We start from the raw sequence: 57,671 nt of genomic DNA on the forward strand, positions 1-57,671 counted from the left end.
GATATTTAACACGGATCATGAAGCATTTACACAGGCAATTATTACGGGTCCGACGGAAGTTAACGAAGTATTAAGTCGTGTTTCGGATGATTTTCCACAACAAGTTGCAGATGTTATTAATAAAACACACGATAACAAATTAGTCATCTCCATGATATCTTCACAAATTGATGCTGATAGAATGGATTATTTACAAAGAGATGCTTATTTTACCGGTGTATCATACGGAGAATTTGATATGGAACGTATCTTGAGATTGATGCGTCCATCTAAAGATGAAGTGTTGATTAAAGAAAGTGGTATGCACGCAGTAGAGAACTTTATCATGAGTCGCTATCAAATGTATTGGCAAATTTATTTTCACCCAGTCAGTAGAGGAGGAGAAGTGTTATTAAATAATTGTTTGAAACGTGCGAAATACTTGTACAATGAAGGCTATACTTTTAAAATGTATCCAACAGATTTCGTACCATTTTTCGAAGAATCCATGACAATTGAACAATATGTAGATTTAGATGAAGCGGTTGTCTTATATTACTTAAAGGCATGGGTGAAAGAAGAAGATCCCATCTTGAGTGATTTATCACGACGTTTTATCAATCGAGATTTATTAAAATATATGCCTTTTGATGGTTCGATTATAACAATCTCAGAATTAACTGATTTGTTTATTCAAGCAGATATAGATCCGAATTATTATTTTGTCAGTGAGTCCTTCTCAGATTTACCATATGATTATGATAGACCTGGATCAAATAGACAGCCGATTCATTTACTAAAACGTAATGGAAAAATTCGTGAAATTAGTAGTCAATCATTGGTTATCCATAGTATTACAGGAATTAATCGAGAAGATTATAAATTATATTATCCAAAAGAACTCATTGCGGATATTGAAGATGATCATGTAAAAAATGCAATTAATAGTATATTAGATGAATTGAATTCATAATATGATAACAGGTAAAATGAAATAAATGACTTAGATAATTTGGGAGGTGCACGTGAGTGGCTGGAAATAAAGGATTTAAATTTAACATTATTAAGAATGACCCACTTGATGGGCACAAAGGTACAAATATAGGTTCTATCAGTTTGGATAATGTGGCACCTGTCTTTATTGATGTTCAAAATAAAGAAGCCTTTATTGATATTGGTGGTATGCACGCACGTTCAAGTGTAGAAAAAGGTGTTAAATGGATTAAAGAGAAAGAAGTTGTAGAAGGTGACGAAGCCAAGGCATATTGGTTATGTTGGGTTACGACTGAAAGAGGCGAAAATGGACCTTACTATGCTGGCGTGACAGGATGTTATTTATTAGTGAATAAGAGCATTCGCAGAGGGTACAAAAGCATGCCTGAACATGTTAATATGATGGATAAATCAATGAAACATCAAATCGATATAGATCATATTGGTGAGGACAATAAAGCAGTTTTGAAAGATTTTCTACAAACACATGATTTAGCTATGTGGAATAATTCAGATAAAGCATTACATGAAGCATTAGCAAGTAAATAATAGGTATAGGGATGTAGGACAGAAAGTGAATTTTAAATAATCTTTCATAGCCCTACGTATCCTATTAAGACACAGATGCTTGATACCATATTTTCCCTAATTAAAGGGCATGTATAAGGACTACTAAAATTTTGAGTGGATTACATGTGCAAATGCTCATGCATAAGAACTACTAGAATGGTTAAGGATTACGTGCGCTAAAACGAATGCATAAGAACTACTCATTCACATAAAATGTGAAAGTAGTTCTGAAAAACAGCTTTAAAGAGGTTTAGACTATCAAAGTCGGAACCTCTTTTTTAATGTCATGCGTTATTACAGATAATTGGATTTTAGCTATGTAGCATAACATCCTTAAAAACGATTTACCAACTGTATAGCGACTATCAAGTATGCTATAATGGTTTGTATTATTTTAAAAGATTAGGGTGAAACGTACATTGGAAAACAATGTTAATATCCAAACGAAACAAGTTGTTAAACAATTTGATAATAAAGAGAAATTTACAGCAAATACGCAAGGGCATTGGCAAAAACGTAATGCAGAATTTATACGTTATCAAGAAGAAATTGATGGTGTTGCTGTCAATGTAACTGTTAAAATTGAAGAAACAGGTGTGAAAATCATTCGTAAGGGTGAAATTAAAATGAACCTCCATTTTGTAGAAGGTGAAGATACGATTACTTTGTATGAAATTACTGGAGGACGTATACCTTTAACTGTGCGAACACATTCTATTTTGCATTTTGTAACGGAACATGGTGGTAAATTAAAAGTGCATTATGATTTAATACAAGATGATGAAAAAATGGGATCTTACCAATATGAAATTACTTATAAGGAGCAGTCTTAAATGAATATAATTGATCAAGTGAAACAAACGTTGATTGAAGAAATTAACCACAGTATTCAAAAAGCAGCGTTAGCTGAGGCAAGTGATATACCAGATATTAAAATAGAAATACCTAAAGACGATGCAAATGGTGATTATTCTACAAACATCGCGATGGTATTGACGAAAATAGCAAAGCGTAATCCTCGTGAAATTGCGCAAGCGATTGTCGATCATTTAGATACGACAGCTGCTAATGTTGAAAAAGTTCAGATTGCAGGACCTGGATTTATTAATTTCTACTTAGATAATGCTTATTTAACTGAAATTATCTCAGAGGCTATAGATAAAGATGAAAAATTTGGTAGCACTGCCGAACAAAATGGCAAAAATATATTATTAGAATATGTGTCAGCTAACCCAACTGGAGATCTACATATTGGCCACGCACGTAACGCTGCTGTAGGTGATACACTTGCTAATATTTTAACTGCGGCTGGTTATCATGTAACTAGAGAATATTATGTGAATGATGCGGGTAATCAAATTACGAATTTAGCGCGTTCAATAGAAGCACGTTATTTTGAAGCGCTTGGAGATGATTCATTTGAAATGCCTGAGGGTGGCTATCATGGTAAAGACATCATTAATATTGGTAAAGATTTAGCCGAAAAACAACCTGAACTTAAAGATTTGTCAGAAGATGAACGTATTAAGACATTTAGAAAATTAGGCGTAGATTATGAAATGGAAAAATTAAGAACAGATTTATCTGATTTTAATACGCATTTTGATAATTGGTTTAGTGAAACGTCTTTATACGAAAAAGGTGAAATTACAGAAGTATTAAACAAAATGTCTGAGCTTGGCTACACATATGAACAAGATGGTGCAACGTGGTTGCGTACGACGGACTTTAAAGATGACAAAGACAGAGTGTTAATTAAAAATGATGGCAATTATACGTATTTCTTACCAGACATTGCATATCATTTTGATAAAATCAAACGTGGTAACGATACGTTAATTAATTTATTTGGCGCGGATCATCATGGGTATATCAATCGTCTTAAGGCTTCATTAGAAACGTTTGGTGTTGAAAGTGACCGTCTTGAAATACAAATCATGCAAATGGTGCGTTTAATGCAAGATGGACAAGAAGTTAAGATGAGCAAACGTACTGGAAATGCAATCACGTTACGAGAAATTATGGATGAAGTTGGCGTAGACGCAGCACGTTATTTCCTCACAATGCGTAGCCCTGACACACACTTTGATTTCGATATGGAACTTGCGAAACAAGAATCACAAGATAATCCAGTTTACTATGCACAATATGCACATGCGCGTATTTGTTCTATATTGAAACAAGCTGCTGAAAGAGGTATTACACCATCTAAAGATGCGGATTATACCTTGATTACAAATGATAAAGCGATTGATTTATTGAAGAAAGTTGCTGAATTTGAAACAACAATTCAAAGTGCGGCTGCCAATAGAGCACCACATAGAATTACAAATTATATTCAAGATTTAGCATCACACTTCCATAAATTTTATAATGCTGAAAAAGTATTAACAGATGATGTTGAAAAAACAAAAGCATTGATTGCACTTATAGATGCAGTAAGAATAACGTTACGTAATGCGCTAAGTTTAGTGGGCGTAAATGCACCAGAAACAATGTAATCGGAAAGTGTAATGATTGGGAGCTAGTATCAGATTTATCATGGATGAAGATAGGATGTTTCATCCATGATAAATCTTACTAGCTCTTTTTGTTAGTGAAAATAAGCGTGCAAATGAGGTGTGTAAAATGACATTGGATACAGAGAGTTTATATCGCATTTTATATAAACATATGGGGCCACAAGGTTGGTGGCCTGCAGATTCGAAAATAGAAATCATTTTGGGAGCGATTTTAGTTCAAAATACGAATTGGCGAAATGCAGCCTATGCCATTGATTCATTAAAACAAGCTACTCTATTGGATCCACACCATATCTTGAATTTAGAATTAGAAGATCTACAAATATTAATTAAGTCGAGTGGATTTTATAAAAATAAAGCGAAAACCATACTGGCATTACTAAGTTGGTTGCATCAATACGATTTTGACTATAAAGCCATTTCTGATAAATATCATTCTAATCTTAGAGACCAGCTGTTGCATATAAAAGGTGTTGGAAGTGAAACAGCCGATGTACTCATCGTTTATGTATTTGAAGGTATCGAATATATACCTGACAGTTATACAAGAAGAATTTATCGTTTACTCGGATATGAACATACAGAACAATATGACAAATTGAAACGCAACGTATCATTACCTGAAACCTTTACGAACCAAGATGCAAATGAATTTCATGCTTTATTGGATAATTTTGGAAAAAATTATTTTAACGGCAATGCCTCACATCAATATACATTTTTAGATGAATACTTTGAATACAATGACTAAAATGATATAGAAATTAGACTCTAATCAGTATTAATTAAGGGTTATCATCAATCAAATAATAGAAAGTTTATATATATGTGTAGCTTAAAAAATTAAATTAAATAGTTATTTTTAAAAATAATAGTAAAAAACGCATGAAAATTTGATATGATTAAAGCAAATCATAAACTAGGAGATTATATCATGAAAAAGCAATTTAAAGTCATTTATCTTTTTATTATTTTAGCTGTTATATTGGCTGCATGTAGTACCAATTCTGACAAATCCACTAAAAACGAGCAGTCAGAAAAATCATATGACAGAATTATTTCTCTTATTCCTAGTAATACGGAAATATTGTATGAATTGGGTCTAGGAGATAAAGTGGTCGGTGTATCAACTGTAGATGACTATCCGAAAGAGGTAAAAGATAAAAAACAGTTTGATGCTATGAAATTAAATAAAGAGGCGTTATTAAAGGCTAAACCTGATTTAATACTTGCACATGAATCTCAGAAATCAACAGATGGTAAAGTACTGAATGGATTGAAAGACAGTGGTGTTAAAGTGGTCTATGTTAAAGATGCACAATCTATTGATGAGATGTATGAAACTTTTAAGCAGGTCGGTAAAGTGACAGGTAAAGAAAAAGAAGCCAATGCGTTAGTGAAAGAGACTAAAAATAATATTAAAAAAGTTGTGAATTCAGTGCCAAAAGACGCAAAATCTCAAAAGGTTTTTATGGAAGTATCTTCAGAACCTGAGATTTATACGGCAGGAAAAAATACATTTTTTGATGATATGTTGAAGCAACTGAAAGCTAAAAATAGCTTTTCAAATCTAGATGGTTGGCAAAAAGTTAGCAAAGAATCAATTATTAAGAAAAATCCAGATGTGATGATTTCAACGATGGGTATTTCAGAAAAAGATTATCAACAAATTATCGACAAGAGAGGCGGATTTGAATCATTAAATGCTGTGCAAAAAGGTAGAATTGAAGCGGTGAATGGTGATCAAATTTCTCGACCAGGACCTCGTATTGATGATGGTCTCAAAGCTTTAAGAGATGCAATTTATAATGAAAAATAGTCAGTGTAGTGAGTTCTAATTAAAAAGATTATTTAAGTAACACCCTGAAGTTTGTTTGTGCATACTTTTCAGGGTGTTTTTTCTGTTTACTAATTTATAATAAATGGGATAGTGTTCGATGTGTTCAGATGGTATTGTAGGAGAGTGAAGATTTATTTGAAAGTGTGGCAAAAACATGAAGTATACTAAAACGATGTGTTTATGGATCGTGTTCATTATCATTAGTTTATTGTTGAGCTTATTTTGGGGTTTGGGTGATATAAGTGATACGCTATCACAAACAATATTATATCAAGTAAGAATTCCACGTACTTTACAAGCCTTGTTAGCCGGTGTTGGTTTAACACTTGCTGGACATATGTTTCAAACATTGTTGAACAACCCGCTTGCAGATAGTTTTACATTAGGATTGGCAAGTGGTGCTACATTTGGATCTGGGCTAGCTGTCGTTATAGGTGTTTCATTTATTTGGTTACCTATATTTTCAGTGTTATTTAGCATAATGACTTTAATACTGGTTATTGCACTAACTAGTGTAATGTCTAGAGGGTATCCGGTTAGAACACTAATCTTGGCTGGCATAATGATTGGTGCATTATTTAATGCATTTTTATATGTGCTCATTATTTTTAATCAAGAAAAAATGAACAATATCGTTAATTATATGTTTGGTGGCTTCTCATCTGCAGAATATAACGAAGTGATTTATATCGGTATTGTATTATCCATAGGTATGATAATTTTATTGAGCTTGGTGTCAAAAATTAAAATATTACAGCTTGGTGATTTACGAGCTCAGTCATTGGGGCTTAATGTGCGTAGTGTAACGTATAGTGTCTTGTTAATCGCCTCCATCATAACTGCCGTCATTGTTGCATATGTAGGTGTTATTGGATTTATTGGGATGGTTATTCCACAACTCGTACGAAGAAGTCGCGCACATTATAATTTAAGACAACAAATGTTATTGAATATTGTGATTGGTGGTACAATTATGGTACTTTCAGATTGGTTAGGTAGTGTCGTATTAGACCCTTTCCAAGTACCAGCCAGTATTATACTCGCATTGTTGGGGATTCCCGTATTGTTTTACATTATGGCGACACAACCGCGAATGCAAGAATAGTCATTTTAAGGTAAAATAAATAAATCAGATTGCAGTAAATACAGGGAATAATATCATTTTAATAGAGTGACATATTAATTAAAGAGGTTATGATAATGGATTTAACACAAATAAAAGCGATTGTATTTGATTTAGAAGGCACCCTTTTGGATAGAAAAAAATCACGCGAGAAATTTATAGAAGAACAATATGAGCGGTTCCATGATTATTTAGTACGTATTCAATTAGCAGATTTCAAGAGAAAATTTATAGAGTTAGATGATGATGAAGACCATGATAAACCAGAACTTTATAAAGCCATCATTAAAGATTTTCATGTCGATCGATTAACATGGAGAGACTTGTTTAATGATTTTGAAATGCATTTTTATCGCTATGTGTTTCCATACTATGACACATTGTATACTTTAGAGAAATTAACAGAAAGTGGTTATCTAACAGGTGTTATCGCCAATGGCAGATCTAAAATTAAACAATACCGAATGCACGCCTTAGGTGTAGAAGATGCTATAAACTACTTATCTACTTCAGAAACAGTGGGTTATCGAAAACCACACCCGAAAATTTTTGAAGACATGCTTGATCAATTAGGTACTCAACCTGAAGAAACAATATATGTAGGTGATGACCCATTAAATGATGTTGCGCCAGCGAGAGCAATGGGAATGGTAAGTGTGTGGTTTAAAGAAGATGATGAAGTGGATGTTGAACCATTGCCAGAAGAAGTTGATTTTACGATTAACACGACAGAAGAATTATTATCTATATTACCAATTGCAAAGAAAGGAAGAGAATAAATGAATTTATTTACAACAAGCGACGGTACTGCACTCAATTACAGAACGAGTGGTGAAGGCAATGCAATAGTGATGATTCACACTGCATTCGATAATTTAACAGTATTTGATATGATAGAGGAAAATTTTACTGATGATAACCAAGTTATACTTGTTGATTTAAGAGGTCACGGATACTCTGACAAACCACAACATATTGATTTCAAGGAATATGCTGAAGATATTAAAGAGCTATTAGACTATTTATATGTCACACAAGCATCATTGATTGGTCATGAATTAGGAGGATCTGTTGCTAGCGCATTTGCAGCAATGTATCCAGAAATGACTGACTCAATTACATTAGTAAATCCAACGCTGTTAAACGATATGTCTCCAGAAGAACGTTTATATCGCAGGTATGCCAATCAAATTAGAAATTGGGATAAAGAAGAACAACAGAAATTTTTAGATAAGCATTTATATTACTCAAAACGTAAAGCTAAGAAATTCTTAAAACATGTAGATAATACAAATGGTATCGCTACAGAAGCGGAATTAGAAGCAGTCAAAGATTCATTTAATGACAATAATATCATGAGTTATTTAAGTGAAATTGATTTACCTACTTTGATTATTGCTGGTCAACATGGTGAAAGAACAACCATTGTTGAAGCGAAAGAAGTGGGAGATTATATTGGTGAAGTACAATTTGAAACATTTACTGCGTCTGGATTATATCCATTTGTTGAAGAAAAAGATAAATTTGTAGATTTGGTGTTAAAATTTATCAAAGACAATGAAAAAGAATTAACATATTAACCTTCAATTCGATATGAATGAAAGTTTGTAAGTGCTGTTATGCAGCAATTTTTTATTACAAGTCGCACTGTTTTTGTAATCTTATTGTAACAATACTGTTATTTTAGTAACATTTATAGTACAATATGGGTGAGCACAAAGAAACTTATAAACAGAAGGAGAGCGTGCTTATGAAAAAATTATTTGCAGCAGTAATCGTATCGGGGTTAGCACTTTCCGGAATGAGCACAGGTAGTGTTGATGCCGCGTCAGGTAACTCTATCCAAAATGTTAAATCACTGCAACAAGGAGATACAACGTTAGAAGGTGCGAAAATCGGCGAACCTGTTCAAAACTTATTGAAATCTAATGATGTATCCGTATACTCACACAGACCGGATGGCAAAGAACATTATTATGAATTTAAAAAAGATAATGGTGTACTTGTTGTAACAGCTGACGGTAAAAAGAACAACGGTAAAATTACGCGTGTTTCTATGAGTTATAATGATACAGACGGTCCAACTTACAAAGCGGTTAAAAATGTTGTTGGTAGTAATGCTGTTACACGTGAGCATTATAATAATGTAACTGGTAATTTCGGTTATGTTCAAGACAATGATTTATCATATCAATTTAGTTCTTCATCACCAAGTGATAAAAACATTAAATTGTACCGTATTGATTTGACTGAATCATAAATATCAGTGAAACAATGTAAATAGCTTATATAAGCCGAAACGCATGCGCAAATATTGCTACAATGCGCTATTGATTACAAGCATTGCGACATTTGTATAAGAACTACTTTTTCACGAAAGAGTAGTTCTATAGAAAACGATGTATTAACGTCACCTGAGTTAGAGATAGTCGCTAACGTATAATATAAATTAGAGTCTGGGACTTATATAGTGTCTCAGACTCTAATTTATATTGGACATTAAATCATACGAATAAGCAATGGCTTGTGTATGGTAAATCAAGTGGGGTTTCGAAACCCTTATTGAAAATGAAATTATCTATCCTGTACTTGTTATTTTATTGTTAAAATCAAGTGTAGTATGAGATTATTAAAGAAACAGCTTTGATATCTCAACTACAATAGTGTTGATAGATTAAAGTGAATTTTATAAAAGGAGTCAAATATGAGAGTTAACGATAAGGTTTTAGTAGAAAATATTAATGACTATTTTACTCATAAAGGTCTTTCTCCAAACTTAATAGAAGATATTAAAGAGAAATTAAAAAAGGATTTCCAAAAATCTGAAGCCAAAGATGAAGACTATATTGAATATAGACGAAAATCACCAGCAGAAATAATACTAACGATTCAACGCAATTTATTCACACTACAACTCAATCCTATTATTTTTTTTATTGTTAATTTTATTTTACTTTCTTACTTATATGATAAGCAATATGTACCATTTCAAGCAGCTACGGGCACATCTATTTTTTACTTTTTAATTATTTTACCAATTTCAATCTTCATATACTTGCGAATTGATTGGAAGAATTATTTATACAGTAATAAGTTTGAAATGGTTATTGGCTTAGTAGTGGCAATGGCTGCGTTTGTCCTTGTGATATTACATACATTTGATATTAATTTAGGTATTGTAGCGGTTACAATCTATGCACATCAAGTCGTATTTTTTATAGGTATATTATTCAGTATTTCAGGTATTTATTTTAAAAGATTAGAGTTTACAGGAATTGGATTACTATTATGTCAAAAAACAATTGATGCGATGATTGGAAACGCGAGTATTGCACAAATTGGCTCAATCATTATTTGGATATTATTGTTAATTGTCATTATTTATTATACAATCCGCATCTCTTCTAGAAATTAATAGTATTTATGATTTAAACACTTAAATGAAGCGAACACGTTTCAGTGCTAAACACCTAAGGTATGGTGTGGCACTGGAACGTATTTTTTTATTTATAAGCATGTATTTAATGTTAATTGAATATGGGGACATAATTTAAAATTAAAAAGATAGCATAAGGCGATTCAATTACGGGTATATGAATTTTGTAAAGGGAGGTGGCCCAAAATGGAAAAAGTCGCAACAAATTATAACAACGAGATTGCATACATCCGAGAGGGTCAAGGTTTTCCTGTGATACTAATTCATGGCCTAGATGGCAACATGGCTTCATTATATAGCCTAAAAGATGAATTAAAACATAAATTTGAAGTGATTGTTTATGATGTAAGAGGACACGGTAAATCAACAAAAAAGAATTCGTTTAATTTAGAAGATCATGTAGAAGATTTAAAAGCTTTGATGACAAAATTGAATATATCATCTGCCCATCTTATTGGTCATGACATGGGAGGATTAATTGCAAAGCATTTCACTGATAAATATGAATCAATGGTCGCAACATTAACCTTAATTGCTTGTAATCTTATTGATAGCGTACATGCTTTAAATAAATTAATGATTGAACACCAAGATGAAATTGAAGGTTTTGATAAATCTGAAGCACTGATATTATTATTGCCTTATATGTATAAAGAACAAGAAAAAGCTAAGAAATGGTTTCAAAATCAATTGATTTATAGTAGACAATCAGCAGAAGATAGTGCTGTAGCCACACGAGCATTAATGAATTTTCCTGTATTTAATAAAGATGTTGTTATTAAACAAACGGATGTGCCTACATTAATTGTTAATGGTGTATATGATCCTTTAATGACAACAGAGACTATTGAAAAATATCATTATTCATTTACAAGACTGCTAATTCATACATTTAATGAGTCAGGTCATGCGCCACATATTGAAGAACCAGAACATTTTTTAGATGTTTACAGTGATTTTATAGAGGCTAATGAATTTCAAAAAGAATAATTAGATTTAGTATATTTTTAAAGAAATGAATATATCAACGTACTTCTCAAATGAAGCGGTTTGAATTTTAGATAAAATTGAGCTGAGACAGAAATCAAATTTTAAAAAACTTGGTTTCTATCTCAGTTATGTAATTAAAGAGGATTAGGATGGAGGCGCAGCTAAAATACATAAATAGGGGTATTTTAATATATAATTACCTGTCTTATCATAGTCAAAGAGGCCGAGACATGCATTGCATGTCTCGGCCTCTTTTATATTAAGCTTAAACTTCTTTTTCGTCGTTAGCTTCTTTAATGCGATCATTCACACGTGATAGTAACTCATTAATTTTTTTACGTTGTTTAGTGTTAACTAAAATTAATACTGTTCTTTCATCATGTTCATTACGTTTTTTATCGAAATAATCTTCTTGAGATAAGTTTTTAACAGCTTTAACAACTTGAGGTTGTTTATAGTTCAAATGATTAATAATATCTTTTAAATAATATTCTTCACTTTCGTGTTCGCTAATATAAGTTAATACAGCAAACTCCTCGAAACTTATTGAAAATTCTTTTTTGATAATTCCTTTTAATTTATCAGCGTAAGTAACCATCGCTAATAATTCAAAGCAATCATTGATTTTGGTGATAGCCATCCTTATTCCTCCCTATTTTATTGCCCAATCAAATATACATATTAAAAGTGTTTTTGTATAAATATTTGTCTTAATTCAAAGTTAAATACAAAGAGTTTATCATAATTTGCAGACCTATTATATTTGAGTAAAATATATTAAAACTGCTATTATTTAGTTTATTATAACTAAATAAAAATAGAAAGTAAACAAAAAACTGTTTTAGTGGTACATGAATGATTTAAGATATTAATTCAATTCTTTAAATACCAATGAGGGAAATATAATTAATATTTCTCATTTTCAATTTTCCATGATTTGATAAAATTACTAAAAAACTAATTTCTATTTAAAGGTGTTTACTATTTATACTGTGTACGTTTAATTTTTCGACAGAACATAGTTCGCATTTTTAGCAATTGTATCGCCTACATTTAAACCTTCTATAACTTTCATATCTTTGTTATTACCCAATTTTTCTGTTTTAATAACCCGTTTAATAAATTTTTTATTTCTTTGTAAAAAAACGAATTGCTTTTTATATATTGCAGTTTTTGGAATTTCAATAGTGTAATTAGGTTTTTCTACGCGTAAATGACGACCGAATTTAATATCCGGTGTTGAACTGATTTCAACATGATACTGAGATGATTTTGTATTAGCTTCAGTATTTAAAGGTAATTTACTAATGAAATTTACAGTACCTGTGAAACTATGACCTGGATCAATGCATATGTGTACTTTATCCTTTAATTCCAATGTATTTACTATTGATTCTGGAACTTTAGCTTTGATTATAGCACTGGGATTAAAAATTTGCAGAATAAGACCATTATTTTGAGAAGGCACATGTTGATTAATGGCAATTTGACCATCCATCGATGCGTAAATCGTTGTGCGTAGTTGTGTTTGCAGGGTTTCAATTTCATGTTGTGTACGATTTCTTTCAAGTGAGATTGTAGGATACTTAAGTGGGTCAATGTTATTCAAGTGGGATAAGTATTTTTGTTTAGAAGTGATTTGGTGCTCGATGTCAACATTGTAATATTCAAATAGGGGCTGGTTCTTCTTGACGTGTTCTTCATTCTTAACAAACCAATTGTGGATGATACCTTTATTTGAATCGAAAAAAATATTTGTTAGTTGAGAAGGCGATTGTATACCTTTGAAGTGTTGTGGTTCTTTATATTGAATTTTGAGTGTTTCCACTGTATGGGGATGCTCAGTATGAGACTTTGTTAAATAGAGCCAGCTTAGTAGGGTGATACTACAAAATAAAGCGAGTAGTGTGATAAAAATTAAAAATTTCCGCAAAGAAGTCACCTCTTGATGTTTTGATAACCCTATTATACTGCGGTGTAGCATTGCTTTTCTATAAAAAAATAGCGTCATTTACCAAAAGTTTAAAGTAAATAACGCTACGATACATTTTTAGAATAATCTCAATAAAATAATACCAATCATTATCGCAATGATGCCAATGATTTTTCGCGTAGTGATTTTATTAATGCGCGTACCTAATAAACCAAAATGATCAATGATTACACCCATTAGCATTTGACCTAACATAACGATAATCGTCGTTAGTGCAGCACCAAGATGTGGCATTAATATGATATTTGTAGTTACGAATACAACCCCCAGCATACCACCGATAAAATAGATTGGTTTGAGTTTACCTTGTTTTGCATCGACTGTCTTGAGTTTAAGACTTCTATTAAATATCAATGTAAGTATGAATAGGACAATGGTACCAACCGCGAATGAAATCAATGAGGCCATAACAGATGAGTGTATTTGTTGACCTAAAGCACTATTGATAGCTGTTTGGATTGGAGGACAAAAACCAAAGATAAATCCAATCACTAACCAGATATAAACGGTTGATGACTTATTTGTTTCAATGGGTGTTCTTTTTACATAGTTCATAAGTATGATGCCGAAAATTAAAACAATGATACCTAGTACTTTAAAGATAGTAAAAGGTTCTTGATTTGCACCAAACCAGCCAAAGGTATCAATCATGACGCCCATAATAATTTGACCAGCCACAGTCATAACAACGGTTAATGACGCGCCTAAACGAGGTAATAGCAATAGATTACCAGTAAGGAAAATAACACCAAGCATACCACCGACAAACCATATGTAACTGAAAGATTGATTATTGTAAAACTGTGCTGTAAATACATGAGGATTGGTAATAAGATTAATTAAAATTAAAAAAATAGTTCCGGTTGCAAATGAGATTGTAGACGCATAGAATGAAGATTTCGTATAAAGACTTAATCTAGAGTTGATTGAAGTTTGAAAAGGAACCACCATACCTGCGACAATCCCGATTATATATAAGAGGATCATTAAATCACGCTTTCTTTCAAGATATATATATACATTATATAGGAAAGAGAAAAATATGCATACATTTAAATTCAATCAAGAAATATTTGTATATTACAGAAAATAATGTACACAATACACAAAATGTAATAAAATACGTATGTTGATAAATTTAGAATTTTAAAAATTAGCAAAATTAATCAATTTTAAATAACAGAAGTAATAAAAGAAGTGAGTGACTATAGATAGTGAAACGGCTTTCCATAATTCGACTTTTAGATCAAGAAACTTTTTTCTTGGGTGTAGGTAGAAATGATAATATAAAAAAACATCAATTTTTAGAAGTGTTGAATTCAAGGCATTCTTATAAAAATTTAGCCCAAGTCGTCGAAGTATATGATCAGTATGCGATATGTAAAAAATTAGGTAAGAAAAAGATATTTTTTGGCGATACTGTTAGATTACGACCACATAGAGATTAAGCCACCTTCAAAAATAAAGGAGAACTAGTCCGTTCATGGATCAGTTCTCCTTTATATTTAAAATCTATTATTAGATATCGGCCATTTTGTAGAAGGTTATGAATTTTGTTCTAAGCGTAGCATAACGTAACCAACTCATTACAATACGTATAAGTATATTCAAATACAAGCTTTATTGGGCTATTAACAATAATAGTTTAGTAAATTATCAATTTCCATAATAATGAAGAAAACGGCAATCTCTATTTGAATTAAATAGAAATTACCGTTTTTTTATTAATCTAAGATGTTTATGACCTATGACCAGTTACTTTATAGCAATTGTAGGCGACCAACGTAATTAGATTTATAACTTACTTTCGTTCAAGTAAATGACATAGTCTGATTGTAGGGCATAGGTATCTACTTTAGCTAACTTTTTAAATCTTCTATATTATGATTTAATAGTGTGACTAGGAAGTCCGTTATAAAAGTTTCTACCATTAAGTTAAATAGTTTAGTTTTCAAATATGAGTTTAGTAGATTTGTCTATAATCTGTGCTGAATGAATAGACGTTGGAATACCAGATTTAGGTCGTAAAATATCTAAATCTATGATTTTAGTCATACCTTCTTTAACTGCTGATTCGGTTACGAAGTGTTCAATTTTGGGTAATGGTAATTTGATTGCTTTATTTACTGCATCATTGAATATAAGCTCTAGGGTTTGTGACATTGTTTAGTGCCTCCTCATTTAGTTAATAGCTTCGGTCTTAATGACTTCTAGCTTGTCAAAACGTTCTCCAGTGATTTGTTCGATAATTGATTTAAAGCTTTTGAGTTGTTCTGGTGTCGCTTCAGTATTTAAATTAGTAAAGTGACGTTTGACCAGACTGGCTTTTCCATCTTTATCGTACAGTGTGCGTGACATTGTTACTGCAAGTTGACTAATTGTACTCATCTGTTTCAACCTCCTTTCACTATATATATCGAAATTAAATAGTGAATTGGCCAAAAATAATTTGAGAAATTTAAGCTAATCCCTTTCATGTGACATAAATATCATATATCATTAAATAAGAAACATTTATGGTTGAGAGGTGAATATATGAACCAAGTAGATCCAATTAGGGATATTAATGAGATAAAGGCAATGTATAAAGTACTTAGTTGTAAATCAAAACGTGATTATTTATTTTTTAAATTTGCGATACATACAGGTGTGAAACTGTCCGAATTATTAAACCTTTGTGTGAGTGATGTAAAAGGTGAAGAAAATAAAATTAAATATTATTGGCTTGAAGAACATGCATCGAATATTCATATTAGATTGCCAGATAAATTAAGAAATGAATTGGCACAATATATAGAAGAAGAACATTTAGAGGATAGTCAATTATTATTTCAATCCAATAGAACATTGAAAGGTTTGTCACGTCAGCAGGCGTATAGAATTATACATGCTGCAGCAGTAGAACTAGGCATGTTACATATAGGTTTAACTACGCTCAGGAAAACATTTGCGTATCATGCGTATCAATCAGGTATTTCAATTTCTATTATTCAAAAGTATCTAGGTCATCAAACCACGTATGAAACGATGAAATTTATTGGTATTTCAACTAAAGCAAGTAAAACAACAATAGCTTTAAATTTATAAAATAATAACTAAAGGGGGGATACGATGAGTTTAGTATATCTACTAAGCACTTTAATATTAATAATGGTCATTCTATTATTTACACTGACAAATATAAAATTCCAGAAATATGCTGGACATATAGCACTTTTAGCACCCATAGTTGCTTCGGTTTACTTTTTGTATCAGCTACCATCTGTGATGCAAGGAAACTTTGTATCAGTTAAAATACCTTGGCTCACATTATTAGATATCAATATAGACTTTCGACTTGATGGTTTAAGTTTATTTTTTAGTTTATTAATTTCTCTTATTGGATTAGCCGTTGTTTATTATTCAACACAATACTTATCTAAAGAACATGATAATTTACCACGTTTTTTTGTGTATTTATTATTATTTATGTTCAGTATGTTAGGCATTGTAACAGCTAACAATACAATTTTAATGTATGTATTCTGGGAATTAACAAGTGTTTCCTCATTTTTACTTATTGTTTATTGGTACAGTAAGGGTGATAGTCAGTTCGGTGCAATACAATCGTTTATGATTACAGTATTTGGTGGACTGGCATTATTGGCAGGTTTCATCATGATCTACATTGTAACTGGTACGAATTCAATCACTTCTATTATTGAACAGAGTGATAAAATTGCACAAAGTCATTTATTTATACCAATTATCATCCTGCTACTACTTGGCGCATTTACTAAATCTGCCCAATTTCCTTTCCATATATGGTTACCAAAAGCCATGGCAGCACCGACACCTGTGAGTGCGTATCTACATTCAGCTACTATGGTAAAAGCAGGTATCTTTTTACTATTTAGATTTACACCTGTATTAGGATTAAGTGATTTTTACATTTATAGTGTCACATTTGTTGGTTTAATTACGATGATTTTTGGTGCAGTGAATGCCACAAGACAATTTGATATGAAAGCAATATTAGCTTACTCAACCATTAGTCAATTAGGAATGATTGTTTCTATGGTAGGCATTGGAGGTGGCTTTGCACAACATCCAACAGGTGAGTTGTCAAAAATTTATGGCATGATTTTATTTGCAGCACTATTCCATCTGATGAATCACGCATTATATAAAGGTGCCTTATTTATGGGCGTAGGTATTATCGACCATGAAACGGGTACAAGGGATATTCGCCGTTTATCTGGTTTGAAAAAAGTATTTCCAATCACACACATTGTGATGTTACTATCTGCTTTATCTATGGCAGGTATACCGTTTTTAAATGGCTTTTTAAGTAAAGAGATGTTCTTTGATGGATTAGTAAGTGCAGTTGAATTACCTCAATTTAATCTCACGCTTACAGTTATCATTACTGTAATCGGTGTGATCGCAAGTATATTCACATTGGTTTATGGTGTTTATATGATCAAAGAAGTATTCTGGGGAGATTATCAACAAGCAGACTTACCAAAAAAATCACCGCATGAACCATTTTTATTCACGCTACCTTCTGCAATTATGATGATTTTGTTACCGGTCATATTCTTTATTCCTAATGTATTTGGACATAATATCATTTTACCGGCATTACGAAGTATCACAATTGGAGAAAAAGTAGATCAAGTTGCACCGCATGTATCACAATGGCATGGCTTTAACTTACCGTTAATCTTAAGCTTAATTGTGATAGTAGTCGGATTTATCATGGCACTTAGAATTAATTGGAAAAAGTATGCAAATCAAGTGAAAGTAAAAACGATTACTGATTTATATTTAGGTTCATATAAACAATTTGAACATTATTCTGGTTATGGTATTCGCTCATTAATGAATAACCGTTTGAATCATTATATTACGATTACCTTGCTCATTTTTAGCATGGTTGTCATCTACGGTATGATTCAAGCTGGTTTCCCAGAAGTACATCAAATTCATGTAAGTGATTTCGGTCCGATAGAGGTCATTACGTTAATTGTTGTATTCGTCCTGGGTATTGCACTCACCTTTATTAGACAACGTTTAACTATGGTTGTCCTTAATGGGATTATTGGTTATTGTGTAACGATATTCTTTATCTTAATGAAAGCACCAGATTTAGCGTTAACGCAATTAGTAGTAGAAACAATAACAACAATTCTATTTATTGTTAGTTTCTCTAGACTGCCTAACGTACCACGTGCGAAAGTTCATAAAAAACGTGAAGCAGTCAAAATTATTGTTTCATTATTAATGGCAGTCATTGTTGTTACACTTGTATTTATTGCACAACAAGGCGATTCGATGCCAACAATTTCAACATTCTATCATGATGCATATAAATTAACAGGTGGTAAAAATATCGTGAATGCAATTCTTGGAGATTTCCGTGCCATAGATACATTGTTTGAAGGTATGGTACTCATTATTGCCGGATTAGGTATTTATACGCTACTTAACTTTAAAGAACGGAGGGGTCAAGATGAAAGAGAATGATGTTGTATTAAAAACCGTAACGAAGATCGTTGTGTTTATTTTGTTAACATTTGGATTCTACTTGTTTTTGGCAGGTCATAATAATCCAGGTGGCGGATTTATCGGCGGTCTCGTGTTTAGTTCAGCGTTTTTACTAATGTTCTTGGCTTTTGATGTTAAACAAGTATTAGTAGCGTTACCACTTGATTTTAGAATTCTAATGATTTGTGGTTCATTACTATCATTTCTCACTGCTGTTGTACCTATGTTCTTTGGTAAACCGTTCCTTTACCAAACAGATGCTTATGTACAATTACCGTTATTAGGGGAAGTGCACTTAACGACAGTTACCGTATTTGAAGCGGGAATCGTATTAGCCGTTGTGGGTGTTGTTGTGACCGTTATGTTGTCTATCAGTGGTGGTCGTTCATGAATCTGATATTATTAATGGTCATTGGCTTCTTAATATTTATAGGAACGTATATGATATTATCAGTCAATTTAATCCGTATTGTTATAGGCATTTCGATTTATACACACGCAGGTAATTTAATTATTATGAGTATGGGTAATTATAGTAAAAATAAAGTGGAACCTTTAATAGGTGAAGGAAGTCAAAATTTTGTCGATCCTTTATTACAAGCCATTGTTTTAACGGCGATTGTTATTGGTTTTGCTATGACGGCTTTCCTTCTTGTATTAGTTTACAGAACCTATCGTGTGACAAAAGAAGATGAAATTGATGTATTGAGAGGTGATGACGACGATGCTAATGAGTAATTTATTGATTTTACCATTACTTCTGCCAGCTGTATGTGCTTTAGGCCTTGTGTTTATACGTACACACAGTAGATTATCTAGAATATTTTCTATCGGTACAATGGCAGTAACGACAGTTGTTTCATTGCTTCTACTAATTTATGTTATGTACCATAAGCCGATTGCTTTAGATTTTGGTGGTTGGCAAGCACCTTTTGGTATACAATTTGTCGGTGACTCACTAAGTCTCTTATTGGTTACAACATCAAGTTTTGTTGTCACACTGATTATGGCATATGGATTTGGTAGAACTGAAAAACGTGCCATTCGTTATTATCTACCAAGTTTTATTTTGTTTTTAACAGTGGGTGTCATCGGTTCGTTCTTAACGGCAGATTTATTTAACATCTATGTTATGTTCGAAGTGATGTTACTAGCGTCATTTGTACTTATTACTTTGGGACAATCAGTTGAGCAGTTACGTGCAGCCATTATCTATGTAGTATTGAATATATTAGGTTCATGGTTACTCTTGCTCGGTGTTGGTTTGTTATACAAACTGACTGGTACACTAAACTTTACGCTTGTTGCACAAAGATTAAATGAAATGGATGATAAGAGTTCAATTGTCATTGTCTCTATGGTCTTCTTGATTGCATTCAGTGCCAAAGCAGCACTTGTGCTATTTATGTGGTTACCTAAGGCATATGCCGTATTAAATACTGAACTGGCTGCATTGTTTGCTGCTTTAATGACTAAAGTCGGTGCATATGCATTAATTCGTTTCTTCACATTAATATTTGATGAACATAGTGGTATTACACATCCATTATTAGTCTTTTTATCTTGTATTACGATGTTGATTGGTGCATTTGGTGTACTTGCTTATAGGGATATTAAGAAAATTGCTGCCTATCAAGTTATTCTATCGATTGGTTTCATAATTTTAGGATTAGGTACGAATACAATCGCTGGTGTAAACGGCGCAATCTTTTATTTAGCAAATGATATTGTAGTGAAAACATTGCTTTTCTTTATTATTGGTAGTTTGGTATACATTACTGGTCTTAGACAATATAAAAGTTTATATGGGCTTGCCAAACAAGAACCCTTCTTTGGTGTAGCTTTTGTAGTCATGATATTAGCAATCGGTGGCGTGCCACCATTTAGTGGTTTTCCAGGTAAAGTATTTATTTTTAAAGGTGCGATTGAAAATGGAAATTACATTGGTTTAGCATTAATGATTATAACGAGTTTAATTGCTATGTTTAGTTTATTTAGAATTTTCTTTGTGATGTACCTTGGTAATGAAAGCAAAGGAGAGGCAATTGTATTTAATAAAATACCTACTTATCGTAAAAATTTAATCGGCGTACTGGTTGCTATGATCATCGTAATGGGCTTAGCCGCACCATTACTATTTAAAGTGACAGATAATGCGACACATTTAAATATGGATGATGGATTATATGAAAAAATGGTAAATCCTCATTTAATAAAGGGGGATAAATAATGAGACAAGTCTTACTTAATATTGTCATCGCATTTTTATGGGTATTATTTCAAGATGAAGACTCTTTTAAATTATCCACCTTCTTTGCAGGTTATCTCATTGGTATATTAGTTATCTATATTTTACACCGCTTTTTCGGCCAACAATTTTATTTAAAAAAAGTTTGGGTTGGTATTAAAATTTTAGTTGTGTATCTTTACCAATTAATAACATCAAGTATGACAATAATCAATTATATTTTATTTACGACCAAAGATTTAAATCCAGGATTAGTGACTTATGAAACAACATTAGATAATGATTGGGAAGTCACATTCTTAACTATATTGATTATCATCACGCCAGGATCAACTGTAATTAGAATATCTAAAGAAAAGAAAAAGTTCTTTATACATGCAATTGACGTTTCCGACAAAGAGAAGCAAAAATTGCTGAAAAGTATTAGACAATATGAAGGACTCATATTGGAGGTGGCAGAATGATCGGCACACTAACAGATTTTTTCATAACAAGCGCACTGATTTTATTTGGTATTGCTTTATTATTAACTTTATTTAGATTAATTAAAGGACCGACCACTGCGGATAGAGTTGTCACATTCGATGCTGCTAGTGCTATATTGATGTCTATGGTTGGTTTGTTAAGTATTGTATTTGGAACTTTTTCGTTCTTGGATTCAATCTTACTTATCGCTATCATTTCATTCGTAAGTACGGTGTCAATTTCTAGATTTATAGAAGGGGGACACGTCTTCAATGCAAATAACAAGCGAAATCGTTAATCTAATCGCAGCAATTATGATTTTCTTAGGGAGTATCATTGCTTTAATAAGTTCTATTGGATTAATCAAATTCCAGGATGTTTTTTTACGAAGTCATGCAGCGACTAAAAGTTCTACGCTATCTGTATTATTAACATTAGTGGGTGTTATCATATTCTTTATTTCTTCACAAGGCTATTTAAGTGTAAGACTAATATTAGCGCTGGTGTTTATTAATTTAACATCTCCAGTTGGTGGACATTTGATTTCACGTGCCGCTTATCGAACTGGCGCTTATATGTATAGAAAAAGTGATGCACCAAGACAAACGAATATTTTACTGAGTTCCTCTGAAAACAATACGTTTGAGCAACTGAAACAACGTGCGCATGAACGTGAAGAACGAAGACGTAAAACTTATGAAAAAGAGCATGATTATTAATGAACGAATATAATCGCAGGAAGTAGGATGATGAGACCCGTTTCGGCTGGGTTTCCATGCTACTTCTTTTTTTATTGTTAAGTACATGATGATAAAATATGATTGCTGCACAATGAATTTAATTGCTTAAATAAAAAGTTTTATAGCAATAGAATGATGTAAGAGTGAATAAATAAAAAATATGTATGAAATATTTTATTTTCAAGTGCAATACGTTTAAGTGATGGGGCATAAAATGATAAAATAAAGTATATTTGTAATTGTGTTTATTTTTAAGTTCATTATCAAATTGGGGAATGAAATTAATTTGATAATTTGTGATTAAGAGTTTGGGACGCAATATATTCATGTAAAGACGATGTTATTTTTTGTTTCAACCTCAACAATTATGAAAGAATAATGACGTTGAAAAGAGGTGAAACCTTGCAAATATTTGAAACTATACTTATATTTTTAGCACTAGTCATATTAAGTTCATTCTTACACACTTTTCTTCCAAAAATACCTTTAGCTTTCATTCAAATTATATTAGGTATGCTATTGTATGTCACACCTATTCCAGTACAATTTAATTTTGATTCAGAATTATTTATGGTGGCTTTAATTGCTCCGTTACTTTTCGTAGAGGGTGTTAAAGTCTCTCGTGTTCATTTAAGGCGATATATTAAACCTGTGCTAATGATGGCATTAGGGTTGGTAGTGACAACTGTGATTGTAGTAGGTTTATTTGTGCATTGGATTTGGCCTGAGTTACCTATGGCAGCTGCTTTTGCGCTCGCTGCAATCTTGTGTCCAACGGATGCCGTTGCAGTCCAAGCAATCACGAATGGCAAAGTACTTCCCAAAGGTTCTATGACAATTTTAGAGGGTGAGTCTTTATTAAATGATGCAGCAGGTATCATATCTTTTAAAATTGCCGTAGCAGCATTGATTACAGGCGGATTTTCAATGGTGAATGCAGTTGAACAATTTTTAATTTCTTCAATTGGTGGATTTATTGTTGGGTTATTAATTGGGGTCGCACTTGTTCGTTTCCGTGTGACGTTGTCAAGACGTGGCATTGAAAATATTAATATGTTTACATTTATCCAACTTGTAACACCATTTATCACATATATCGTTGCCGAAATGTTCCATGCTTCTGGTATTATTGCAGCAGTTGTTGCAGGTTTAGTACATGGTTTTGAACGTGATCGAATTGCTCAAGCACGTACTAGGTTGCAGATGAGTTATAATCACACATGGAATATATTAGGATATGCATTAAATGGATTTGTGTTTTCTATCTTAGGATTTTTAATTCCTGAAGTTGTAGGGAGAATTATTGAGAACGAACCGCATAACTTAATATTCTTAATTACTGTGACATGTCTTATTGCATTAGCAATTTATCTGTTCAGATTTTTATGGGTTTTTGTTTTATATCCGTATTTTTATTTACCAGTGAGCCCGTTCCAAAAAATGATTTCACATAATGAGGATGATCAGAAAACTGCAGAAACCCCGCCAAAAAGAGGTATGTATGCGTTTATAATGACGTTGTGTGGGGTGCATGGTACGATTTCCTTAGCAATCGCACTGACATTGCCATATATGTTAGCAGATCATCATTCATTTATTTTTAGAGATGACCTATTATTTATTGCCTCAGGTATGGTTATTATCAGTTTAATTGTGGCACAGATGATTTTACCAGTCGTTACACCGAATGCTAAAAAACCTAAAATCGTTGGTATGAACTTTAAGCAGGCACGTGTTTATATTTTAGAAAAAGTTATCGATTCATTAAATCAGCAATCCTCAGTTACGTCTAGTTTCCAATATGGTAATGTAATAAAAGATTATCATGATAAGCTAGCATTTTTAAGAACGGTTGAAAATGAAGATGAAAATACTAAAGAGCTTCAGAGACTTCAAAAATTAGCATTTGATGTAGAAAATCAAACATTAAATGGTCTTGTTGAAAATGGCGATATTACTACAAACGTGTTGGATAACTACATGCGTTATACAGAACGAACACAAGTATATAAACAAGCTTCGTTATTACAACGTATCAAAGTTGAAGTAAGAGCAATGATTTTAAAGAGAAGAATACGTACGAAAGTGAAAACGAATGCGGCCTCTCCATTATCTGTTGTAGATAACTTACGTGAGATTTCCAACATTATGCGTACAGTACATTATCGTGTAGTGAGTCGATTAGGCAAAGAAACAACGGAAAACAATAAATTAGAAGTTGGTATGATTTGTGATAGTTATCTTATTCGTATCGATAATTTAACACCTTCCAATTTCTTTAATCCTAAAAATGAGAACTCTATCACGAAAATTAAATTAAGCGCATTAAAAGAGCAACGTCGTATTTTAAATCAACTTGTAGAAGATGAAGAAGTAAGTGAAGTAACAGCTTTAAAAATTCGTGAAGCAATTAATTATGATGAAATGATTATTGTAGATAGTTTAACGGATTGATAAGGTAATAAATAACACTAGATTCCATTTTGGAAGATGGTTATAAACTGCCAACAAAGTCTCCAACTTTGTTGGCAGTTTTTTTGTGAACGCTTTTCGCAGGCACTGTCTTAACCTGTAGTTTTTGGCTAGTATTTTCCCGTAAGAGTCAGTCGAATATGATATGTAAAAGAGGAATACCTGAGCTAAAGCGCATGCATAAGTGTCACTAAGTCATGAAATGAGGAGGAATACTTGAGCTAAAGCTCATGCATAAGCGAAACTAATTTTTTCAAAGTGGAGGAATACCTGAGCTAAAGCGCATGCATAAGTGTCACTAAGTCATGAAATGAGGAGGAATACTTGAGCTAAAGCTCATGCATAAGCGAAACTAATTTTTTCAAAGTGGAGGAATACCTGAGCTAAAGCTCATGCATAAGTGTCACTAAGTCATGAAATGAGGAGGAATACTTGAGCTAAAGCTCATGCATAAGCGAAACTAATTTTTCAAAGTGGAGGAATACCTGAGCTAAAGCTCATGCATAAGTGTCACTAAGTCATGTAATGAGAAGGAATACTTGAGCTAAAGCTCATGCATAAGCGAAACTAATTTTTTCAAAAAAGTTTCGCTAAAAAAACTCCATCAATGGGGGGGAGGAGCCACCATTGATGGAGTGTAAGGGAGATGATTTAAGGCTTGAATACCACCATGCCGTACGCTTAATTAGGAGGGAAGTCGTACGACATGGGACTATTCACCTATGACTAGGTTAATAGCCCGCACCATCTATTCCATGCTGCCGTGTACAGTTTCTATATTCGATTTCATCATATTGTAATATGAATCACCTTTAGAACCTTCTTGTCCGATTGAATCTGTAAATACTTCACCGTATATATCTTTCTTCGTTTCTTCACTTAAACTTTGCATACTCTTCTTATCGACACTTGTCTCGACAAGTAAGTGTTTAAGTTGATTATCTTTCACGAATTCAATTGCTTGTTTCATTTGTTCAGGAGTACCTTGTTTTTCAGTATTAATTTCCCAAATATAACCTGGCTTAATGTCGTATTGTTTAGAGAAATATTTAAAAGCACCTTCACTTGTAATCATTGCTCTGTGATCTTTTGGAATATCATTGAATTTTTCGTGACTCTCTTTATTTAATGATTCTAATTTAGCGATATAGTCTTTACTATGAGATTCGATATCTTCTTTGTGTTTTTCATCATGTTTTAATAAGGTATCACGTATCGTTTCAACATATTTAATCCCATTTTCTAAACTTAGCCATGCATGAGGATCTTGTTTAGATTCATCGCCTTCAGCACCATTTAAATAAAAAGGTTTTACTTTTTCAGATACTTTAACCACACTTTCATCTTTAGTTGATTTATTAGCTTGAGATAACGCTTTGTCGAACCAACCATTACCAGTTTCTAAATTTAAGCCATTATAGAAAACAATATCTGCATCTGTTAATGCTTTGATGTCTTTTGGTTTTACTTCATATTCATGAGGATCTTGACCAACAGGGACAATACTATGAATTTCGACATTATCACCACCGGCATTTTTCACCATATCGTATAAAATAGAGTTAGTCGTAACGACTTTTAGTTTTTCATTTGAATTTGAGTTTGAATCACTTTTTCCATTACTACATGCTGCTAAAAATAATAGTAGGATAAGTGCAATCGATATTAACTTTTTCATATTTGTTGTCCTTTCTTATTGAAAATATTGAATTTGTTTAAAATGAATATCACAACATAAATTATAAATGCACAGAATACAATTGTGGCACCACTTGGAATGTTATAAACATAACTAATATACAAACCAACAATTGCACTAATCGTACTTATAATACTTGAAATAATCATCATAGTATGTAATTTTTTGGCAATTAAAAATGCTGCAGAAGCAGGTGTAATCAATAGTGCTACTACTAAGATAATGCCAACGGTTTGAATACTTGCGACAGTTACGAGAGATAATAACAACATTACAAAATAATGAAATACAGTTGTATTTAATCCGCTCATTCTACTGAAAACTGGATCAAATGTAGATACCATTAATGGTCTATAAAAAATGATGATTAACACCATTACAATGATACCTACAATAATAGTTGACCAAAATGTAGATTGTGTAACAGCAAGTAAATTACCGAATAATATATGATATAAATCAGTGGTACTGTTAATCAAACTGATTAAAATAACACCTGTGGCTAAAAATGCTGTAAAACTAATCCCAATGGCAGCATCTGGTTTGGTTTTACTATTTTTAGTAATGAAGCCAATGAAAATACTTGCAATCATACCTGTAATTAATGCACCAATAAACATTGGTATACCAAATAAAAATGATAATGCAACACCAGGTAATACGGCATGACTCATTGCATCACCCATAAGTGAAAGTCCCCTTAAAACAATAAGACAGCCAACAGTACCACATACAATCCCAACAACAATTGAAATGATTAGGGCGTTGCTCAAAAATTTATAGTCTAGCAAATGTTGTAAAAATTCCATAATAAGTTAAGTCCTTTCTAAAAATTAAGTCGTTCCGCTTTGTACTGTGGCATTTAAAAACGTTTTGTTTAGATTTTCTGGTTGCATAGCGGTAATGCTATCCCCAAAATAGCGAATATTTCTATTTAATAGAATGACACGATCAAAGTATTCTTCGGTTTTAGATAGATCATGATGGACAATGAGTAATAATTTGCCTTCCTCTTTTAACTTGCGTAATTGATGCATAATGATTTGTTCACTATGGAAATCAATCCCTACAAAAGGTTCATCTAATAAGTACAAGGTACTTTCAGACATTAAAGCACGTGCTACAAGTACACGTTGTAATTGACCGCCACTTAATTCTGAAATTTGACGGTGACGCAAGTCTTCTAATTCCAAAGTTTGCATTAATTGATTTAAGCGCTGTTTCGTAGTTGGGGTCACCCACCTAAACCAACCGATATCTTTGTAAGCTCCTGATAAGACTACATGCTCCACATTTATAGGAAAATCTAAATCTATGTGTGCTTTTTGAGGAATATAAGTGACATGTTTCAAATTATTTTGTATGGAATCATCATTTAACTGAGCAGAACCTGTTGGTTTGAATTCGCCAATCAGTGATTTAATCAATGAGGATTTCCCTGCACCATTAGGACCCATAATACCTATGATTTCGCCCTGAATAGGTATGGATAAATTAATATCTTGAAGTACATGTTTATTCCCAAGTGTAAGATTTAAGTTTTCTACCTTTAACATTTTAAACCTCCTTAATAATATTTTTAGTCTAACCTAATTTAATTTATAATATACCATGAACTTTTAGCGTGTCAAGTTGATTCGTGATACAATAAGGTGAATGATTTGAGAGGTGAGATAATGCTAACTGAAGAAAAAGAAGACTATTTAAAAGCAATTTTAACGCATGATGGTGACCATTCTTTTGTTTCGAATAAGACGCTATCCCAATATTTAACTATTAAGCCACCATCTGTAAGTGAGATGGTTAATCGTTTGGAGAAGTCAGGGTATGTTGAAACAAAACCATATAAAGGTGTAAAGCTTTCAGAGGAAGGTTTAACATATACATTAGATATCATTAAACGCCATAGATTATTAGAATTATTTTTAATAAAAATTTTGCAATATAATTGGGAAGAGGTACATCAAGAAGCAGAAGTACTGGAACACAAAGTATCTCACTTATTTGTGGAGCGTTTAGATAAGTTATTAGATTATCCAATCACATGTCCACATGGCGGTATTATCCCGAGAAATAATCAATATAAAGAATTATATACAACCAATTTATTAGCGTTTGATACTGGTGATACAGTGACAATCAAACGTGTACGTGATAGAACGGACTTATTAATCTACTTATCAAGTAAAGATATATTGATTGATGAACGTATTGAAATCTTGAGTAAAGATGATACAAATAAAGTTATTATTGTAAAGAAAGATGAGCAAATTACAGTATTAAGTTATGACAATGCCGCGCATATATACGCTGAAATTTAAACTTTCTGGTAACCGTGCATAACATAGTTGAAAAACATAAAAAAGCAACCGCCTAAAAATTGAGCGGTTGCTTTTTGCATGATAGAAACCATTTTACTGTCAGAATGAAAAATAAGATTGTAGTAGATGATAAATTGTAAATAGATTAATGGCAATCCATATTAAACTAAATAAGGTCGTTGGCAAATGCGTGAGTTCTTTGAGTGTCGTGCCATCCCATGAGACACTTTGACGTGAAAATGTTAGCTTGAAAATCGTCCAAGATGATTGAAAAACTTCGCCGAGTAACACACCTAAAATAAAATGATAGCTAATGGATACGATATAAAGCATCATTTGTTGATTATCACTTTGGAATAAAAAATATAGTAAAGCAATGAGCAATAAGATAATTAAAATAGGGACTAACTTTCTAGATGTTAACGCTAGAAAGTAAATGAAAATGATTAAGTAAGCTGTAATAAATAAACTAGGATATTGATTTTCTAGCGCTAAAAATCCTAAAAGCAACATTAATGGGGGCATGATGTAACCGCCAAATGTTGTGATAGCTTGACCTAACGTTGATTTAGATTGAGTTATCGCGAATCCTTGTTGAGAAGTTTCTATACGTTCTGAAGGTTTAGCAACAATAACTAAATCTTTTGCTTTACCACCACTTATTTTATTGAATAAGATATGGCCAAATTCATGCGTTAGTACTGGGATATAATTTAAATAAATATCGAGTATCTGGTTTACAGATTTATATCTGTAAGTATGAATGATGATATAAATTAATGCAATAATCAGAACCCAAATTAAGTTGAGTTGTATCGTAGAACTTAAAAATGCTTGTATTTTTGTCATAATGTAACCTCAGTTTAGAATTCCTACAATCTCTTTTTTAATTGAGATTGTTATAGCATAAACTTAATTATAAAGTAATTTAATATAGAAAGCATTTGGACTTTTGACGTAGATTGTGGTTAAAGTTGAATATTAAAAGCATGCGCATATAACGTTTAGAGTTGAATTTATGCTTATGATAATAAATTTAGATCAGTATAGGTTACAAAATCGTTTAATTTATAGTCACGTGTACTTATTGAATATGTTACTATGACAATAATAAATTGATAAGATGTATTTGAGTGAGGAGATTCTAAATCATGATGGAAAACAACCATATAGATAAAATAGATGTGTTATCTGTCTATTTTGATAATGTGACATTATTGGAAATGCGCAACAATATTAAGCGATTTTTTCTGGCAGATGAAGGGGAAAATTTATTTATCGTTACTGCAAATCCTGAAATTGTGGACTATGCTACAGAAAACGAAGCATATCGTAAATTAATTAATAGTGCAGATTATGTTATTCCAGATGGAACTGGTATAGTCAAAGCGGCAAGTATACTGAAAACACCATTGAAGACGCGAGTACCTGGAATTGAATTAATGGAAGAATGTTTAAAAATTGCAAATGCTAATAACCAAAAAGTTTTTTTATTAGGTGCTAAAAATGATGTTGTGATGAAGGCAGAACAGAAACTTACTGAGAAATATCCAGATATAAACTTTGATTTTCATCATGGTTTCTTTGATTTAACAGATGAAATGGTATTAAAACAAGTCACATCATTTAATCCCGATTATATCTTTGTGGGTATGGGTTATCCGAGACAAGAGCAATGGATAGAGCGACATGCACACCGTTTTAATAAAACGGTACTCATGGGTGTAGGTGGCTCAATTGAAGTGTTTAGTGGGACGAAAAAAAGAGCGCCTGTATTATTTAGAAAAATGAATTTAGAATGGGTATATCGCTTACTTATTGATTGGAAACGTATCGGTAGAATCAAAGCGATTCCCAATTTTTTGTATAAAGTATTTAAATTGAGATTAAAGAAATAACATTAGATAGCACAGTGATTGTAATCTGTTATTCATAAAACAGGTTGTAGTTTTAAGTTAGTGTCATAAGCAAAAATATTACTTGAGCTGAATTTTACTTAAGTACATATAAATTAGGAGTCCGAGACATGGGTTTATTGATGTCTCGGACTCCTATTTAAATTTAAGTCATTTATTTTACAACAAATCTTGAACTATCTAAGTCATTTCTGAATTTCTTTTGTTCTCCTTTAGAACGCTTTTTAAAGTCGTTTAAGAATTTTTCATATTCAGGGAGAACGTCGTCTAATTCACCGAATTGTTTAAGTTTGCCTGCTTCAATCCAAGCAATTTTAGTACAGAATTCACGTACTTGTTTCATATTATGACTAACAAAGAATATCGTTTTACCTTGTTCTTTATATTCAAATATCTTATCTAAACATTTTTGCGCAAAGGTTTGGTCACCTACAGATAATGCTTCATCGATGACGAGAATGTCAGGGTTAGTTGTAATGTTGATAGAGAAACCGAGCTTAGCACGCATACCACTTGAATATTTTTTTACAGGTTGATATATAAATTCACCTAGTTCACTAAATTCAATGATTTCAGGTGTGAGCTTTTTAATTTGCTTACGCGTAAAGCCCATACAAAGCATTTTGAATTCAATGTTTTCAATACCTGTTAATTGACCATTTAATCCTGCATTAATCGCAATGACACTTACATCACCATCACGTTTGATATCGCCTTCAGTAGGAGACAGAGAGCCACCAATCATATTACTCAAAGTAGATTTACCCGAGCCATTTATACCTACTAAACCGATGACATCACCTTCATAAGCCGTTAATGATAAATCATTTAATGCATAGAACGTTTTATTTTTATGAAAAGGAACAATGACATCCTTTAAACGTTCTTTATTATTACGATAAATACGATATTCTTTAGTTACATGTTCAATGTTAACCGATACGTTCATATTTTTACCTTCCTTGTTTACAGTTAATACCATTATATTATACATTATATTAGTTGTTAAATTTATTAACCTATTGTAAAGTAAGTGAGTACAATTTAACATAATTATTACTTATACAGTTGTTAAATTTTACTGAATATACATTATAAAATCAACTATTAATGATAAAGTTAAAAAATAATATAGATACGAAACGCTTTTATCTGAATTTATAATAACTATTTTTCATTATTTTAATATATAACATGCTAACTTAATAACACTTTTCAAAATGAGTCATATGCGAATAGAATGAAAGTTGTTATGTAACGACATAAAGCGTATATTGGAATTGAATACAATAAATAGCGTCATGAATAAATGATGATAAGCAAATCGATTGAAAGTGTGGTTTATTTAAATGAATGCAGTGTGGATAGTATTTAGAGAGCATTTTAAAAATTTCTATCTTATACAAAGGCTTGCGCAGTTCCAAGTGAAAATTACGAATACGAATAATTATTTAGGTATGGCTTGGGAATTAATTAATCCAGCGATGCAAATTATGGTTTATTGGTTTGTCTTTGGTCTGGGTATTAGAAGTAATAATCCTATAGACGGTGTGCCATTTATTTATTGGTTACTCGTAGGTATAAGTATGTGGTTCTTTGTTAACCAAGGTATTTTAGAAGGAACAAAGTCAATAGCAACGAAGTATAATCATGTAGCGAAGATGAATTTTCCGTTATCCATCATCCCTTCCTATATTGTAATGAGTAGATTCTACGGTCATCTAGCATTACTCGTTGTTGTTATATTCATATGTATGTTAGCTGGCTATTATCCAACAATTTATACATTACAACTGTTTTTATACGTACCATTTGCACTAATCCTTACAACAGCGATTGCTTTGTTCACCTCTACATTAGGTGTACTCGTTAAAGATACGCAACAGGCAATTCAAGCTTTAATGAGAATGGTATTCTTTGCTTCATCTATTTTAATTGTACCGCCAGAAGGTATTGTAAAAGATGTAATGAAATTAAATCCGATTTATTATTTAGCAGAGGCATATCGTTCTGCTGTGTTACACAAAGAGTGGTACTTTATTACACATTGGGAATTAACGTTGTATAACATGTTTATTATTATACTTCTGTTTATACTCGGTTCAATACTTCATATGCGTTATCGAGATCATTTTGCAGATTTCATGTAAATAAGTAGATATTTAAAGTATAGAGAATGCTGAATCAATGAATTTAGCGCGTGATATATTGAAATCAAAGTCTGGGACATAATGATATGTCTCAGACTTTTTTACACTCAACATAATTGCTTACTACGCTTTAGAACTACTGTGATTTGCGTGAAATGAGCCGTATAAATGCATGAATTTAAGTGCATGTAATCCTATTAAAATTTTGGCGGTTATTATAAAGGCCTTTCAACATTTGTATTAAGTATGAAATGCGAAAGATGTACGGATTTGCATTGGTTCAATAAAATTGAGTATTTCAAATGGATAAAAAGGATTTTTCTATAATTTTCTATTTATGATAGATATAATATAAACAAGCGCATTGAAAAAATAATTGGCGGTGAACGTAGTGAGACAACTTATTAAAAATTTATATATGGGTATAATTCGCTTTTTGAATTTAATATATATAAAGAAGAAAGTACAAAGTAAGCATATTGTTATCATGATGACATTTGCTGAAGACGTGTGTCCAATCGTTGAAGCATTATACCGAAAAGGGTACGCAATCACTGTGATTGGAAATGAAGAAAATCGTAAATATTTACAACAATTTGAAACAATAAACTTTTTACCGGCGGGTAATAAGCGTGTATTTAAACATATCAAAGCACTTAGTTCTGCAAAAGTCATCGTTATTGATACGTATTATTTAATGCTTGGAGGATTAAAGAAAAAACCGAACCAAACCATTATTCAAACATGGCATGCAGCAGGTGCATTGAAACAATTTGGATTAACGGATCATCAAGTGGATTTATCCAATGCTAAAATGGTGAATCAATATAGAAAAGTCTATAATGCGACAGATAAGTATCTGGTAGGCGGTGAACCAATGATTGAATGTTTCAAAGCATCTTTTGAGGCGTCAGACGACCAATTTTTAAGAACTGGACTACCAAGGTTGGTTCCTTATACGAGACTCGATGTAGTAAAAAGGCAGAATGAATTGAAAAAACAATATGGTATAGAGGGGAAGGTAGCAATTTACGTCCCCACTTATCGTGAACATAAGCAAGCCAATCGTCAAATTGATAAAAGCCAATTTGAAGCAGCGTTACCAGAGTATACGCTACTTAGCAACTTACATCCTTCTATCGCAACAGAAGACCAAACAGCGATTAATTTACAATCAATGATGATTTTAGCTGATGTGATCATAAGTGATTATAGCTCATTAGCGATTGAAGCTAGTATTTTAGATAAGCCATCATTATTTTATGTCTATGATGAAGCGCAGTATGAGGAAGAGCGAGGATTAAATACATTTTATAAAGCTATTCCTGAAGCATATAAAGCCTATACAGAAACAGAATTAATAGAAAAGCTAAAAGATCATGATGTACAATTACCCCCTTTATTTAATGATTGGCACGAGTATAATGCCAAAGATAGTTTGACTAAAGTTATTAATGAAATAGAGAAAATGGTGAAAATATGAAAATTTCAATTATCATTCCTGTATTTAATGCAGTGAATACAATTCGTAGAGCAATTGCATCCGTTGATACGAAACAAAATTATGAAATTATATGTATCAATGATGGCTCAACAGATGATAGTAAAATAGAACTCGAAAAACTTCAAAATGAATACAAGCATGTCATTATTATTAATCAAGAGAATCAAGGTGCGGCAGCTAGTAGAAATGTTGGGCTTGCTAATATGACAGGTGATGTATTTATGTTTTTAGATGCAGATGATGAATTTTTGCCAAGCAGAATTGATTTTATGGCAGATTATTATCAGCAAGATGACAATGTGGATATTGTAATTGGTCAAATTGGTCGTGAAAAAGATGGCGATTGGCAAACGATTTATTCACATCAAGCTATTCAAAAACTTGATAAAGTCAATCTCGCACAATGTCCAGATATGATGCAATCTATCGGTCCGGGCGCTAAAATGTTTAACGCCAAATTTGCAGACTTACGCTTCGATGAAGATGTGGTGTTCTGTGAAGAACATACTTTTATTATTAATGCATATAAAAAAGCACATGATATTCAACTATTACCTGATATTGTGTATGGTTATAACGAGCAAGAAGGGTCCGTAACAGATCAACGTGCAGAGCAATTTGCTTCGTATATGCAAGATGCAGTTAAAGTAAGAGCGCGTGTTATGGATACGTTATTACTTAGAGAATCAAGAATTTATTATAGCTACCGCATGGATGAGTTGATTGTCAGTTATTTATTGCAATCATATATTGAAAAGCATGACATAATAACACAACAATTATTAGATTTAGTTATTGCATACATGATGGAAATGCAGAAAACAGATTACGATGGTGCAGCGATGTTTAGAATTGTAAAAGTGATTGAGCAAGGCAGTAAAAAGTGGAATAAAGCGCTGTATCAACAATGGAGAGATACATTGTTAAAGGTTGGTATTGGTAGACCGAATTATTATCGCTTTAAAGCGGAAATTTTACCCAAACGCGCTCGATTCAGAGGAAGAATGAAATTGAAACAAATTTTAAACCGATAAAAACAGTCGATATTCGTAAACTTGTATGGAATATGCTATAATTTTTAAAATGTAAAATTTAAGTAAATTTTTTGTTAAGGAGTATAGTTTATGAAACGAGTAATTACTTATGGCACATATGATTTATTACATTATGGTCATATTGAATTGTTAAGAAGAGCAAGAGAAATGGGTGACTATTTAATAGTTGCTTTATCAACAGATGAGTTTAATCGCATTAAAAATAAAAAATCTTATTATAACTTTGAACAACGTAAAATGATGTTAGAATCCATACGTTATGTTGACCTTGTTATCCCAGAAAGTGGTTGGGGCCAAAAAGAAATTGACGTTGATCGCTATGAAGTGGATACTTTTGTAATGGGCCATGATTGGGAAGGCGAATTTGATTTCTTAAAAGACAAATGTGAAGTGATATATCTTAATCGTACAGAGGGTATATCTACAACTAAAATTAAAAAAGAATTATATGGTGATAGTGAAAAGTAAAATGTGCTATATAAATGGAACTTGTTTTGAAAAAATTAAATAACACATAAAAAGGTTGTTGAGGTGAACTGACTTCAACAACCTTTTTATGTGTAAAAAATGGAAGTGGTACAGAAATCAAATTTTTTATTGAGATTTCGTAGTCCCACTCCCATCGGGTAATATTATTTTTTATTACGTGATTTTTTTCTGAATAAGTCGATAATAAGATAAATAACAATGGCTATGGCTACAATGATTAAAATGGTACCTAATAATGTTAAGATTGGATGTTCATCCCAAGATGATTTTACAATTGTTGTTGCTTGATGTACAAGTGGTTTATTAACATTAACTGATGGTGGACCATATTTATCTGAAATAAATTCACGGTCATAGTCGATATGTGCTTTGTCATCTTCAATAACGACTTTGTAGTCGTTTTTATCGAAGTCTTTTGGTAATACATCGTAAAGATCTTTTTCAACAAAATACGTTTTACCGTTAATTTTTTGTTCGCCTTTTGATAATATTTTTGTATATTTATATTGATCAAAGGACATGTTCATCAATCCATTACCTATCATATTACGTTGTTTTTCGCCGCCAAGGTTTTTATAGTCGCCGGCGCCCATGATAACTTGATTAATTCGGAAACCATCACGTTTGGTTGTAATGGTATGGTTGTAATCGGCGATATCACTTGAACCTGTTTTTAATCCGTCAGTACCTTCTAGGCTCATATCGGCACCTTCAAGTGAATGGTTAAATGTATAATAAGTTACACCGTGTTGGGTTGGCGCAAGTTGTTTAGTAAAATCTAAAATTTTTGGTGTATCTTGTACAGCATGTTGTGATAAAATGCCAAAGTCTTTAGCAGTTGACGTATTATTGTCTTCGTTTTTGTATTTTTTAGGTGCGAAATCTTTTAATTGTTTATTTTCAGCACCAGTAGGGTTTACAAAATGCGTATCTTTCATGCCTAATGATTTTGCTTTTGAATTCATCTTGTCTGTAAAGTCTGAAAGATTCCCAGAAACTTCTTTAGCTAAAATAAGCGCAGCAGCATTACTAGAGTTAGACACCGTAATTTGTAATAACTCTTTGATCGTATATGTTTCACCTGGATAAAGTTTTGTATTACTTAGTTCAGGAAGTGTAGACATTCTATAGTGTTCATCTGTGATTTTAACCTTATCATTTAAAGACAAATCACCTTTATTTACTGCTTCGAGTGTTAAATACATGGTCATTAATTTAGTCATCGAAGCGGGATACCATGTTTTATTGATATTGTATTGATATAATAGTTGCCCTGTTTGCGAAACATTAATGGCGCCTTCTGGTTGATATGAATCTGTGACATTATAGCCATATTGATTAGCAGCCTGAGTTGGCGTAATGCTTTCAGCTTGTGCAAAAGGTGTTATAATTGTACCAATGAAGAGTACAGTTATAATAGTTAGTATAAACTTTCTCATAATGACATTCCCTCTTAATATATTCAGTTTTGGTGCAATAGAAATATTTTAGCATATTGCAAACTTATAATAAAATATAACCCTATTAGTTTAGGGTATTTGTGGAATGGAAAAGGGTTGTGTAAAATAGAATCAGTTGAATTGTAATTCATTTAATGAAATTTTTAAATTTCTGCTCAATTATCGTATAAAAGAAATAAAAATTTTAAGAAGAGGTCAAAAACATGAAGCAAGAGAATCCATTATTCTACTTATTCAAAAAATTATCATGGCCGGTAGGGCTGATTATTATTGCCGTATTGATTTCTTCATTAGGTAGTATTACAGGACTACTCGTACCATTTTTCACAGGTAAGCTTGTGGACAAATTTTCATTTGAAAATATGAATTGGATGTTTGTCGCTGGATTCATTTCTATTTTTATAGTAAATGCATTATTGAGTGGGATTGGTTTATATTTACTAAGCAAAATTGGAGAAAAAATTATTTATGCCATTCGTTCTGTGTTATGGCGCCATATCATTCATTTGAAAATGCCATTCTTTGATCAAAACGAAAGTGGGCAATTAATGAGTCGTTTAACAGATGATACGAAAGTAATTAATGAATTTATTTCTCAGAAATTACCCAATCTCTTACCTTCTGTGCTAACGATCATTGGATCTATGATTATGTTATTTGTCATGGATTGGCAGATGACGTTATTAACATTTATTACGATACCTATTTTTGTATTGATTATGATACCACTCGGTAAAGTAATGCAAAACATTTCTAAAAAAACTCAGTCAGAAATCGCGAATTTCAGTGGTTTGTTAGGACGTGTTTTAACAGAAATGCGTTTAGTAAAGGTTTCTCATACTGAAGATTTAGAATTGGATAATGCACATAAAAATTTAAAAGAAATATACTTTTTAGGATTGAAACAGGCTAAAATTACTGCCATCATCCAACCGATATCAGGTGTGATTATGCTACTCACGATTGCCATTATATTAGGTTTTGGTGCAATCAGAATTTCGACAGGGGCAATAACAGCCGGTACGTTAATTGCCATGATATTTTATGTAATCCAACTGTCATCCCCATTAATTAATTTATCAACTTTAGTTACAGACTATAAAAAGGCAGTTGGTGCCAGTAGTCGTATCTATGAAATTATGGAAGAACCAACGGAACTTTTAAATGTCACTCAAGCATCAGAAATTAATGATGGCAGCTTAATATTTGAAAACGTTGATTTTAAGTATGGTACGAAACCCATACTTTCGGATGTTAATTTTGAAATACCTCCAAGTAAAGTCACAGCATTTGTAGGTCCCTCAGGATCAGGTAAGAGTACAATCTTTAATATTATAGAGCGTATGTACGATATTGAAGATGGCGATATTACATATGGTGGTAATTCAATTTACGATATTGCATTAGGGCAATGGCGTGAAAAAATAGGCTATGTCATGCAATCCAATTCAATGATGAACGGTACTATTAAGGATAATATTTTATATGGTATTAATCGGGAAGTCACTGATGAAGAATTGATTCATTACGCGAAGTTAGCAAATTGTCATGAATTTATTGAACAGTTTGAAGATGGTTACGATACGGTCGTCGGTGAACGTGGATTGAAACTATCAGGTGGCCAACGTCAACGTATCGATGTTGCCCGTTGTTTTGTTAAAAATCCAGATATCTTATTACTTGATGAAGCTACTGCTAATTTAGATAGTGAGAGCGAACGGAAAATACAAGACGCATTAGAGGAATTAATGGAAAATCGTACGACGGTTGTTATCGCACATAGACTTTCTACTATTAAAAAAGCGGAGCAAATTATCTTTATTGATGCTGGAAAAGTAACAGGTAGAGGTACACATCAAGAACTAATTACTAATCATGAAAAATATCAACAATTTGTAAACACACAGAACTTAACAAAATAAAAAGAACAGAAACGGCTTCATTTGTTTATCAAATGAAGCCGTTTTCATAATTAAACACGAATATTTTAGGAAGTGAATGACTGTTTTTTTCGATTAAAACGAACTATAAAATAGTTATTTTATATAAAGTACATGCGTGATATAATTATTAAGTAGATTCAAAGTAATGTCTTATGAAAGTATAACTCATTTATTATGATGATTGAACAAACTAAAAATTAGAAGAAAAAAGGATAAATGGAAAGTTGAAACTTAATAATTAATGCATGCGTTATTAAGGATGGAGACAATTTGTTTATTTATATTTTCAAAATACATAGCAACAGGTGTACTTTCAAACATACATTGATAACAATGATTTAAATTAGAAATGGTGGGTGTATTGATGTTCTTAGTGATAAACATAATAGGATTGTTTGTATTTTTAGGGATTGCAGTCTTATTTTCTAGAAACAAAAAGCATATTCAATGGAAATCTATTGCTATTTTAGTACTAATAAATTTATTCTTAGCATGGTTTTTAATGTACTTTCCTTGGGGGAAAACAGCAGTACAATCGTTAGCGAATGGTATTTCTTGGGTGATTGATTCTGCACATGCTGGGACAGGCTTTGCATTTGCAAGTTGGGTGAAACCAGGTGCAATGGACATGGCAGTAAGTGCTTTATTCCCAATTTTATTAGTTGTACCATTATTCGATATTTTAATGTACTTTAATATATTACCAAAAGTCATTGGTGGTATAGGTTGGGTATTAGCGAAAGTTACAAGACAACCTAAGTTCGAGTCATTCTTTAGTATCGAAATGATGTTTTTAGGTAATACAGAAGCTTTAGCTGTTTCAAATGAACAATTGAAGCGTATGAAAGAAACACGTGTGTTAACTGTTGCAATGATGGCAATGAGTTCGATATCTGGCGCCATTGTTGGTGCATATGTCTCTATGGTTCCAGGTGATTTGGTACTAACTGCCATTCCATTAAATATTATTAATGCAATTATTGTTTCATCGATATTAAATCCAGTCACTCTTGAAGAAAAAGAAGATATTATTTACAGTATTCAAAATGATGAAGTGGAACGCCAACCGTTCTTCTCATTCTTAGGCGATTCTGTACTTAATGCTGGTAAACTGATTCTAATAATTGTGGCGTTTGTTATTAGTTTTGTAGCTTTATCAGATTTAATTGATCGATTAATTAACTTAATAACTGGCATCGTGGGAAGTTGGGCAGGTATTAAAGGTAGTTTCGGTCTAGATCAAATACTCGGTGCGTTCATGTATCCATTCGCATTACTATTAGGTTTACCATGGGGCGAAGCATGGATTGTAGCACAACAAATGGCTAAAAAAATTGTTACAAATGAGTTCGTTGTGATGGGGCAAATTAAAGACGTCGTTGATTCCTATTCACCACATAGACGTGCAGTAATCACAACATTTTTAATCTCATTTGCTAACTTCTCAACAATCGGTATGATTGTAGGTACTTTGAAAGGGATCGTAGATAAGAAAACATCCGATTTTGTTTCACAATATGTCCCAATGCTATTACTTGCTGGTATTTTAGTATCATTAATGACTGCAGGTTTCGTTGGATTATTTGCTTGGTAAGTTGAATGAGGTATGATTTTAAAATGCATAATAAAATAAGATAGATGTGAAGCATGCGAGGTATATATATATATAGGTTTTAAAGTGCTTATATGTTTTTTATCTCAAAACCATGTTGGAGTGTATAGGGAACTTAATTTTTTCTAAATTAGGTTTCTGTACACTCTTTTTTTATTGTTTAAAAGAGTGGCATCGCTTTGTTGAAGAAGTCCTATCACATTAGTTCTGTATTGATAGGACTTGGTACCAAAAAACACAATAAAAAACCAAGTAATTGAAGTGAGGAGACACATTCATCATTACTTGGTTTTTACGGGAAATGAATTAATTGTACATAATTAGTAAGGACTAGGTACTAAAAATATACTCGAGCAAAAATTGTTTTGTTTGTTACTATAAACAACACAAAGGAGATGGCTTCTTATTGGCTATCAATAAGAAGATAGATTTTATTATAGCAAACAGAGATGTATAAGTAAACAGAAATTTCAGAATTTTTAAACTTTAAAAAGTTGTGATATAAAGTATCGGCAGTATCATAGCGATTTAGACCGATGAATTGGGCTTTTGCGACAATATAGATGTTGTGGTATTGACGATTATTTGCTAACATTCAATTGATTGAAGCAAATCGAAGGGGGTCGTGTGGGTGAATAAAACAGTACGTGATTTAATATTAGTCGTTTTTGGATCATTTATATTTTCAGCTGGCGTAAATACATTTATCATATCTGCTGATTTAGGTGAAGGAGGCGTAACTGGTATAGCGATTGTTCTGTACTATGCCTTTCACATTTCTCCAGGTATCACAAACTTTGTTTTTAACGCATTGTTAATTGCGATAGGCTATAAATTTTTAAGCAAGAGAAGTATGTACTTAACGATAGTTGCAACCATACTTATCTCTATATTCTTAGAGTTTACCGAAAGCTGGAAGATTGAAACCGGTAATATTTTAGTGAATGCAGTGTTTGGCGGTACATGTGTCGGGCTCGGTATCGGGATTATTGTACTTGCCGGTGGCACAACAGCGGGGACAACGATTTTAGCGCGCATTGCCAATAAATATTTAGATGTCAGTACACCGTATGCATTGCTATTCTTTGACTTGATTGTCGTAGCGATTTCATTATCGGTTATTCCAATTTCTAGTGCACTTGTAACAGTGATTTCGCTATACATTGGTACCAAAGTGATGGATTATGTCATAGAAGGTTTGAATACGAAAAAAGCAATGACCATTATTTCAAGCAAACCAGATGAAATTGCTAAAGTAATAGATGAGCAAGTAGGACGTGGACTTACCATTTTAAATGGACGTGGCTATTTTTCTAAACAAGAAAAAGATATCTTGTATGTTGTAATAACGAAGACACAGGTCACACGTGCGAAACGCTTAATTAGAAAAATAGACAGCGATGCCTTTTTAGTAATACATGATGTACGAGATGTATATGGTAACGGTTTTTTAATCGACGAACATTAAAAATAAATTAATTCACTTTTAGCCTTTAATTTATGAAGTAATTCATAACTAAAGGCTATTTATTTTGCTTAAAAAGCTCCCCTGAAAACGAACATATAAGCAACTGAAAATAAAAAGTATATAGATATAAACAGATTATAAAGTAAAGAAATACTATAAAAACATTTGATAGTCAATAGGTTTAAAAAATGATATAATGACATCTATGATAATGATTATCATTTAAAAAATATGGAAAATTTATAAGTCAATAGATAAAATTTATAAGGGAATAAACAGGCTATGATGCTTACTGCTATAGGAAGAAGGGAAATTATGAATCGCTTAAAAGGAGAACAGGTCACTATAGGTTATGGAGATAATGTCATCGTCAATAATTTAGATGTACACATACCAGATGGAAAAATTACTTCTATTATAGGACCAAACGGTTGTGGGAAATCAACATTACTTAAAGCGTTATCACGGTTATTACCGGTTAAAAATGGAGAAATTAAGTTAGATGGTGAAAACATACATTCACATTCTACGAAAGAAATTGCAAAGAAAATAGCGATTTTACCTCAATCACCAGAAGTTGCTGATGGATTGACAGTCGGTGAGCTTGTATCATATGGTCGCTTTCCGCATCAAAAAGGCTTTGGTCGTCTGTCTGCAGAAGACAAAAAGGAAATTGATTGGGCAATGCGCGTAACTGGTACGTATGATTTTAAATTGCGTTCTATCAATGACTTGAGTGGTGGACAACGTCAGCGTGTATGGATAGCTATGGCTTTAGCTCAACGTACAGATATTATTTTCTTAGACGAACCAACAACATATCTAGATATTTCTCACCAATTAGAAATCTTGGAATTGATTACGCAATTAAATAAAGAACAAGGTTGTACAATTATCATGGTTTTACATGATATAAACCAGGCTGTCCGTTTTTCAGATCATTTAATTACTATGAAAAATGGCGATATTATTGCGACTGGTGAGACTGAAGAAGTGTTAACGAAAGATATTTTAGAAAAAGTGTTTAATATCGATGTAGAGATTAGTACAGACCCAAGAACTGGAAAACCTATGCTAGTAACATACGATTTATGCAGAAGAAGTTATTCTGAGGTTTAGGGATAAATTATGACTACAAAGAGAAAAGGGAAGTTGAATTTTACAACGACATTTATTATAGCAGTGCTACTATTGATTGTTGCCTTGATTACTTCAATCTTATTTGGTGATGCTAAAATTCATTTATCGACTATTTTTGAAGCAATATTTAACTATGACCCTAAAAATCAACAACATAATATCATAAGTGAAATACGCATACCACGAGATATAGGTGCAATCTTAGTTGGTGTTGCATTGGGTACTTCAGGTGCAGTCATTCAAGGTGTTACTAAAAATGGTTTGGCTGACCCGAGTTTAATTGGTCTGAATTCGGGTGCTTCATTCATGCTTGCGCTCACTTTTGCATTCTATCCGACAGCACCATTTATCGTTATGATGTTTGCTGGATTCATAGGTGCATTAATGGGTGGCTTTATTGTGCTCATGATTGGTAGGTCAAGAAGTGATGGGTTTAATCCTATGCGTATTATATTAGCAGGTGCAGCCGTCAGTGCGCTATTGACTGCATTAAGTCAAGGTGTCGCATTGTTATTTAGATTAAATCAAAGTTTAACGTTTTGGAGTGCCGGTGGTGTTTCAGGTACGACTTGGAATCAATTAATGTGGGCAGCGCCATTTATTTTAATTGCACTTGTCATTATCATTTCAATGAGTAAGCAATTAACAATATTAAATTTAGGCGAAACCCTTGCTAAAGGCCTTGGTCAAAATGTAGCATTCACGCGCGCAATTACGTTGATTTTATCTATGATTATGGCAGGTATAGCCGTAGCGATGGTTGGTCAAATAGCATTTGTCGGTTTAATGGTACCGCATATAGTGAGATATTTAGTAGGAACAGATTATGCTCGTGTTATTCCACTTACGGCAGTTGTTGGTGGCTTGTTACTACTTGTTGCGGATACAGTTGCACGTATGCTAGGAGAAGCTCCAGTTGGTGCAATTATTTCCTTTATTGGTGTACCTTACTTCTTATACTTAGTTAAAAGAGGGGGACGCTTCTCATGATAGATCCAAGATTAAAACATAAACAATGGATCACAATGGTGATTCTAACTATCTTAGTATTGTTGGCATGTGCTGGAGTATGACTTCAGGTGAGTATAAGATGTCAGTTGGCACGTTTTTCAAGACGCTAATTGGTCAAGGAGCCTATACAGATACCTTAATACTCATGGAGTTTAGATTACCACGAATGATTATTACAATTTTAGCAGGCGCAGCATTAGCTATGAGTGGGGCTATTATACAAAGTGTGACTAAGAACCCATTAGCGGAACCGGGTATTCTTGGAATCAACGCAGGTAGTGGCTTTGTTATTGCGTTATTTATAGTTGTAGGTCAGGTTGATGCAGCCAATTTTGTTTACGTCCTCCCTATTATAAGTATGATCGGTGGCGTACTGACTGCGCTCATTATATTTTCATTCAGTTATAACAAAGGTGAAGGTATTACGCCTGCAAGTATGGTGCTAGTTGGTGTTGGTATGGCCTCAGCACTAAGCGGTGGTTCATTAACATTAATGTCTACATTCGATGAAGATCAATCAGAGTTTATTGCTTCATGGCTTGCTGGTAATATTTGGGGAGATGAGTGGGCATTTGTTATTGCCTTCTTACCATGGATTATTGTACTTATACCATTTTTACTATTTAAAGCGAATGTCTTAAACTTATTGAATACACATCAGCATATTGCACAAGGTGTCGGTGTGAAAATCGGTAGAGAACGTATTATCCTTCTACTTGTCGCAGTCTTACTTTCATCTGCCGCAGTATCGGTTGTAGGTGCAATAGGTTTTATAGGATTATTAGGGCCTCATATTGCTAAATCAATTGTCGGACCAAGACACCAGTTGTTCTTACCAATTTCTATATTAATTGGTGCTTTCTTACTTGTATTGGCAGATACTTTAGGACAAGTTATCTTACAGCCATCTGGTATTCCAGCAGGAATTGTTGTTGCAATTATCGGAGCACCTTATTTCTTATACTTAATGTACAAAACAAAATCAGTTTAATAGATGAAATATTGAGACGAATACTTGTTGAAGTTGATACAAGTATTCGTTTTTTATGCTCAATTTTAGAAGGTAACCATAATGTTGGAAAAATTAGAAGAATCAACGCTTATATGTTAGCGTTTACATTTGTGAGTGGGGTATACTAAGAATAAATAGATAAATGAGGAGGTCGTCGTTATGAAAAAATTGATTAAAGAAAAAACACATTTTTTAAATGATATGTTAGATGGACTTTCAATCACAAATAAAGAAATTGAGATTATTTCAGATACCGTTGTTGTTAGAAAACATAAAAAAGAAAAAGGTGTAGCGATTGTTTCTGGAGGTGGTAGTGGCCATGAACCAGCACATGCGGGTTACGTAGCACAAGGCATGTTGGATGCTGCAGTTTGTGGCGAAGTCTTTACATCACCAACACCTGATAAAATATTAAGTGCGATTAAAGCTGTAGACAATGGTGATGGCGTATTATTAGTAGTGAAAAACTATGCTGGTGACGTTATGAATTTTGAAATGGCACAAGAAATGGCTGAAATGGAAGACATTCACGTAGAAACAGTGGTTGTGAAAGATGATATTGCAGTAAGCGACGAAGAAAAACGTAGAGGTGTTGCGGGTACAGTACTCGTTCATAAATATGCGGGTCACTTAGCAGAGAATGGCGTGGTATTATCGGATATCAAAGAAAAGATAGAGAACTTTTTACCAAATATCAATACGATTGGTATGGCCATTACAGCGCCCATGGTACCAACAACAGGTCAATTTGGTTTTGACATAGCAGAGGATGAAATGGAAATAGGCATCGGTATACATGGTGAGAAAGGTCTATCAAGAGAAAAAATAGAAACCGTAGATAACATTGTAGAACGTTTATTAAATGAATTGTTCAAAGAAGTACAATCAGATGATTTGATCGTAATGGTCAATGGCATGGGTGCCACGCCGCTTTCAGAGCTTAATATAGTGGCAAAATATGTTGCTGAATATATGGATGAAAACGATAAAACAGTTGCTCAATGCTTAGTAGGCGATTATATGACAGCTTTAGATATGCAAGGATTTTCGTTAACGCTTGTACCGAATTCAGAAGCAATCCTAACTGCGATCAATACGCCAACCTCAAGTCATTATTTTAATTAAAATATCTTAAAACATAAACTGAAGGAGTGGAAGCATGAATATCTCTGAACTCAAAGCACGGTTATTAGAATTAGTAGAAGTATTTGAAGAAAAAGAAACACTACTTACGGATTTAGATAGAGCTATTGGTGATGGGGATCATGGTGTTAACATGGTAAGAGGCTTTAAAGCTTTACCTGATAATATTGATGACAGCTCTATGCAAAGTTTATTAAAGTCTACTGGAATGACTTTAATGTCTCATATCGGCGGTGCTTCAGGCCCTTTGTATGGCTTCAGCTTTGTAAAAATGTCTCAAGTGGTCAATGAAGAAATTGATCAAGACAATTTAAAAGCACTATTAAATTCATTTTCAGAAGCGATTGCGCAAAGAGGCAAAGTAGAATTAAATGAAAAAACCATGTTTGACGTTATCGAACGTGCTAATCAAGCCATACAACAAGGTGAAAACTTGACGCTTGATGTATTGCAATCATATGCTGATATGACAAAAGATATTGAAGCTACAAAAGGACGTGCTTCCTATTTCAAGGAAGATTCGAAAGGACACGTTGACCCAGGCGCACAGAGTAGTGTTTACATTTTAAATGCATTGATTGGAGATGAATCATAATGACTCAAATCATAATCATTAGTCATAGTAAAGCAATTGCGGCTGGTACAAAAGATTTATTAAAACAAATGGCACCGGGTGTGACAGTAATTGATCAAGGTGGTGTAGGCGATGATATCGGTACGTCATATGACCATATACAAGCGTTAATTAATCAAGTAGATGATGATACGTTATGTTTTTATGATATCGGGTCTGCAGAAATGAACTTAGATTTAGCAATTGAGATGTATGAAGGGCAACATCGAGTAGAGAAAGTTGATGCACCTATTGTTGAAGGGAGTTTTACTGCAGCAGTTAAATTATCAGTTGGTGGATCTATTGATGAGACCATAGAAGCGTTAAATAAAACATTTGGCTAAAGCGCATAGCTATTGTTAAAAACTATAAAAAGTAAGTTAAATATGAAGGTAGCAACTAATTTGACAAAAAACTTCTTTTTTAAATGAATATAGAGATAGATTATGGTAGAATAAAAGCTAACTGTTATAGAAATCTGGATACCTAGGAGGACATTGCCATGAAAGATTTAATACAAAAGCATGTCTTAAACGGCGAATTTGAGTCAGTCAAACGTTTAATGTCCCAGTCAGATTTTATGGAATTTGAAGAAGCTTATATTTCAAGTGCTCATGAAGTGGAAAATATTATGTTTTATACATGTATTTTAGATATGATGAAAGAAGAAGAAACGGCAGAAATGCACGATTTAGCGTTCCTCTTATTAGTCTATCCATTAAGTGAACTCCATGGGGCTTTGGATTCTGCATTTTATCATGCAGAAGCATCCATAAAAATCACTGAGGGCAAAGAAGTAAAAAGCTTGTTACAAATGTTATTATTACATGCAGTTCCGGAACCAGTCATTTCTGATAAAAAAGCATTCGACGTATCACGCCAAATACTTAAATTAGATCCTACGAATAGTGTTGCGCGTAATGTGCTTAAAGAAACTGCTAAACGTATGGATAATGTGGTTGTTGAATTTAACGAGTTAAATCGTTTTAAAAATGCCCATTAATGCGTTAGTTAATTTAGGTGAAGCATTAAAAATATTAGATTTTGACAAATAATCCAATCTATTTTAAATAGAACCAAGTAAACTACATTTATCTGTAATGTGTTTCACTTGGTTCTTTGTGTTTGTAATCTCATATCTAAATATTATATCCTCACGAAAAATTTTAAAGGGATATTAAATGTATTCTTGGAAAGTAGTCATGTATAAAGTTGCAAAAAATGCTCGAATCAAGCGGTTTTAACGGTTGTTATTTTATGTAAATAGTATATTTAATACACTGATTGAATTTTTAATAATATTAAGTTGAATGTATATTTGTGTTAAAAATAATGTATAGTGTAAAATTTTATGGTGTGCTGTTGCAAAATATATTCAGTAAGTTATAATAACTCAATGTGTTAACTATGAGGAGGTTAAATTTACATGGGGTTGAATAAAGAAGCGGTAAAAATTGGATTCGCTTATGTTGGTATCGTTGTAGGTGCCGGCTTTTCAACAGGACAGGAAGTAATGCAATTCTTCTCACCATATGGCTTATGGTCATACATCGGTGTTATACTTTCGGGTCTGATTTTAGGATTTATAGGTAGACAAGTTGCGAAAATCGGAACTGCTTTTGATGCACAAAATCATGAGTCTACTTTAGATTACTTATTTGGAAATAAGTTCAGTAAAATTGTCGATTACTTATTAATATTTTTCTTATTTGGTATTTCAGTCACAATGATTGCTGGCGCAGGATCAACGTTTGAAGAAAGTTTTGGCGTACCAACATGGTTGGGTGCATTGATAATGGTTATTGTAATTTATATCACTTTATTAATGGACTTTAACAAAATTGTACGTGCTTTAGGCGTAGTCACACCATTCTTAATAATTTTAGTTGTTATTATTGCTGCGTATTACTTATTTAATGGAAGTATTTCGTTTGGTGAAGTCAATGACTCAGTTCCAGATGCAAGTCTCGTAAAAGGTATCTTATATGGTATCAACTATGGTGGTTTAGCATTTGCAGTTGGGTTTAGTACGATTGTTGCAATTGGTGGCGATGCTTCGAGACGTAGAGTTTCAGGCGCAGGTGCATTATTTGGTGGTATCGTTTATATGATATTATTAGCACTTATCAACTTTGCATTACAATCAGAATTTACAAAAATCGAAGATGCATCTATTCCAATGTTAACGTTAGCTAATGATATACATCCTTGGATTGGTTTAGTGTTATCTATCATTATGTTAGCGGTAATGTATAATACAATTCTTGGTTTAATGTACTCATTTGCGGCAAGATTTACAGAACCATATAGTAAAAAATATCACATATTTATCGTGGTTATGGTAATTGTTGCATTCGCATTAAGCTTTGTAGGTTTCGCTGGGCTTATCAACTTCTTATATCCAATTATGGGTGTTGTAGGTTTAGTTGTTGTAATAGGCGTACTTGTGAAATATTATAGTAGAAAACGTCAGAACAAGAAATTTATTGCTTAAATAAAAAGATATATTAAATAATTATCATTAGGGAAGGGACTTTATTTCTACTTCCCATTGAGTAAAAGTCTGAGGCATCTTACTTATTGATGTCTCAGACTTTTTCATTCATCTATATTTGTTAGCCAATTCACACTACTGTATGAATTATGGTACAATGCTTCCGAAAGGAAAGGTCATGCATGAAGAAAAATTACAAGTGGACGATAATTACTGTGATTGTATTTATTGTGGTAGCGTTAGTTACTGCGTTGTTGTTAAAACAGCAGTATGATCGACAGCATTCTAGAGAAATAAAAGAAAAAGTACAAATTAATAATAGAAACGTCAATGCATTTACCAATATAACTTATAGTACAGGCGTACCAAACAGTAGATTAGATATTTTAACGCCTACTGATTTAGATAAAGATAATAAATTGCCGGTCGTATTTTGGATGCATGGTGGTGGTTTTATAGCAGGGGATAAACAATATAAGAATCCGTTACTATCAAAAATTGCTGAACAGGGATATATCGTAGTAAATATTAACTATGCACTTGCACCTGACTATAAATATCCAACGCAACTTCATCAAATTGACCAAGCGGTACAATTTATTAAAAAAAATAAACATGAGTTACCTATGGATTTTGATCAAGTGATTTTTGGTGGTGATTCAGCAGGTGCTCAGCTATCAAGTCAATATACTGCAATGCAAACGAATAAATCTCTAAGAGATGATATGGGATTTGAACAGCAATTTGAACCAGATAAAATAAAAGCGGCAATCTTCTTTGGAGGCTTTTACGATATGAAAACCGTTAAAGCCACTGAATTTCCAAGGATACAACTGTTTATGGAAAGTTATACTGGTAAGAGAGACTGGGAGACACAGTTTAAATATATTAGTGAAATGTCCACGATTAATCAAGTTACAAAAGACTATCCACCTACATTTTTATCAGTAGGTGATGCAGATCCGTTTTATAGCCAAAACATTGAGTTTTATAAAAAATTAAAATCTAAAGGTATACCTACAGATAAACTATTTTATGATGGAACGCACAATTTAAGACATCAATATCAATTCCATTTAGAGTTACCAGAATCGAAACAAAATATGAAAAAAGTGCAAAGTTTCTTAAGTAGAAATACAAATTCTTCAGGTGTAGAAACTGAAGTGGATGAAGAAACATCGAATCCTAATGGTATCGAATTAAATCCATATTAATAAATTAATGCATCATATACATTGGTATGTATGTTGAAGATTTAAGTGTAAATCTAAAGAGCTTGCCAATGACTATGCTCAAAAAAGCTAATCCGTTTATCGGATTAGCTTTTTATTTTAATAACTTACAATATTTACGATTTATCATACGATTCGAGTAGCTCATTTCTTGTGTATGCACTTTGTCACATATATCAAAACGTTATAAATTACTATATAACATGAGTTAGAGTACAACAGATAAGACAATTAGTAATTAGATAATACATTCTACTTAACTGAAAAAGATGACCAAGTTCCATTCTTCCAGGTTAATCTAACAGAAAATGATAAAAAACTGACATCTACGCGCATTACTGCTGCTACAATGTGAAATTGAGACAATAAATAGTGAAGTTAGTTTACTGTTTGACATGTTTTTTATTTACAAAAAACATAGATATAAGCGACGTTTAGATAAATAGTTGAGAGGTAAATTAAAGTAGTAACTTCGACATGACATATTTGTTAAAGTATTTACCATCTATATACAATTTGTCACGTAATTCACCATCAATTTGGTATCCTGCAGTTTTAAATAAATCTACTGCTGTTTCATTTTCAGGAACGACCGAAGCTTCAATACGACGGATATGATGATTTAAACACCATGCTTCAACAGAGTTGATTAATGATTGACCGAGCCCTTTCTCTCGATAATGTCTGATAACGCCCATAGAAAATATAGCTTCGTGGCGTGTGCGTTCAAAATTACCTGTCGTAACAATAGCAAAGCCAACGAGTTCATCGTTATTCTCTGCTACGTAAATGGCGTTAGAAGGTGATGTGATGTAATGTTCCAAGTTTGCAATGGCGTCATTGTTAGACGGTGCATATTCCCCAGGATTATATATTAAGTAATCAGATTCATCATAAATTGTCGTTAATAACTTTACAAATGAATCTATATCATTGATACCAATTTCACGTATTTGATGAACCATGTATGAACACTCCTTATATCTATTTTGCTAATACTCAGTTATAGTATAACTTAACATCATTAGCATGATATTACTAGGTATTATTTAAATAGAGTCAAACTAATAAAAAGGAAGTATGCTTATGAAGCCCAATATTTTACTCGCTGGTGTCACAGGTTATATAGGGAAAAACTTGATTCATTCTATAAAAGATGAAGGCAATCTATATACATTATCCAAATATCCTAAAGAGAAAGATTTCCAAGAAGTGATATGGTTGAAAAAAGATATTTATAATTATGATGATGTATTAAATGCGATGGAAGACATGGATATTGCCATTTATTATTTGGATCCAACCAAACATTCAGCTAAATTAACACAAGCAACAGCAAGAGATTTAAACTTAATTGCTTCTGACAATTTTGGAAGAGCGGCTGCTGAGAACGGTATAGGTAAAATTATTTATATTAGCGGTAGTCGATTTGATCATGAAACCATTCAACGTTTGTCAGCATACGGTGTACCAGTAGAACAAACGGAAGCGATCGTTTCACGCCCACATGTGTCAGTTGAATTACAAGTCTCTAAATATGATGATGTACGCAGTGCGTTGAGTATTCAATTACCGATGAATTGGACATTAGACCAAATGGTTGAATATTATTTTAATTGGTTAAATGAAACAAAAGGAACGATGCTGCATGCGTACAAAGACAAGGATAATTATGTAATCTACATAAAAGATAAGCAGAAACCTGTGTTAGTACTTCATAAAATGCAAGTCGAATATGATATGATTGTGCTACATTTAGTAAGTGGTTCTATTGTTAAACCCAATGTAATAAAGCAAGGTAAGCTGGAGTTCCGTATGCTGAAAGGGACACAAACTGTCTTAGTGCATCTATATGACTATATACCTAAATTAGTTTGGCCTGTGTATTACTTATTTCAATCGCCGTTCCAAGGTTTAATGCTGCGTGGCTTTGAAATCGATTGTCGAATTAAGCATTTTAATGGACGAATCCAGTCAGGTGAAGATATAAAATATACAAAATAAAAAGGTGACTTTATGGATATACTATTAGTAGAAGATGATATGACATTATTTAAAGAATTAAGTGAAGAGTTGGAACAATGGGATTTCAATGTAAATGGTATAGATGATTTTAATGATGTGATGACTAAATTTGAATCTGTTAATCCCGCAATCGTCATTATGGATGTTAAATTACCCAAATATGATGGATTTTATTGGACAAGAAAAATTAGGGAAGTCTCTAATACACCCATTTTATTTTTATCATCTAGGGACAATCCAATGGATCAAGTGATGAGTATGGAACTTGGCGCGGATGATTATGTTCAAAAACCATTTAATACCAATGTATTAATAGCGAAACTCCAAGCCATATACAGACGTGTCTATCAATTTAGCTTAGATGAAAAGCGTGTGCTATCATGGCAAGATGCGATATTAGACTTATCAAAAGGTAGTATAAGTAAAGAGGATCATCAAATATATTTATCTAAAACGGAAATGATTATATTAGAAATGCTTGTGAAAAAACAAGATCAAATTGTTACGAGAGATACACTCATCACTGCGTTGTGGGATGATGAAGCTTTTGTTAGTGACAATACATTAACCGTTAATGTGAATAGATTAAGAAAGAAATTAGTAGATATAGATATGAATGATGCCATTGAAACGAAAATTGGCAAAGGATATATGGCGCATGGCTAATTTAAAATGGTTTTTTATCTTTTTACGCTCGCGCATATATTGGATACTATGGCTATTATTTCTGCATTTCATTTTCTTAGGTATTGCTTATTTAGATTATGATATTAGTGTATATAGCATTTTATATATTATTATTTTAAATATAGGCCTATCGGTGTTGTTCTTAATATTTACTTATTTAAAAGAAGTGAAATTTTATAAGCATCTTGACGAAAATATAGAACCAGAAGCTTTGAAACATAAATCATTAGCAGACACACCGTTTCAACAAGAAATGGTGAATTACTTATATGGACAAATCACGAATCAAAAAGCATTAGTTACACATCAAAAGCAACAAATTCAATCTACGGAAGCGGCGTTGACTGATTTTGTACATGATATTAAGACACCTGTAACAGCAATGAAACTGTTAATAGAAAAAGAACAAGATTTATCTAGGAAGCACGCCTTACTTTATGAATGGTCGCGTATCAATGATATGTTAGATAGGCAGTTATTTTTAACGCGACTTGAATCTCAGAATAAAGATATGTATTTCGAACATGTGCCATTGAAACGGCTTGTAATAGAAGAAATACAGATTACAAGATACATCAGCCAGTCTAAAGGCATTGGTTATGACTTAGATTTTGAGGATACATTGAATGTATATACAGATACAAAGTGGTGTCGCATGATGATTAGACAAGTGTTATCTAACGCTGTTAAATATAGTGAAGAAAGTATGATACATATACGTGCATTAAAAGAAAGTGGACACGTTGTACTCGAAATTAAAGATGAAGGCAAAGGTATCAGTGAAAAGGATTTACCTAGAATTTTTGATAAAGGATTTACGTCTACTTCAAATAGAAATAATACGGCATCATCAGGTTTAGGTTTATATTTGGTTAATCACGTTAAAGAAAAACTGAGCATATGCGTGCGTATTCATTCAGAATTAGATAAAGGAACAGTAGTTAAATTTATTTTCCCGAATCAAAATGAAATTGTAGCAAAATTATCACAAAATATATAAGCATTACTTATGAGATTAGATTGACATCAAATTTTAAAAAAAAGAATTTCATCTTATACTGTAGCAATATCAGATTGCGTTGCTTATATATAATCTAGAGGCATTGTCGGCAAATGACTATATTTGTCGACAATTTTTTATTGAAAGCATCATTGTGTACAGATGAAGTGTTAACAGAAACTATGAAATCATTTGCGTATTTATAAAAGTAATTGTTGAATCCGAAAAGTAAATGTGCAATTATATCTAATGTGAGTTTTATTTAAAAATCTCATTAGATACAATGCGATATTATAAACCATAAGTACAAATCATCATTTTTGATAGAGATGTATTCTGTATTCATAATGTATGAAAATCATTTTATTAAATTAATGAAAATGAAATGTTAAGAATTTGTAAATGCAATTGTAGTATTGTAAATTTTGTGCTATTTTCAAATAAGGATAAATCAACATTTGTGAGATTTTTTAAACTAATATAAGCAAATGCTCATTTACATATAATTAACAAATGCTGTTATACTGGCAAAAAAATGAGCAAATTGTAAATCTTGCCAATCTTAATTTGTCTTAAAGGATTTTAAATTTTTTTAAATTTATTGAAGGTGATTGAGGACAATCGCTGTAAATGGAGGATTTTTTGAATGTTTAACAAGAAAAAAGATAAGTTCATGGTGAAACTTGAAGAAATGGTTTTCAACTTAGACAGAGCAGCAATTGAATTTGGAAAAATGGAGTTTAATACGCATTTAGACCTTAAAGCATACTCAGACAATATTAAAACGTATGAATCACACGGCGATGAATTAATGCATCAAGTGATTTCAGACTTAAACCAAACTTTTATTACACCAATTGAACGTGAGGATATCCTCTCTTTATGTAACGCTATTGATGATGTTTTAGATGCAATTGAAGAAACATCAGGCATGTTCGAAATGTATTCTATTGAATATACAGATGAATACATGGCTGAATTTGTAGATAATATCCAAAAAGCAATCGCAGAAATGAAATTAGCTGTTGGTTTGCTTGTAGAGAAAAAATTATCGCATATGCGTATCCATTCTATTAACATAAAAGAATTTGAAACAAATTGTGACGGTATTTTACGTCAATCAATTAAACACATATTTAATAGTGAAACAGATCCAATCACACTTATTAAAATAAAAGAAATATATGAAAGCATGGAAGAGATTGCAGATAAATGTCAAGCTGTAGCAAATAACTTTGAAACAATAATCATGAAAAATAGCTAAGGAGTCCTAACTTATGGAATATATTTTGATCATCACAGTAGCTATCGTTATTTTTTCACTTATATTTGACTTTATCAATGGTTTCCATGATACAGCCAATGCTGTTGCTACTGCTGTTTCTACTCGTGCCTTAACGCCTAGAACTGCGATACTTTTAGCATCAGTGATGAATTTTATTGGTGCTTTAACTTTCACTGGGGTTGCAGGGACAATTACGAAAGATATTGTAGACCCATTTAAATTAGAAAATGGTCTTGTTGTCGTATTAGCAGCCATCATCGCAGCTATTTTATGGAATTTAATCACATGGTATTACGGTATACCAAGTTCGTCATCACACGCATTAATTGGTTCTATCGCCGGGGCAGCAATTGCTTCGCAAGGTTCATTTGCAGTATTACATTATGAAGGATTCACGAAAATCATCGTTGTTTTACTCGTATCACCGATTATTGCATTTTGTGTTGGTTTTATCATGTATTCAATTGTAAAAGTTGTATTTAAAAATGCAAATCTTACAAAGTCTAATCGTAATTTTAGATTTTTCCAAATTTTCACAGCATCACTGCAATCATTTTCTCATGGTACAAATGATGCGCAAAAATCAATGGGGATTATTACATTGGCTTTAATAGTTGCTAATATTCAAACAGGTACAAGCGTTGAACCGCAATTATGGGTTAAAGTTGCCTGTGCTACTGCAATGGGACTAGGTACAGCTGTTGGTGGTTGGAAAATTATCAAAACAGTTGGTGGTAATATTATGAAAATACGTCCAGCTAATGGTGCAGCTGCAGATTTATCATCTGCATTAACAATATTTGTTGCATCATCTTTACATTTCCCATTATCCACAACACATGTTGTATCTTCATCTATTCTAGGTGTTGGTTCATCTAACCGTATTAAAGGTGTGAAATGGAATACAGCACAACGTATGATTATCACATGGGTAATTACATTACCAATTTCTGCACTTGTTGCAGCAATTATTTACTACATTATAAATATTTTCTTATAGATAGTAATTTTCTTACACTATAGGCACTTGTTGATTGGTATTTACATACATTAGATAGATATCAATTGATTTACTAAAAGAACGAGCGAAAACCAATTGTTTAACAATTGTGTTTATCTGCTCGTTCTTTTTATTTATACAGCGATAGGGCGCATAGGTGCGAATATTAATAATAAATAAGAGGAGAAAAAACGGGAGTGTGACAGAAATCAAATTTTCTAATAGAGATTTCGTAGTCCTACCTCGGCAAGGATGACTAGGATTGAAAAAAGCTTGATATAAGCGAATTTTTAATTCAGACATCTACTGCCTAAATGAAAAAGAGCCTGTGACATCTATTTATGTCCCAGACTCGCTTGAATATATACTTAGTGAATGTAGTTATAGCTTGAAGCTTGTGAAGCTGGGATTGTACGGTAATCAACTGTACCTGGTGGTGTATTATAGTTCATTTCTGAAATTAAAATACTACCATCTGGATTAACGCGTTCAACATAAGCTACGTGACCTAC

57 protein-coding genes and 1 pseudogene (2 of these 58 cut by a window edge) are annotated in these 57,671 nt (G+C 32.5%); 45 read left to right on the plus strand and 13 right to left on the minus strand.

Translation table 11 applies throughout. The features are described from left to right. The 12 genes from ACM595_RS11695 to ACM595_RS11750 all read left to right on the plus strand — a co-directional run. Positions 1-952 carry the 3' portion of an HD domain-containing protein gene (locus tag ACM595_RS11695; protein ID WP_172606394.1) on the plus strand. 368 nt of this gene lie to the left of the window's left edge, so the window shows 952 of its 1,320 coding nt (coding positions 369-1,320); its start codon lies off the left edge, out of view; it ends in the stop codon at positions 950-952. 56 nt (positions 953-1,008) lie between these two features. Further along, a complete protein-coding gene (locus ACM595_RS11700; protein WP_002484054.1) occupies positions 1,009-1,521 on the plus strand; it encodes a YwhD family protein in 513 nt (170 codons plus the stop codon). A gap of 440 nt (positions 1,522-1,961) precedes the next feature. Next, the gene (locus ACM595_RS11705) at positions 1,962-2,375 is read left to right on the plus strand and encodes a DUF1934 domain-containing protein (RefSeq protein WP_011303752.1); all 414 of its coding nucleotides are present in this window, start codon (positions 1,962-1,964) and stop codon (positions 2,373-2,375) included. Continuing rightward, on the plus strand, positions 2,376-4,043 hold the full coding sequence (gene argS, locus ACM595_RS11710; protein WP_002484052.1) for an arginine--tRNA ligase: 1,668 nt from the start codon (positions 2,376-2,378) through the stop codon (positions 4,041-4,043). 127 nt (positions 4,044-4,170) lie between these two features. Beyond that, positions 4,171-4,815: an endonuclease III domain-containing protein gene (locus ACM595_RS11715; protein WP_115343908.1), complete on the plus strand. Its 645-nt coding sequence runs from the start codon at positions 4,171-4,173 to the stop codon at positions 4,813-4,815. A gap of 183 nt (positions 4,816-4,998) precedes the next feature. Further along, entirely contained in the window at positions 4,999-5,883 is an 885-nt protein-coding gene (locus tag ACM595_RS11720; protein WP_069821730.1) for an ABC transporter substrate-binding protein, read from the plus strand. 175 nt (positions 5,884-6,058) lie between these two features. Next, positions 6,059-7,009, plus strand: coding sequence for a FecCD family ABC transporter permease (locus ACM595_RS11725; RefSeq protein WP_419744313.1), 951 nt, complete (start codon positions 6,059-6,061; stop codon positions 7,007-7,009). 95 nt (positions 7,010-7,104) lie between these two features. After that, positions 7,105-7,806 (plus strand): HAD family hydrolase, encoded by a 702-nt coding sequence (locus ACM595_RS11730; RefSeq protein WP_002484048.1) that lies wholly within the window; start codon positions 7,105-7,107, stop codon positions 7,804-7,806. Beyond that, a complete protein-coding gene (locus ACM595_RS11735; protein WP_002484047.1) occupies positions 7,807-8,607 on the plus strand; it encodes an alpha/beta fold hydrolase in 801 nt (266 codons plus the stop codon). 170 nt (positions 8,608-8,777) lie between these two features. Then, positions 8,778-9,287 carry an SA0570 family protein gene (locus ACM595_RS11740; protein ID WP_041079760.1) on the plus strand — a complete coding sequence of 170 codons (510 nt, stop codon included), beginning with the start codon at positions 8,778-8,780 and terminating at the stop codon, positions 9,285-9,287. Between the two features lie 444 nt (positions 9,288-9,731). Next, complete coding sequence (locus ACM595_RS11745; protein WP_002484045.1) at positions 9,732-10,442, plus strand: hypothetical protein; 711 nt, start codon at positions 9,732-9,734, stop codon at positions 10,440-10,442. 207 nt (positions 10,443-10,649) lie between these two features. After that, positions 10,650-11,453 (plus strand): alpha/beta fold hydrolase, encoded by an 804-nt coding sequence (locus tag ACM595_RS11750; RefSeq protein ID WP_041079759.1) that lies wholly within the window; start codon positions 10,650-10,652, stop codon positions 11,451-11,453. A 265-nt stretch (positions 11,454-11,718) separates the two neighbouring features. Here the strand turns inward: ACM595_RS11750 and sarA are convergent, their stop codons facing one another. From sarA to ACM595_RS11765, 3 genes are all read right to left on the minus strand, one after another. Next, positions 11,719-12,093 (minus strand): global transcriptional regulator SarA, encoded by a 375-nt coding sequence (gene sarA, locus ACM595_RS11755; RefSeq protein WP_002484043.1) that lies wholly within the window; start codon positions 12,091-12,093, stop codon positions 11,719-11,721. A gap of 360 nt (positions 12,094-12,453) precedes the next feature. Then, complete coding sequence (locus ACM595_RS11760; protein WP_258848455.1) at positions 12,454-13,281, minus strand: efflux RND transporter periplasmic adaptor subunit; 828 nt, start codon at positions 13,279-13,281, stop codon at positions 12,454-12,456. A 222-nt stretch (positions 13,282-13,503) separates the two neighbouring features. Next, a complete protein-coding gene (locus ACM595_RS11765; protein WP_041079757.1) occupies positions 13,504-14,433 on the minus strand; it encodes a DMT family transporter in 930 nt (309 codons plus the stop codon). A 227-nt stretch (positions 14,434-14,660) separates the two neighbouring features. Between ACM595_RS11765 and ACM595_RS11770 the strand changes: the two genes are divergently transcribed. Continuing rightward, positions 14,661-14,894: a hypothetical protein gene (locus ACM595_RS11770; protein ID WP_011303740.1), complete on the plus strand. Its 234-nt coding sequence runs from the start codon at positions 14,661-14,663 to the stop codon at positions 14,892-14,894. A gap of 496 nt (positions 14,895-15,390) precedes the next feature. Here the strand turns inward: ACM595_RS11770 and ACM595_RS11775 are convergent, their stop codons facing one another. Further along, complete coding sequence (locus ACM595_RS11775) at positions 15,391-15,609, minus strand: DUF2922 domain-containing protein (protein WP_002484040.1); 219 nt, start codon at positions 15,607-15,609, stop codon at positions 15,391-15,393. A gap of 18 nt (positions 15,610-15,627) precedes the next feature. Next, positions 15,628-15,834 carry a sigS mRNA-stabilizing protein SroA gene (sroA, locus tag ACM595_RS11780; protein ID WP_115338659.1) on the minus strand — a complete coding sequence of 69 codons (207 nt, stop codon included), beginning with the start codon at positions 15,832-15,834 and terminating at the stop codon, positions 15,628-15,630. Between the two features lie 147 nt (positions 15,835-15,981). Between sroA and ACM595_RS11785 the strand changes: the two genes are divergently transcribed. The 9 genes from ACM595_RS11785 (at position 15,982) to ACM595_RS11825 (ending at position 24,882) form a co-directional block, all read left to right on the plus strand. Beyond that, entirely contained in the window at positions 15,982-16,533 is a 552-nt protein-coding gene (locus ACM595_RS11785; protein ID WP_002484038.1) for a tyrosine-type recombinase/integrase, read from the plus strand. Positions 16,534-16,557: 24 nt separating this feature from the next. Then, on the plus strand, positions 16,558-18,954 hold the full coding sequence (locus ACM595_RS11790; protein ID WP_115338658.1) for a DUF4040 family protein: 2,397 nt from the start codon (positions 16,558-16,560) through the stop codon (positions 18,952-18,954). Next, positions 18,941-19,366: a Na+/H+ antiporter Mnh2 subunit B gene (gene mnhB2, locus ACM595_RS11795; RefSeq protein WP_011303737.1), complete on the plus strand. Its 426-nt coding sequence runs from the start codon at positions 18,941-18,943 to the stop codon at positions 19,364-19,366. The genes ACM595_RS11790 and mnhB2 overlap by 14 nt, the downstream gene beginning before the upstream one ends. Beyond that, a complete protein-coding gene (gene mnhC2, locus ACM595_RS11800) occupies positions 19,363-19,713 on the plus strand; it encodes a Na+/H+ antiporter Mnh2 subunit C (RefSeq protein WP_011303736.1) in 351 nt (116 codons plus the stop codon). The genes mnhB2 and mnhC2 overlap by 4 nt, the downstream gene beginning before the upstream one ends. After that, positions 19,706-21,205: a Na+/H+ antiporter Mnh2 subunit D gene (gene mnhD2, locus ACM595_RS11805; RefSeq protein WP_080773284.1), complete on the plus strand. Its 1,500-nt coding sequence runs from the start codon at positions 19,706-19,708 to the stop codon at positions 21,203-21,205. Before mnhC2 ends, mnhD2 begins: the two co-directional genes overlap by 8 nt. Next, positions 21,205-21,687: a Na+/H+ antiporter Mnh2 subunit E gene (gene mnhE2 / locus ACM595_RS11810; RefSeq protein ID WP_115338656.1), complete on the plus strand. Its 483-nt coding sequence runs from the start codon at positions 21,205-21,207 to the stop codon at positions 21,685-21,687. Before mnhD2 ends, mnhE2 begins: the two co-directional genes overlap by 1 nt. Further along, the gene (gene mnhF2, locus ACM595_RS11815; protein WP_002484032.1) at positions 21,684-21,986 is read left to right on the plus strand and encodes a Na+/H+ antiporter Mnh2 subunit F; all 303 of its coding nucleotides are present in this window, start codon (positions 21,684-21,686) and stop codon (positions 21,984-21,986) included. Before mnhE2 ends, mnhF2 begins: the two co-directional genes overlap by 4 nt. After that, positions 21,961-22,407 carry a Na+/H+ antiporter subunit G gene (locus ACM595_RS11820; RefSeq protein ID WP_011303733.1) on the plus strand — a complete coding sequence of 149 codons (447 nt, stop codon included), beginning with the start codon at positions 21,961-21,963 and terminating at the stop codon, positions 22,405-22,407. The genes mnhF2 and ACM595_RS11820 overlap by 26 nt, the downstream gene beginning before the upstream one ends. Before the next feature lie 423 nt (positions 22,408-22,830). Further along, positions 22,831-24,882 (plus strand): cation:proton antiporter, encoded by a 2,052-nt coding sequence (locus ACM595_RS11825; protein ID WP_041079753.1) that lies wholly within the window; start codon positions 22,831-22,833, stop codon positions 24,880-24,882. A 766-nt stretch (positions 24,883-25,648) separates the two neighbouring features. On the opposite strand, the gene mntC is transcribed toward ACM595_RS11825, so the two are convergent. The 3 genes from mntC to ACM595_RS11840 are packed head-to-tail and all read right to left on the minus strand — an operon-like array spanning position 25,649 to position 28,155. Next, positions 25,649-26,578 (minus strand): manganese ABC transporter substrate-binding lipoprotein MntC, encoded by a 930-nt coding sequence (gene mntC, locus ACM595_RS11830; RefSeq protein WP_037539036.1) that lies wholly within the window; start codon positions 26,576-26,578, stop codon positions 25,649-25,651. Then, positions 26,575-27,411, minus strand: coding sequence for a metal ABC transporter permease (locus ACM595_RS11835; RefSeq protein ID WP_100217406.1), 837 nt, complete (start codon positions 27,409-27,411; stop codon positions 26,575-26,577). Before ACM595_RS11835 ends, mntC begins: the two co-directional genes overlap by 4 nt. Before the next feature lie 21 nt (positions 27,412-27,432). After that, positions 27,433-28,155, minus strand: coding sequence for a metal ABC transporter ATP-binding protein (locus tag ACM595_RS11840; protein WP_002484027.1), 723 nt, complete (start codon positions 28,153-28,155; stop codon positions 27,433-27,435). Positions 28,156-28,275: 120 nt separating this feature from the next. Between ACM595_RS11840 and ACM595_RS11845 the strand changes: the two genes are divergently transcribed. After that, entirely contained in the window at positions 28,276-28,920 is a 645-nt protein-coding gene (locus ACM595_RS11845) for a metal-dependent transcriptional regulator (protein WP_041079749.1), read from the plus strand. A 99-nt stretch (positions 28,921-29,019) separates the two neighbouring features. Here the strand turns inward: ACM595_RS11845 and ACM595_RS11850 are convergent, their stop codons facing one another. Further along, on the minus strand, positions 29,020-29,769 hold the full coding sequence (locus ACM595_RS11850) for a M50 family metallopeptidase (RefSeq protein WP_075340122.1): 750 nt from the start codon (positions 29,767-29,769) through the stop codon (positions 29,020-29,022). 302 nt (positions 29,770-30,071) lie between these two features. Between ACM595_RS11850 and tarA the strand changes: the two genes are divergently transcribed. Beyond that, positions 30,072-30,818 (plus strand): N-acetylglucosaminyldiphosphoundecaprenol N-acetyl-beta-D-mannosaminyltransferase TarA, encoded by a 747-nt coding sequence (gene tarA / locus ACM595_RS11855; protein WP_002484024.1) that lies wholly within the window; start codon positions 30,072-30,074, stop codon positions 30,816-30,818. Between the two features lie 172 nt (positions 30,819-30,990). On the opposite strand, the gene tagH is transcribed toward tarA, so the two are convergent. Further along, the gene (gene tagH / locus ACM595_RS11860) at positions 30,991-31,785 is read right to left on the minus strand and encodes a teichoic acids export ABC transporter ATP-binding subunit TagH (protein WP_011303725.1); all 795 of its coding nucleotides are present in this window, start codon (positions 31,783-31,785) and stop codon (positions 30,991-30,993) included. Between the two features lie 400 nt (positions 31,786-32,185). Between tagH and ACM595_RS11865 the strand changes: the two genes are divergently transcribed. The 4 genes from ACM595_RS11865 (at position 32,186) to tagD (ending at position 36,013) form a co-directional block, all read left to right on the plus strand. Then, complete coding sequence (locus ACM595_RS11865; protein WP_002484022.1) at positions 32,186-32,986, plus strand: ABC transporter permease; 801 nt, start codon at positions 32,186-32,188, stop codon at positions 32,984-32,986. 391 nt (positions 32,987-33,377) lie between these two features. Further along, positions 33,378-34,469: a teichoic acid glycerol-phosphate primase TarB gene (gene tarB, locus ACM595_RS11870; RefSeq protein ID WP_037539035.1), complete on the plus strand. Its 1,092-nt coding sequence runs from the start codon at positions 33,378-33,380 to the stop codon at positions 34,467-34,469. Then, positions 34,466-35,524, plus strand: coding sequence for a glycosyltransferase family 2 protein (locus ACM595_RS11875; RefSeq protein WP_041079747.1), 1,059 nt, complete (start codon positions 34,466-34,468; stop codon positions 35,522-35,524). Before tarB ends, ACM595_RS11875 begins: the two co-directional genes overlap by 4 nt. A 90-nt stretch (positions 35,525-35,614) precedes the next feature. Continuing rightward, positions 35,615-36,013: a glycerol-3-phosphate cytidylyltransferase gene (gene tagD / locus ACM595_RS11880; protein WP_002484019.1), complete on the plus strand. Its 399-nt coding sequence runs from the start codon at positions 35,615-35,617 to the stop codon at positions 36,011-36,013. A gap of 164 nt (positions 36,014-36,177) precedes the next feature. Here the strand turns inward: tagD and pbp4 are convergent, their stop codons facing one another. Next, the gene (gene pbp4, locus ACM595_RS11885; RefSeq protein ID WP_002484018.1) at positions 36,178-37,473 is read right to left on the minus strand and encodes a penicillin-binding protein PBP4; all 1,296 of its coding nucleotides are present in this window, start codon (positions 37,471-37,473) and stop codon (positions 36,178-36,180) included. 224 nt (positions 37,474-37,697) lie between these two features. Here pbp4 and ACM595_RS11890 point away from each other — a divergent pair, with 224 nt between their 5' ends. The 12 genes and pseudogenes from ACM595_RS11890 (at position 37,698) to ACM595_RS11945 (ending at position 51,144) form a co-directional block, all read left to right on the plus strand. Continuing rightward, entirely contained in the window at positions 37,698-39,416 is a 1,719-nt protein-coding gene (locus ACM595_RS11890) for an ABC transporter ATP-binding protein (protein ID WP_069821738.1), read from the plus strand. Between the two features lie 385 nt (positions 39,417-39,801). Further along, positions 39,802-41,031, plus strand: coding sequence for a NupC/NupG family nucleoside CNT transporter (locus ACM595_RS11895; RefSeq protein ID WP_011303719.1), 1,230 nt, complete (start codon positions 39,802-39,804; stop codon positions 41,029-41,031). Positions 41,032-41,680: 649 nt separating this feature from the next. Beyond that, positions 41,681-42,517 carry a YitT family protein gene (locus ACM595_RS11900; RefSeq protein WP_002484015.1) on the plus strand — a complete coding sequence of 279 codons (837 nt, stop codon included), beginning with the start codon at positions 41,681-41,683 and terminating at the stop codon, positions 42,515-42,517. A 315-nt stretch (positions 42,518-42,832) separates the two neighbouring features. Beyond that, positions 42,833-43,636, plus strand: coding sequence for an ABC transporter ATP-binding protein (locus ACM595_RS11905; protein ID WP_069821739.1), 804 nt, complete (start codon positions 42,833-42,835; stop codon positions 43,634-43,636). Between the two features lie 9 nt (positions 43,637-43,645). Beyond that, on the plus strand, positions 43,646-44,647 hold the full coding sequence (locus tag ACM595_RS11910) for a FecCD family ABC transporter permease (RefSeq protein ID WP_011303718.1): 1,002 nt from the start codon (positions 43,646-43,648) through the stop codon (positions 44,645-44,647). Next, positions 44,644-45,659: pseudogene (locus ACM595_RS11915) on the plus strand (FecCD family ABC transporter permease). Before ACM595_RS11910 ends, ACM595_RS11915 begins: the two are co-directional and overlap by 4 nt. Before the next feature lie 180 nt (positions 45,660-45,839). Continuing rightward, positions 45,840-46,805 (plus strand): dihydroxyacetone kinase subunit DhaK, encoded by a 966-nt coding sequence (dhaK, locus tag ACM595_RS11920; RefSeq protein ID WP_115347518.1) that lies wholly within the window; start codon positions 45,840-45,842, stop codon positions 46,803-46,805. Positions 46,806-46,839: 34 nt separating this feature from the next. Continuing rightward, positions 46,840-47,418 (plus strand): dihydroxyacetone kinase subunit DhaL, encoded by a 579-nt coding sequence (gene dhaL, locus ACM595_RS11925; RefSeq protein ID WP_002484010.1) that lies wholly within the window; start codon positions 46,840-46,842, stop codon positions 47,416-47,418. Then, on the plus strand, positions 47,418-47,780 hold the full coding sequence (dhaM, locus tag ACM595_RS11930; protein WP_002484009.1) for a dihydroxyacetone kinase phosphoryl donor subunit DhaM: 363 nt from the start codon (positions 47,418-47,420) through the stop codon (positions 47,778-47,780). The genes dhaL and dhaM overlap by 1 nt, the downstream gene beginning before the upstream one ends. A gap of 158 nt (positions 47,781-47,938) precedes the next feature. Further along, positions 47,939-48,439: a hypothetical protein gene (locus ACM595_RS11935; RefSeq protein ID WP_002484008.1), complete on the plus strand. Its 501-nt coding sequence runs from the start codon at positions 47,939-47,941 to the stop codon at positions 48,437-48,439. 423 nt (positions 48,440-48,862) lie between these two features. Further along, on the plus strand, positions 48,863-49,930 hold the full coding sequence (locus ACM595_RS11940; protein ID WP_002484007.1) for a hypothetical protein: 1,068 nt from the start codon (positions 48,863-48,865) through the stop codon (positions 49,928-49,930). A gap of 182 nt (positions 49,931-50,112) precedes the next feature. Next, complete coding sequence (locus ACM595_RS11945) at positions 50,113-51,144, plus strand: alpha/beta hydrolase (protein ID WP_037539014.1); 1,032 nt, start codon at positions 50,113-50,115, stop codon at positions 51,142-51,144. Positions 51,145-51,620: 476 nt separating this feature from the next. On the opposite strand, the gene ACM595_RS11950 is transcribed toward ACM595_RS11945, so the two are convergent. Continuing rightward, positions 51,621-52,127, minus strand: coding sequence for a GNAT family N-acetyltransferase (locus tag ACM595_RS11950; protein WP_041079741.1), 507 nt, complete (start codon positions 52,125-52,127; stop codon positions 51,621-51,623). Between the two features lie 121 nt (positions 52,128-52,248). Here ACM595_RS11950 and ACM595_RS11955 point away from each other — a divergent pair, with 121 nt between their 5' ends. The 5 genes from ACM595_RS11955 (at position 52,249) to ACM595_RS11975 (ending at position 57,159) form a co-directional block, all read left to right on the plus strand. Beyond that, a complete protein-coding gene (locus ACM595_RS11955; protein ID WP_041079740.1) occupies positions 52,249-53,166 on the plus strand; it encodes an NAD-dependent epimerase/dehydratase family protein in 918 nt (305 codons plus the stop codon). Between the two features lie 12 nt (positions 53,167-53,178). Further along, entirely contained in the window at positions 53,179-53,853 is a 675-nt protein-coding gene (locus ACM595_RS11960) for a response regulator transcription factor (protein WP_002484003.1), read from the plus strand. Further along, positions 53,846-54,874: a sensor histidine kinase gene (locus ACM595_RS11965; RefSeq protein ID WP_037538998.1), complete on the plus strand. Its 1,029-nt coding sequence runs from the start codon at positions 53,846-53,848 to the stop codon at positions 54,872-54,874. The genes ACM595_RS11960 and ACM595_RS11965 overlap by 8 nt, the downstream gene beginning before the upstream one ends. Positions 54,875-55,520: 646 nt before the next feature. Next, a complete protein-coding gene (locus ACM595_RS11970; RefSeq protein WP_037538996.1) occupies positions 55,521-56,138 on the plus strand; it encodes a DUF47 domain-containing protein in 618 nt (205 codons plus the stop codon). A 13-nt stretch (positions 56,139-56,151) separates the two neighbouring features. Continuing rightward, entirely contained in the window at positions 56,152-57,159 is a 1,008-nt protein-coding gene (locus ACM595_RS11975) for an inorganic phosphate transporter (RefSeq protein WP_041079739.1), read from the plus strand. Positions 57,160-57,527: 368 nt separating this feature from the next. On the opposite strand, the gene ACM595_RS11980 is transcribed toward ACM595_RS11975, so the two are convergent. Next, on the minus strand, positions 57,528-57,671 hold the 3' portion of the coding sequence (locus ACM595_RS11980; RefSeq protein WP_002483999.1) for a LysM peptidoglycan-binding domain-containing protein. 663 nt of this gene lie beyond the right edge of the window; only the last 144 of its 807 coding nucleotides appear in the window; the start codon falls outside the window, past its right edge; its stop codon occupies positions 57,528-57,530.

The organism is Staphylococcus sp. LKG3-1 (genome assembly GCF_048568385.1).
GTDB classification, from domain to species: domain Bacteria; phylum Bacillota; class Bacilli; order Staphylococcales; family Staphylococcaceae; genus Staphylococcus; species Staphylococcus saprophyticus.

Bases quoted from the DNA above. Each gene is read 5' to 3' on its own strand.
- argS (WP_002484052.1), top strand. From the start codon at position 2,376: ATGAATATAATTGATCAAGTGAAACAAACGTTGATTGAAGAAATTAAC.
- ACM595_RS11715 (WP_115343908.1), top strand. From the start codon at position 4,171: ATGACATTGGATACAGAGAGTTTATATCGCATTTTATATAAACATATG.
- ACM595_RS11720 (WP_069821730.1), top strand. From the start codon at position 4,999: ATGAAAAAGCAATTTAAAGTCATTTATCTTTTTATTATTTTAGCTGTT.
- ACM595_RS11725 (WP_419744313.1), top strand. From the start codon at position 6,059: ATGAAGTATACTAAAACGATGTGTTTATGGATCGTGTTCATTATCATT.
- ACM595_RS11730 (WP_002484048.1), top strand. From the start codon at position 7,105: ATGGATTTAACACAAATAAAAGCGATTGTATTTGATTTAGAAGGCACC.
- ACM595_RS11735 (WP_002484047.1), top strand. From the start codon at position 7,807: ATGAATTTATTTACAACAAGCGACGGTACTGCACTCAATTACAGAACG.
- ACM595_RS11740 (WP_041079760.1), top strand. From the start codon at position 8,778: ATGAAAAAATTATTTGCAGCAGTAATCGTATCGGGGTTAGCACTTTCC.
- ACM595_RS11745 (WP_002484045.1), top strand. From the start codon at position 9,732: ATGAGAGTTAACGATAAGGTTTTAGTAGAAAATATTAATGACTATTTT.
- ACM595_RS11750 (WP_041079759.1), top strand. From the start codon at position 10,650: ATGGAAAAAGTCGCAACAAATTATAACAACGAGATTGCATACATCCGA.
- sarA (WP_002484043.1), bottom strand. From the start codon at position 12,093: ATGGCTATCACCAAAATCAATGATTGCTTTGAATTATTAGCGATGGTT.
- ACM595_RS11765 (WP_041079757.1), bottom strand. From the start codon at position 14,433: ATGATCCTCTTATATATAATCGGGATTGTCGCAGGTATGGTGGTTCCT.
- ACM595_RS11775 (WP_002484040.1), bottom strand. From the start codon at position 15,609: ATGTCACAAACCCTAGAGCTTATATTCAATGATGCAGTAAATAAAGCA.
- sroA (WP_115338659.1), bottom strand. From the start codon at position 15,834: ATGAGTACAATTAGTCAACTTGCAGTAACAATGTCACGCACACTGTAC.
- ACM595_RS11785 (WP_002484038.1), top strand. From the start codon at position 15,982: ATGAACCAAGTAGATCCAATTAGGGATATTAATGAGATAAAGGCAATG.
- ACM595_RS11790 (WP_115338658.1), top strand. From the start codon at position 16,558: ATGAGTTTAGTATATCTACTAAGCACTTTAATATTAATAATGGTCATT.
- mnhB2 (WP_011303737.1), top strand. From the start codon at position 18,941: ATGAAAGAGAATGATGTTGTATTAAAAACCGTAACGAAGATCGTTGTG.
- mnhC2 (WP_011303736.1), top strand. From the start codon at position 19,363: ATGAATCTGATATTATTAATGGTCATTGGCTTCTTAATATTTATAGGA.
- mnhD2 (WP_080773284.1), top strand. From the start codon at position 19,706: ATGAGTAATTTATTGATTTTACCATTACTTCTGCCAGCTGTATGTGCT.
- mnhE2 (WP_115338656.1), top strand. From the start codon at position 21,205: ATGAGACAAGTCTTACTTAATATTGTCATCGCATTTTTATGGGTATTA.
- mnhF2 (WP_002484032.1), top strand. From the start codon at position 21,684: ATGATCGGCACACTAACAGATTTTTTCATAACAAGCGCACTGATTTTA.
- ACM595_RS11820 (WP_011303733.1), top strand. From the start codon at position 21,961: ATGCAAATAACAAGCGAAATCGTTAATCTAATCGCAGCAATTATGATT.
- mntC (WP_037539036.1), bottom strand. From the start codon at position 26,578: ATGAAAAAGTTAATATCGATTGCACTTATCCTACTATTATTTTTAGCA.
- ACM595_RS11840 (WP_002484027.1), bottom strand. From the start codon at position 28,155: ATGTTAAAGGTAGAAAACTTAAATCTTACACTTGGGAATAAACATGTA.
- ACM595_RS11845 (WP_041079749.1), top strand. From the start codon at position 28,276: ATGCTAACTGAAGAAAAAGAAGACTATTTAAAAGCAATTTTAACGCAT.
- ACM595_RS11850 (WP_075340122.1), bottom strand. From the start codon at position 29,769: ATGACAAAAATACAAGCATTTTTAAGTTCTACGATACAACTCAACTTA.
- tarA (WP_002484024.1), top strand. From the start codon at position 30,072: ATGATGGAAAACAACCATATAGATAAAATAGATGTGTTATCTGTCTAT.
- tagH (WP_011303725.1), bottom strand. From the start codon at position 31,785: ATGAACGTATCGGTTAACATTGAACATGTAACTAAAGAATATCGTATT.
- ACM595_RS11865 (WP_002484022.1), top strand. From the start codon at position 32,186: ATGAATGCAGTGTGGATAGTATTTAGAGAGCATTTTAAAAATTTCTAT.
- ACM595_RS11875 (WP_041079747.1), top strand. From the start codon at position 34,466: ATGAAAATTTCAATTATCATTCCTGTATTTAATGCAGTGAATACAATT.
- tagD (WP_002484019.1), top strand. From the start codon at position 35,615: ATGAAACGAGTAATTACTTATGGCACATATGATTTATTACATTATGGT.
- pbp4 (WP_002484018.1), bottom strand. From the start codon at position 37,473: ATGAGAAAGTTTATACTAACTATTATAACTGTACTCTTCATTGGTACA.
- ACM595_RS11890 (WP_069821738.1), top strand. From the start codon at position 37,698: ATGAAGCAAGAGAATCCATTATTCTACTTATTCAAAAAATTATCATGG.
- ACM595_RS11895 (WP_011303719.1), top strand. From the start codon at position 39,802: ATGTTCTTAGTGATAAACATAATAGGATTGTTTGTATTTTTAGGGATT.
- ACM595_RS11905 (WP_069821739.1), top strand. From the start codon at position 42,833: ATGAATCGCTTAAAAGGAGAACAGGTCACTATAGGTTATGGAGATAAT.
- ACM595_RS11910 (WP_011303718.1), top strand. From the start codon at position 43,646: ATGACTACAAAGAGAAAAGGGAAGTTGAATTTTACAACGACATTTATT.
- dhaK (WP_115347518.1), top strand. From the start codon at position 45,840: ATGAAAAAATTGATTAAAGAAAAAACACATTTTTTAAATGATATGTTA.
- dhaL (WP_002484010.1), top strand. From the start codon at position 46,840: ATGAATATCTCTGAACTCAAAGCACGGTTATTAGAATTAGTAGAAGTA.
- dhaM (WP_002484009.1), top strand. From the start codon at position 47,418: ATGACTCAAATCATAATCATTAGTCATAGTAAAGCAATTGCGGCTGGT.
- ACM595_RS11935 (WP_002484008.1), top strand. From the start codon at position 47,939: ATGAAAGATTTAATACAAAAGCATGTCTTAAACGGCGAATTTGAGTCA.
- ACM595_RS11940 (WP_002484007.1), top strand. From the start codon at position 48,863: ATGGGGTTGAATAAAGAAGCGGTAAAAATTGGATTCGCTTATGTTGGT.
- ACM595_RS11945 (WP_037539014.1), top strand. From the start codon at position 50,113: ATGAAGAAAAATTACAAGTGGACGATAATTACTGTGATTGTATTTATT.
- ACM595_RS11950 (WP_041079741.1), bottom strand. From the start codon at position 52,127: ATGGTTCATCAAATACGTGAAATTGGTATCAATGATATAGATTCATTT.
- ACM595_RS11955 (WP_041079740.1), top strand. From the start codon at position 52,249: ATGAAGCCCAATATTTTACTCGCTGGTGTCACAGGTTATATAGGGAAA.
- ACM595_RS11960 (WP_002484003.1), top strand. From the start codon at position 53,179: ATGGATATACTATTAGTAGAAGATGATATGACATTATTTAAAGAATTA.
- ACM595_RS11965 (WP_037538998.1), top strand. From the start codon at position 53,846: ATGGCTAATTTAAAATGGTTTTTTATCTTTTTACGCTCGCGCATATAT.
- ACM595_RS11970 (WP_037538996.1), top strand. From the start codon at position 55,521: ATGTTTAACAAGAAAAAAGATAAGTTCATGGTGAAACTTGAAGAAATG.
- ACM595_RS11975 (WP_041079739.1), top strand. From the start codon at position 56,152: ATGGAATATATTTTGATCATCACAGTAGCTATCGTTATTTTTTCACTT.